This is a genomic window from Nocardia concava NBRC 100430 (assembly GCF_000308815.1).
GTDB classification, from domain to species: Bacteria; Actinomycetota; Actinomycetes; order Mycobacteriales; family Mycobacteriaceae; genus Nocardia; species Nocardia concava.
In genome coordinates, this window is sequence record NZ_BAFX01000010.1 from 1 (window position 1) to 57,671 (window position 57,671).

Annotated in this window: 48 protein-coding genes (1 of these 48 running past the window's edge); 24 read left to right on the forward strand and 24 right to left on the reverse strand. The window is 68.6% G+C overall.

The window, feature by feature from the left end; all coding sequences use genetic code 11:
- On the forward strand, positions 1-1,071 hold a 1,071-nt coding region (locus ON43_RS03150), incomplete at its 5' end, for a PucR family transcriptional regulator (protein ID WP_040803333.1).
- On the opposite strand, the gene ON43_RS03155 is transcribed toward ON43_RS03150, so the two are convergent.
- The 3 genes from ON43_RS03155 to ON43_RS03165 form a co-directional block, all read right to left on the reverse strand.
- A complete protein-coding gene (locus ON43_RS03155) occupies positions 1,043-1,615 on the reverse strand; it encodes a hypothetical protein (protein WP_157513879.1) in 573 nt (190 codons plus the stop codon). The genes ON43_RS03150 and ON43_RS03155 overlap by 29 nt on opposite strands.
- Before the next feature lie 45 nt (positions 1,616-1,660).
- Positions 1,661-2,623 carry a tellurite resistance/C4-dicarboxylate transporter family protein gene (locus ON43_RS03160; RefSeq protein WP_051177827.1) on the reverse strand — a complete coding sequence of 321 codons (963 nt, stop codon included), beginning with the start codon at positions 2,621-2,623 and terminating at the stop codon, positions 1,661-1,663.
- A gap of 111 nt (positions 2,624-2,734) precedes the next feature.
- The gene (locus ON43_RS03165; protein WP_245568447.1) at positions 2,735-4,093 is read right to left on the reverse strand and encodes a YhgE/Pip domain-containing protein; all 1,359 of its coding nucleotides are present in this window, start codon (positions 4,091-4,093) and stop codon (positions 2,735-2,737) included.
- Positions 4,094-4,317: 224 nt separating this feature from the next.
- On the opposite strand from ON43_RS03165, the gene ON43_RS03170 reads away from it, so the two are divergent.
- From ON43_RS03170 to narI, 6 genes are read left to right on the forward strand one after another with little or no spacing between them, the layout of a single operon-like run.
- Positions 4,318-5,784 (forward strand): cytochrome ubiquinol oxidase subunit I, encoded by a 1,467-nt coding sequence (locus ON43_RS03170; RefSeq protein WP_040803337.1) that lies wholly within the window; start codon positions 4,318-4,320, stop codon positions 5,782-5,784.
- Positions 5,785-5,793: 9 nt separating this feature from the next.
- Positions 5,794-6,843, forward strand: coding sequence for a cytochrome d ubiquinol oxidase subunit II (gene cydB, locus ON43_RS03175; protein WP_040803339.1), 1,050 nt, complete (start codon positions 5,794-5,796; stop codon positions 6,841-6,843).
- 53 nt (positions 6,844-6,896) lie between these two features.
- The gene (locus ON43_RS03180) at positions 6,897-10,583 is read left to right on the forward strand and encodes a nitrate reductase subunit alpha (protein ID WP_040803341.1); all 3,687 of its coding nucleotides are present in this window, start codon (positions 6,897-6,899) and stop codon (positions 10,581-10,583) included.
- Positions 10,583-12,181, forward strand: a complete 1,599-nt coding sequence (gene narH, locus ON43_RS03185; RefSeq protein WP_040803343.1) for a nitrate reductase subunit beta — start codon at positions 10,583-10,585, stop codon at positions 12,179-12,181. Before ON43_RS03180 ends, narH begins: the two co-directional genes overlap by 1 nt.
- Before the next feature lie 5 nt (positions 12,182-12,186).
- Entirely contained in the window at positions 12,187-12,810 is a 624-nt protein-coding gene (narJ, locus tag ON43_RS03190) for a nitrate reductase molybdenum cofactor assembly chaperone (protein WP_040803345.1), read from the forward strand.
- Positions 12,807-13,538: a respiratory nitrate reductase subunit gamma gene (narI, locus tag ON43_RS03195; RefSeq protein WP_040803347.1), complete on the forward strand. Its 732-nt coding sequence runs from the start codon at positions 12,807-12,809 to the stop codon at positions 13,536-13,538. Before narJ ends, narI begins: the two co-directional genes overlap by 4 nt.
- Positions 13,539-13,664: 126 nt before the next feature.
- On the opposite strand, the gene ON43_RS03200 is transcribed toward narI, so the two are convergent.
- On the reverse strand, positions 13,665-15,608 hold the full coding sequence (locus ON43_RS03200) for a glycoside hydrolase family 15 protein (RefSeq protein WP_040803349.1): 1,944 nt from the start codon (positions 15,606-15,608) through the stop codon (positions 13,665-13,667).
- Between the two features lie 77 nt (positions 15,609-15,685).
- On the reverse strand, positions 15,686-16,066 hold the full coding sequence (locus ON43_RS03205; RefSeq protein WP_157513880.1) for an Rv1352/Rv1906c domain-containing protein: 381 nt from the start codon (positions 16,064-16,066) through the stop codon (positions 15,686-15,688).
- Between the two features lie 136 nt (positions 16,067-16,202).
- On the opposite strand from ON43_RS03205, the gene ON43_RS03210 reads away from it, so the two are divergent.
- The 5 genes from ON43_RS03210 to ON43_RS03230 all read left to right on the forward strand — a co-directional run bounded on the left by ON43_RS03210 (position 16,203) and on the right by ON43_RS03230 (position 19,246).
- Positions 16,203-16,991: a maleylpyruvate isomerase N-terminal domain-containing protein gene (locus tag ON43_RS03210; RefSeq protein WP_157513881.1), complete on the forward strand. Its 789-nt coding sequence runs from the start codon at positions 16,203-16,205 to the stop codon at positions 16,989-16,991.
- Position 16,992: 1 nt separating this feature from the next.
- On the forward strand, positions 16,993-17,346 hold the full coding sequence (locus tag ON43_RS03215) for a VOC family protein (protein ID WP_040803353.1): 354 nt from the start codon (positions 16,993-16,995) through the stop codon (positions 17,344-17,346).
- 211 nt (positions 17,347-17,557) lie between these two features.
- Positions 17,558-18,454: an SGNH/GDSL hydrolase family protein gene (locus ON43_RS03220; protein WP_040803355.1), complete on the forward strand. Its 897-nt coding sequence runs from the start codon at positions 17,558-17,560 to the stop codon at positions 18,452-18,454.
- Positions 18,455-18,559: 105 nt separating this feature from the next.
- Positions 18,560-18,832, forward strand: a complete 273-nt coding sequence (locus tag ON43_RS03225; protein WP_040803357.1) for a PLDc N-terminal domain-containing protein — start codon at positions 18,560-18,562, stop codon at positions 18,830-18,832.
- A 117-nt stretch (positions 18,833-18,949) separates the two neighbouring features.
- Complete coding sequence (locus tag ON43_RS03230; RefSeq protein ID WP_157513882.1) at positions 18,950-19,246, forward strand: hypothetical protein; 297 nt, start codon at positions 18,950-18,952, stop codon at positions 19,244-19,246.
- 75 nt (positions 19,247-19,321) lie between these two features.
- On the opposite strand, the gene ON43_RS03235 is transcribed toward ON43_RS03230, so the two are convergent.
- Genes ON43_RS03235 through ON43_RS03245 form a run of 3 tightly spaced genes read right to left on the reverse strand, consistent with a single transcriptional unit; the run spans position 19,322 to position 25,040 of the window.
- Complete coding sequence (locus ON43_RS03235) at positions 19,322-21,127, reverse strand: AMP-dependent synthetase/ligase (protein ID WP_040803361.1); 1,806 nt, start codon at positions 21,125-21,127, stop codon at positions 19,322-19,324.
- Entirely contained in the window at positions 21,120-21,575 is a 456-nt protein-coding gene (locus tag ON43_RS03240; protein WP_040803363.1) for a MarR family winged helix-turn-helix transcriptional regulator, read from the reverse strand. The genes ON43_RS03235 and ON43_RS03240 overlap by 8 nt, the downstream gene beginning before the upstream one ends.
- Before the next feature lie 30 nt (positions 21,576-21,605).
- The gene (locus ON43_RS03245) at positions 21,606-25,040 is read right to left on the reverse strand and encodes a serine/threonine-protein kinase (protein WP_063712478.1); all 3,435 of its coding nucleotides are present in this window, start codon (positions 25,038-25,040) and stop codon (positions 21,606-21,608) included.
- Positions 25,041-25,259: 219 nt separating this feature from the next.
- Between ON43_RS03245 and ON43_RS03250 the strand changes: the two genes are divergently transcribed.
- The gene (locus ON43_RS03250; protein ID WP_040803365.1) at positions 25,260-26,213 is read left to right on the forward strand and encodes an alpha/beta fold hydrolase; all 954 of its coding nucleotides are present in this window, start codon (positions 25,260-25,262) and stop codon (positions 26,211-26,213) included.
- A gap of 52 nt (positions 26,214-26,265) precedes the next feature.
- Here the strand turns inward: ON43_RS03250 and ON43_RS03255 are convergent, their stop codons facing one another.
- Positions 26,266-27,480: a cytochrome P450 family protein gene (locus ON43_RS03255; protein WP_051177846.1), complete on the reverse strand. Its 1,215-nt coding sequence runs from the start codon at positions 27,478-27,480 to the stop codon at positions 26,266-26,268.
- 121 nt (positions 27,481-27,601) lie between these two features.
- The gene (locus ON43_RS03260; RefSeq protein WP_040803367.1) at positions 27,602-28,399 is read right to left on the reverse strand and encodes a maleylpyruvate isomerase family mycothiol-dependent enzyme; all 798 of its coding nucleotides are present in this window, start codon (positions 28,397-28,399) and stop codon (positions 27,602-27,604) included.
- Between the two features lie 180 nt (positions 28,400-28,579).
- Between ON43_RS03260 and ON43_RS03270 the strand changes: the two genes are divergently transcribed.
- The 6 genes from ON43_RS03270 to ON43_RS03295 all read left to right on the forward strand — a co-directional run bounded on the left by ON43_RS03270 (position 28,580) and on the right by ON43_RS03295 (position 34,334).
- Positions 28,580-29,377, forward strand: a complete 798-nt coding sequence (locus ON43_RS03270) for a PepSY domain-containing protein (protein ID WP_157513883.1) — start codon at positions 28,580-28,582, stop codon at positions 29,375-29,377.
- A 60-nt stretch (positions 29,378-29,437) separates the two neighbouring features.
- On the forward strand, positions 29,438-30,136 hold the full coding sequence (locus ON43_RS03275) for a response regulator transcription factor (protein WP_040803373.1): 699 nt from the start codon (positions 29,438-29,440) through the stop codon (positions 30,134-30,136).
- On the forward strand, positions 30,133-31,500 hold the full coding sequence (locus ON43_RS03280; RefSeq protein ID WP_040803375.1) for a sensor histidine kinase: 1,368 nt from the start codon (positions 30,133-30,135) through the stop codon (positions 31,498-31,500). Before ON43_RS03275 ends, ON43_RS03280 begins: the two co-directional genes overlap by 4 nt.
- Before the next feature lie 205 nt (positions 31,501-31,705).
- Positions 31,706-32,722 (forward strand): hypothetical protein, encoded by a 1,017-nt coding sequence (locus ON43_RS42095; RefSeq protein WP_051177830.1) that lies wholly within the window; start codon positions 31,706-31,708, stop codon positions 32,720-32,722.
- Between the two features lie 38 nt (positions 32,723-32,760).
- On the forward strand, positions 32,761-33,372 hold the full coding sequence (locus ON43_RS03290) for a class F sortase (protein ID WP_245568448.1): 612 nt from the start codon (positions 32,761-32,763) through the stop codon (positions 33,370-33,372).
- 11 nt (positions 33,373-33,383) lie between these two features.
- Entirely contained in the window at positions 33,384-34,334 is a 951-nt protein-coding gene (locus ON43_RS03295; protein ID WP_051177831.1) for a LysR family transcriptional regulator, read from the forward strand.
- Here the strand turns inward: ON43_RS03295 and yjfF are convergent.
- The 4 genes from yjfF to ON43_RS03315 are packed head-to-tail and all read right to left on the reverse strand — an operon-like array spanning position 34,285 to position 38,901.
- Positions 34,285-35,304 carry a galactofuranose ABC transporter, permease protein YjfF gene (gene yjfF / locus ON43_RS03300; protein WP_051177832.1) on the reverse strand — a complete coding sequence of 340 codons (1,020 nt, stop codon included), beginning with the start codon at positions 35,302-35,304 and terminating at the stop codon, positions 34,285-34,287. The two genes, ON43_RS03295 and yjfF, sit on opposite strands and share 50 nt — an antisense overlap.
- On the reverse strand, positions 35,301-36,395 hold the full coding sequence (locus ON43_RS03305) for an ABC transporter permease (RefSeq protein ID WP_083913126.1): 1,095 nt from the start codon (positions 36,393-36,395) through the stop codon (positions 35,301-35,303). Before ON43_RS03305 ends, yjfF begins: the two co-directional genes overlap by 4 nt.
- A complete protein-coding gene (locus ON43_RS03310) occupies positions 36,392-37,942 on the reverse strand; it encodes a sugar ABC transporter ATP-binding protein (RefSeq protein ID WP_040803377.1) in 1,551 nt (516 codons plus the stop codon). Before ON43_RS03310 ends, ON43_RS03305 begins: the two co-directional genes overlap by 4 nt.
- Complete coding sequence (locus ON43_RS03315; protein WP_040803379.1) at positions 37,942-38,901, reverse strand: ABC transporter substrate-binding protein; 960 nt, start codon at positions 38,899-38,901, stop codon at positions 37,942-37,944. The genes ON43_RS03310 and ON43_RS03315 overlap by 1 nt, the downstream gene beginning before the upstream one ends.
- A gap of 156 nt (positions 38,902-39,057) precedes the next feature.
- Here ON43_RS03315 and ON43_RS03320 point away from each other — a divergent pair, with 156 nt between their 5' ends.
- Positions 39,058-40,107, forward strand: a complete 1,050-nt coding sequence (locus ON43_RS03320) for a LacI family DNA-binding transcriptional regulator (protein ID WP_245568449.1) — start codon at positions 39,058-39,060, stop codon at positions 40,105-40,107.
- 123 nt (positions 40,108-40,230) lie between these two features.
- Here ON43_RS03320 and mmsB read toward each other — a convergent pair whose 3' ends face one another.
- From mmsB to ON43_RS03355, 7 genes are all read right to left on the reverse strand, one after another.
- Positions 40,231-41,553 (reverse strand): multiple monosaccharide ABC transporter permease, encoded by a 1,323-nt coding sequence (mmsB, locus tag ON43_RS03325; RefSeq protein ID WP_083913127.1) that lies wholly within the window; start codon positions 41,551-41,553, stop codon positions 40,231-40,233.
- Positions 41,550-43,103, reverse strand: coding sequence for a multiple monosaccharide ABC transporter ATP-binding protein (gene mmsA, locus ON43_RS03330; RefSeq protein ID WP_040803381.1), 1,554 nt, complete (start codon positions 43,101-43,103; stop codon positions 41,550-41,552). The genes mmsB and mmsA overlap by 4 nt, the downstream gene beginning before the upstream one ends.
- A gap of 20 nt (positions 43,104-43,123) precedes the next feature.
- Positions 43,124-44,221 carry a multiple monosaccharide ABC transporter substrate-binding protein gene (chvE, locus tag ON43_RS03335; protein WP_040803452.1) on the reverse strand — a complete coding sequence of 366 codons (1,098 nt, stop codon included), beginning with the start codon at positions 44,219-44,221 and terminating at the stop codon, positions 43,124-43,126.
- Between the two features lie 15 nt (positions 44,222-44,236).
- On the reverse strand, positions 44,237-45,664 hold the full coding sequence (locus ON43_RS03340; RefSeq protein WP_051177833.1) for an L-fucose/L-arabinose isomerase family protein: 1,428 nt from the start codon (positions 45,662-45,664) through the stop codon (positions 44,237-44,239).
- A gap of 42 nt (positions 45,665-45,706) precedes the next feature.
- Entirely contained in the window at positions 45,707-46,375 is a 669-nt protein-coding gene (locus ON43_RS03345) for an L-ribulose-5-phosphate 4-epimerase (protein WP_040803382.1), read from the reverse strand.
- Positions 46,372-48,039 carry a ribulokinase gene (gene araB / locus ON43_RS03350; protein ID WP_040803384.1) on the reverse strand — a complete coding sequence of 556 codons (1,668 nt, stop codon included), beginning with the start codon at positions 48,037-48,039 and terminating at the stop codon, positions 46,372-46,374. Before araB ends, ON43_RS03345 begins: the two co-directional genes overlap by 4 nt.
- A gap of 228 nt (positions 48,040-48,267) precedes the next feature.
- A complete protein-coding gene (locus ON43_RS03355) occupies positions 48,268-49,011 on the reverse strand; it encodes an IclR family transcriptional regulator (protein ID WP_040803386.1) in 744 nt (247 codons plus the stop codon).
- Between the two features lie 117 nt (positions 49,012-49,128).
- On the opposite strand from ON43_RS03355, the gene ON43_RS03360 reads away from it, so the two are divergent.
- The 4 genes from ON43_RS03360 to ptsP are packed head-to-tail and all read left to right on the forward strand — an operon-like array spanning position 49,129 to position 53,945.
- Entirely contained in the window at positions 49,129-49,875 is a 747-nt protein-coding gene (locus ON43_RS03360; protein WP_040803388.1) for an MIP/aquaporin family protein, read from the forward strand.
- 13 nt (positions 49,876-49,888) lie between these two features.
- Positions 49,889-50,890 carry a dihydroxyacetone kinase subunit DhaK gene (dhaK, locus tag ON43_RS03365; protein WP_040803390.1) on the forward strand — a complete coding sequence of 334 codons (1,002 nt, stop codon included), beginning with the start codon at positions 49,889-49,891 and terminating at the stop codon, positions 50,888-50,890.
- Positions 50,890-51,507 carry a dihydroxyacetone kinase subunit DhaL gene (gene dhaL / locus ON43_RS03370; RefSeq protein WP_040803391.1) on the forward strand — a complete coding sequence of 206 codons (618 nt, stop codon included), beginning with the start codon at positions 50,890-50,892 and terminating at the stop codon, positions 51,505-51,507. Before dhaK ends, dhaL begins: the two co-directional genes overlap by 1 nt.
- A complete protein-coding gene (gene ptsP, locus ON43_RS03375; RefSeq protein ID WP_040803393.1) occupies positions 51,504-53,945 on the forward strand; it encodes a phosphoenolpyruvate--protein phosphotransferase in 2,442 nt (813 codons plus the stop codon). The genes dhaL and ptsP overlap by 4 nt, the downstream gene beginning before the upstream one ends.
- Before the next feature lie 9 nt (positions 53,946-53,954).
- Here the strand turns inward: ptsP and ON43_RS03380 are convergent, their stop codons facing one another.
- The 3 genes in view from ON43_RS03380 to xylA are tightly spaced (at most 4 nt apart) and all read right to left on the reverse strand, a layout consistent with a single transcriptional unit that may run on beyond the window.
- A complete protein-coding gene (locus tag ON43_RS03380; protein ID WP_051177834.1) occupies positions 53,955-55,148 on the reverse strand; it encodes an ROK family protein in 1,194 nt (397 codons plus the stop codon).
- Positions 55,145-56,536 carry a xylulokinase gene (gene xylB, locus ON43_RS03385; protein ID WP_040803458.1) on the reverse strand — a complete coding sequence of 464 codons (1,392 nt, stop codon included), beginning with the start codon at positions 56,534-56,536 and terminating at the stop codon, positions 55,145-55,147. Before xylB ends, ON43_RS03380 begins: the two co-directional genes overlap by 4 nt.
- 4 nt (positions 56,537-56,540) lie before the next feature.
- Positions 56,541-57,671, reverse strand: partial view of a xylose isomerase gene (gene xylA / locus ON43_RS03390; protein ID WP_040803460.1) — the 3' portion only. 48 nt of this gene lie beyond the right edge of the window; the window shows 1,131 of its 1,179 coding nt (coding positions 49-1,179); its start codon lies beyond the right edge, outside the window; its stop codon occupies positions 56,541-56,543.

Sequence of the window (57,671 nt, forward strand, 5' to 3'; positions counted from 1 at the left end):
CCCGGCTATGCGGGTCTGTCCCGCCCCACCATCGCGCGCAGTACCGAGGCCATCCTCGACCGCCTGGCCCGCGCCCTGCTCGACGCGCATCCCCTCACCGCCGACGACCTGACCGCCCTGCGCAAGTTCGGCGAAACCCGGGCCCGCCAGGGTGTTTCACTCGCCGATATCCAGAACGGCTGGCGCATGGCGGTCCGCGAGATGCTGGCCGAGATGACCGCCGCCGGTCGCGCGAGCCGCGTCTCCGACCGCGTGCTCCTCGAACTGACCACCGACCTGCTCGACCTGGTCGACCAGGCCACCATCGCTTACGGCGCGGGCCACCGCGAGGTCGAACTGGCCCTGGCCCGCCACGACGAGCAGTTCCGCGCCGACTTCACTCGCGCCCTGCTACTGGGCGCCCTCGCGCCCGCCGACCTCCAGATCCGCGCCCAGCAGCTCGGCCTCGACATCGACCGCGAGTACCGCGCCTACCGCACCCGCCTCGACAGCGACCCCGATTCCACCGCGCTGCAAGGTATTTCGCCACCGGGAACGATGCTCAGCGCCTTCGCCACCACCATCGACGGCGATATCACGGGGTTTGTGGAAAATTCCAGTGCGGAGTTCTCCAGCCGCCCCGCCGACTCGGCACCGATCGCCTACGGCCCCGCGACCCGCCTCCCCGAGCTGGACCGCTCCTTCCGCCTCGCCACCCGAATCCTCGCCACCGCCCGACTCTTCGACCTCACCGGTCCCCTCGATCTCGACCGCGTCGGCCTGCTCCCCGCCGTCGCCGCCGACACCGACCTGGGTGCCGAATTCGCCCGCCGCTACCTGGACCCGTTGGGCCACACCGATTCCGCCCGCACCCTCATCGACACCGCCGAATGCTTCCTCGACGCCGGCATGCGCGTCGACACCACGGCGGAACGACTCATCGTCCACCCCAACACGGTTCGCTACCGCCTGACCCGCTTCGAGGAACTCACCGGCACCGATCTCCGCTCCGCCGGCACCGCCCTACAGGTCTGGTGGGCGATCCAGCATCTCCGCGCCGCCCCTAGAAGCCGCCGACTTCGAGAGGGATGACCCGGACCGCCAGCGGCCCCTGATGCATCGGCAGGCGGCCGGTGCCGTCGTCGTGGCAGTCCACCTTCGACTTGCCCGCAGTCGCGGTGTAGGTGAGGACCGTGACCCACGGCTGCCCGTCGAGGTCCTGGGGCTGGACGATACCCGGGTTCGGAAGGTTCACGGCCACAGGCTGATTCGCCGGATCGGTCACCGTACAGGCCAGCCCCTCGGCGGCCGCGCCCCACGAGCGTGGCGCGTAGATGCCCATGACACCGGAGTGCGAGGGGCTTCCCGCCAGGGAGTCGGCGGTCACCTCGACCTCGGTGGGCTTGCCCAGTTCGACGACCGTGCCCGCGTGGTGTTCCTTCGCGCAGGGCTCCTTCCCCGTCGGCCCGAGCCCGTCATCGGCGACGACGCCGCCCGGGCACGGCGGCGGGCTGGAGGTGAATACCGCCGGGGTGGTGCCCTTCTCGCTGGACGACTCCTGACCGGCCGAACACGCCGCGGCCGCGGCCAGCGGGACCAACGCAACAGCACTCCAGGCGATCAACCGAATGCTCATATCGGGCTCCAACGGTCGTGGGTGTATGGCGTTCCCGTGCGATCATTACGCGCCCGACCGTGATTTGCGAGGTTGTTGCCAATGCCAGCGTGTCGTCGTCCGATTCAGGAATCCGATCAGCGTGGCAAGCCATGCCGCGACCGCGACCAGCAAGAGGATGCGGCCGACCACACGTAAGGCGGTGAGGTCGGTGACGACGCCGGTCGTGAGGGTGGCAACGGCCGTCATGCCGAGCGGGAACACGGTGGCCCAGCGGCGGATGTCGTAGCCCGGGCGCGGATTGGCGATCTCGGCGACCACCAATACCGAATACACCGCCCAGTTGAGCATCAACAGGGTCAGGGCGGCCGTGATCAGCGCACCGTGCGCGACCGGTTTCCAGCCGGGGATATCGACGGTGACCGCCGCGGCCAGCGCGGAGATGGCGAGCGCGCCCGTGGCCACCCATTGATCGCCCGCACCCGACCAGATCTGCCGGAAGTCGAAGCGCGCCAACGCCAGCACATACAGCCCCACCCCCAGGCAGAACCAGGCGACCGCGGCCATGGCGAGCCAGCGCGAGTCGTGGATCTTGGCCAGTGTCGCCGTCAGCACCGCCAGGCCCTGAGTCGATACGCAGACCAGGAACTCTGCCCCCGGCATGCGCCGATTCCAATGCGCCGTCACCGCCCTCAGTAGTACCGGCCACCACACGACCGCCAGCCCCAGCGCGATCCACGCGCCGGTGTGCCAGCCCAGCATGGCGAGCCGGGTGCCGAGCACGGTGGTGGCCCCGATGCCGCTCAGCCCCGGCGGCGTCACGGCCTCGCTCGCCCAGCGCGTGGGCTCCCTCAGGAATCGGACGGCGAAGTCGATGGCCAGCAGCACCCACACCACGCCTGCCAGGGCGAGCAGAATTCGCGAAGGCCATTCGAAACCCGTGCGGTGCAAACCGATCGAGATAATTCCGGTAGCCATGACGAAGGCGCCCGCCGCGGGCGGTAGGTCGCGCCACGATCGAGGTGCCATGACTTCAATGGAAACCCGTGGCACGGAGGCCGTCCGAACGGCGCGCCGATCAATTTGCCTATGAATTGCCTGAATCCGAAATACAGACCGGCAGAAAGCGCCGGGCGCCGGTCAATTCGCCGGAGCCGCTTGCCGTTCCGGGGTGCGGACCGCGCGATCGAGGCCGCGGCGGTCGTAGGCGCGGGTGGCGACGATACCGAGGACGATGCCGATGGCGAGGCCGAGGATGGACATCCAGACGCCGCGGCTCAGGCCTGCTTGGGCGCTGCCGTTGAAGTAGAGGATCGAGCGGACGCCGAGGAAGACCTGGTGCATGGGTTCGAAGCTGGACAGCCAGCCGAAGTATTTGGGGGTGGCCTCGAGGGGGACGGTGCCGCCGGAGGAGGGGACGCCGAGGATGACGAAGATGATCACGTTCACGATCAGGCCCGCCCAGCCGATGGCGGCCAGGATCGAGATGCTGGTGACACCCACGGCGAGGATCACCAGGGTGCCGTAGAGGAACAGCTGCAGTGGGTCGTCGATGGGCATGCCCAGGCAGTTCGCGACGATCATGAGCGCTATCGACACCACGACCGACATCGCCGCCACGGCACTCCATTTGAGCAGCAGGGTGTGGAAGCGGGTGATGGACGCCGTCTCCGGCCGTAGATACCACGGCCCCCATTCCGTCGGCAGAAATCCCAACGCCGAATCGATGAGCGTGTGGATGATCATCGCGCCGACCATGCCGGCGATCAGCAACAACAATGCGTAGAAGAACGCCGTCAGCCCCTGCCCGGATCCGGTGGGCAGCGGATCGAATTGGTCTACCACGATGTTCAGCGGCCGTTCGAGCGCGATCTGGGTGGTCCCGCTGATCGCGGGCGCGGGCGCGGAGTCACCCGGTGGCGGCGCGAGCTGGGCCCGGACCGTCGCGAGCAGCTGCTCCCCGACCTGCTTGTTCACCTGGTCGAGCGCCTTCTCCCCGAACAGTTCCACGGCCGTGGTCGCGAATATGCCGGTGCGCGGATTGGTTTGGAGCGTGATGGTCGGCAGCTGAATATCGCCGGGCACGATGCTGCCCACGCCCAGAATCCCCAGGCGCTTGCTGAAGTCGCCGGGAATGATGACCGCTCCGTAGATCTGCGCGTTCTGCATCTGCAGCTCGGCCTCGTTGACACCGAGCACGCGCAGATCGATCTGGTCGGCGGGCACGGCCTTCCGCAGCCCCTCGGCCACCTGGTCGCCGAAGTTGACGCGCTTCTCCTGACCGGGCCGGCCCTGGATATCGCCCTCGTCGCGGTTCACCAGCGCGATCGGGAAATCGTGCAGGTTCTGCTGCGGGTCGACGATGTAGTCCAGGTACATGACCCCGAGCACCGCGGCCAGGAAGGTCACGATCAGCACCGGGAACAGGAACCGCAACGGTGTCAGGTGCTTCCGCGGCGTCACCTGCTGCTGCCCGCGCGCACCCTCGGTAGTCGGCACGGCGGAACCGTAGCAGCATCTGACCAGCGAATCAGGTTGTCACGGCCGTGAAGTCCGAGTTTCACTTCCGCCGTACAAATTTCCATCCGGATCGAGACCGAGAGGCGGATTGGATTACAGTTCAGCAAATTTTCGGCGCGCTGCCGTGCGGCCATGTTGAGGTGGAGACCGGTCGGCTGGGTTACTGATGTTCCGCACCATGTCGGAGATCGGCAGGAGGTCGAATGAGCGTCGTCGATGTCGCGCGCTGGCAGTTCGGTATCACCACCGTCTATCACTTCATCTTCGTCCCGCTCACCATCGGCCTCGCCCCTCTGGTCGCCGGCCTGCAGACCGCCTGGGTGGTCACCGGCAAGGAGCATTGGCTCCGGCTCACCAAATTCTTCGGGAAGCTGTTCCTGATCAACTTCGCGCTCGGTGTCGCCACCGGCATCGTGCAGGAATTCCAGTTCGGCATGAGCTGGAGCGAATACTCCCGCTTCGTCGGCGATATCTTCGGCGCACCGCTGGCCATGGAGGCGCTGGTCGCCTTCTTCATGGAGTCGACGTTCCTGGGGCTGTGGATCTTCGGCTGGGATCGCCTGCCCAAGAAGGTGCATCTGGCGTGTATCTGGCTGGTCGCCATCGGCGTGAACGCCTCGGCGTACTTCATCATCGCCGCCAACTCGTTCATGCAGCATCCGGTCGGCGCGGAGTTCAACCCCGAGTCCGGACGCGCTGAGCTGCACAGCATTTGGAAAGTCATCACCAATGTCACCACCCTGGCCGCCTTCCCCCACGTGGTGGCGGGAGCGTTCCTCACCGCGGGCACCTTCATCGCGGGCGTGGCCGGGTGGTGGATGGTCAAGCAGGCCCGCGCCGCCACCGGCCCCGTGGATCTCGAGGACGCCCGCACCATGTGGCGGCCCGCCGCCCGCCTGGGCATATGGGTGGTGCTGATCTCCAGCGTGGTCATCATCTTCACCGGCGACTCCCAGGGCAAGCTGATGTTCAAGCAGCAGCCCATGAAGATGGCCTCGGCAGAGTCGCTGTGCCACACCGAAACCGACCCGGCCTTCTCCGTGCTGACCGTCGGCACCCACAACAACTGCGACAGCGTGGATCACGCCATCGAGGTGCCGTATGTGCTGCCCTGGCTGGCCACCGGCGACTTCACCGGCGTCACCTTGCCGGGCGTCAAGGATCTTCAGGTCGAGTACAACCAGAAGTACGGCATCGGCGACTACCGGCCCAACCTGTTCGTCACCTACTGGTCCTTCCGCGCCATGATCACCTGGATGGCGGGCTCGATCCTGTTGGCGCTGGCCGGATTCTGGGTCACCCGCCGCGGCCGGATCCCGGACCAGACCTGGTTCAAGTGGCTGTCCGTGCTGGCGATCGCGACTCCGTTCCTGGGCAACAGTTCCGGCTGGGTGTTCACCGAGATGGGCCGCCAGCCCTGGGTGGTCGCGCCCAACCCGACCGGTGATCAAGCACTGCGAATGACTGTGCAGCAGGGCGTGTCCGGTATCGCGGCGGGCACCGTGCTGACCTCGCTGATCGTGTTCACGCTGCTCTACGGCGGGCTCGCGGTCGCCTGGTTCTACCTGATGCGCCGCTATGTGGTGGTGGGACCCGAGCCGGCGCACACGGATTCGCCCACGCCGCCGACCGCCGACGGATCCGTCGAGAAGCTTTCCTTCGCCTACTAGGAGCCGAGGATGAGTCTGCCCGTTTTCTGGTTTGTCCTGGTCGCGGTGCTGTTCACCGGCTATTTCGTACTGGAGGGCTTCGATTACGGCGTCGGCATGCTCATGCCCATCCTGGGCCGGAGCTCCGAGGTGAAGAAGCGAGTCCTGCTCAACACCATCGGCCCGGTGTGGGACGGCAACGAGGTGTGGCTGCTCACCGCCGGCGGCGCGATGTTCGCGGCCTTCCCCGAGTGGTACGCCAGCCTGTTCTCCGGCTTCTATCTCGCGTTGCTGCTGATTCTGGTCGGCCTGATCGCGCGGGCGTGCGCCATCGAATGGCGCGGCAAGATCAATGACCCGAAGTGGCGGCGCTGGTGCGATATCGGTATCGGGCTCGGGTCCTGGATTCCCGCTCTCGCCTGGGGTTTGGCGTTCGCGAACGTCGTGCACGGCGTCAAGCTGAATGCCCACCGCCAGATCGAGGGCAATCTGTTCGATCTGCTCAACCCGTACGCCATCCTCGGCGGACTGACCACGCTGCTGCTGTTCCTGCTGCACGGCGCGGTGTTCGTATCGCTGAAGACCGGCGGCGACGTGCGCGAGGACGCGCGCCTGGCCATGCTGCGACTGTTGCCGCCGACCGCGCTGGTGGTCGCGGCCTTCGGCCTGTGGACCCAGTTCGCCTACGGGAAGGGCTGGACGTGGATTCCATTGGTGCTGGCCGTGATCGGGCTCGTGGTCACCGCGGTGGGCGCGGTGAAGGGCCGCGACGGCTGGGCGTTCACCGGCACCGCGGTCACCATCGCGGCGGCCACCGTGTTGCTGTTCGGATCGCTGTTCCCGAATGTGCTGCCCTCCACCATCGATGACGCCTACAGCCTCACCGTCGACGGGCGGGACGGCACCGTGTCGGCGTCCTCGACCCACTACACGCTGGTGGTCATGAGCTGGGTGGCGGTCGCCATGGTCCCGATCGTGCTGATCTACCAGGCCTGGACCTATTGGGTGTTCCGCAAGCGGCTCACCACCGATCAGATTCCCGCCCCGATCGGACTGTCCGTGCGGCCCGCGCGCACCTGACCGGCGCCGCGTCGCCCGCCGCGAAAAAACGTATCGAGGAAAGGGATTGGTAGATGACGGCACCCGGGGAGACCGGAGCTCTGCTGTTGCGCTCGGCGCGCTATTTCCGGCCCGGTAAACCCGCGGCGGATCTGCACAGCGAACAGATCGTCGGCGGTCGCGAGGGCGATGTCTTCTACCGCGACCGCTGGAGTCACGACAAGATCGTCTACTCCACCCATGGCGTCAACTGCACCGGCTCGTGCCGGTGGAAGGTGTACGTCAAGGACGGCATCATCACCTGGGAGACCCAGGCCACCGACTATCCGTCGGTCGGGCCGGACCGCCCCGAGTACGAGCCGCGCGGCTGCCCGCGCGGGGCCGCGTTCTCCTGGTACACGTATTCGCCCACGCGCGTGCGGTATCCGTACGTGCGCGGTGTGCTGCTGGAGATGTATCGCGAGGCGCGGGCGCGGCTGGGCGATCCGGTGCTGGCGTGGGCGGAGATCCAGGGTGATCCCGAGCGCCGCCGCCGCTATCAGCGGGCGCGCGGCAAAGGTGGTCTGGTGCGGGCGGATTGGGCCGACGCCATCGAGATCGCCGCCGCCGCACACGTGCACGCGATCAAGAACTACGGTCCCGACCGCATCGCGGGCTTCTCCCCCATCCCGGCCATGTCGATGGTGTCGCATGCCTCCGGGGCCCGGTTCATGGGTTTGATCGGCGCGCCGATGCTCTCGTTCTACGACTGGTACGCCGACCTCCCGGTCGCCGCGCCGCAGGTCTTCGGCGACCAGACCGACGTCCCCGAATCCGGAGACTGGTGGGACGCGGCGTATCTGATCATGTGGGGCTCCAACGTCCCCGTGACCCGCACCCCGGATGCGCACTGGATGGCCGAGGCCCGCTATCGCGGCCAGAAGGTGGTGGTGGTCGCCCCCGACTACGCCGACAATGCCAAGTTCGCCGACGAATGGCTGCATCCGCATCCGGGCACCGATGCCGCGCTGGCCATGGCCATGGGGCACGTCGTGCTCAAGGAATGCTTCGTGGATCGGCAGGTGCCGTTCTTCGACGACTACGTGCGCCGGTTCACCGATCTGCCGTTCCTGGTGACGCTGAGCGAACGCGACGGAGCCTATGTGCCGGACAAATTCGTGCGGGCCGCCGATCTCGGCGACACCGGCGAGGGCGCGGCCTGGAAGACCGTCGTGCTGGACCGCAATACCGGCGCGACAGCGGTGCCCAACGGCTCGCTGGGGTTCCGGTGGACCGAATCCGGCAAGGGCCGTTGGAATCTCGATCTCGGCGACATCGAGCCGCTGCTGTCGCTGCACGGCCGCGGCGTCGGAGTCGAGGTGCTGCTGACCCGCTTCGACACCGACGGCGGAGCTCACGGCCAGGGTCGCGGCGAGACGATGCGACGCGGTGTCCCGGCCCTGCGGCTGGGGAACGACGGCCCGGTGGTCACCACCGTCTTCGATCTGCTGCTGGCCCAATACGGTGTCGCCCGAGACGATTTGCCCGGCGAGTGGCCGTCCTCCTACGACGACGCGGAGACGCCCGGCACCCCGGCCTGGTCCGAGCGCATCACCTCGGTCCCGGCGCAGCGCACCGTGAAGATCGCCCGCGAGTTCGCCGCCATCGCCGAGGAATCGCAGGGCCGCTGCATGATTCTCATGGGCGCGGGCACCAATCACTGGTTCCACTCCGAGACCATCTACCGCTGCTTCCTGTCGCTGCTGCTGCTCACCGGCTGTCAGGGCCGCAACGGCGGCGGCTGGGCGCACTACGTCGGCCAGGAGAAGGTGCGGCCGGTGACCGGCTGGGCGACGCTCGCCTCCGCCAACGACTGGTCGCGGCCGCCGCGCCAGATGATCGGCACCGCATGGTTTTTCACCAATACCGACCAGTGGCGCTACGACCGGTTCAGCGCCGACGTGCTCGCCTCGCCCCTGGGCACCGGCCGGTTCGAGGGCATGACCGGCGTCGACGTGCTGGCCCAGTCGGCGCGCATGGGCTGGATGCCCTCGTACCCGACCTTCGACCGCAACCCCCTCGACCTGGTCGATCAGGCGCGCGAGGCGGGCAAGGAACCGGCGCAGTACGTCGCCGACGAATTGAGCGCGGGCCGACTGCGTTTCGCCGCCGAGGACCCGGACGCACCGCAGAACTGGCCGCGCGTGATGACGCTGTGGCGCGCGAACCTGCTCGGTTCCTCCGCCAAGGGCGCGGAGTACTTCACCAAACATCTACTGGGAACGCAATCCTCGCTGCGCGCCGAGGAAGCGCCACCGGACGCGCGACCCCGTGACGTCGTCTGGCACGACGAAGCGCCCGAGGGCAAGCTCGATCTGCTGCTGTCCATCGATTTCCGCATGACCTCCTCGACCATGCTGTCGGATATCGTGCTGCCCGCTGCGACCTGGTACGAGAAGCACGACCTGTCGTCGACCGATATGCACCCGTTCGTGCACTCCTTCGCCCCGGCGGTGAGCCCGCCGTGGCAGGCGCGCACCGACTTCGACGCGTTCTACGATCTGGCCTCGCGGCTCAGCGAACTGGCCAAGGGACACCTCGATACCCGACACGACCTGGTGGCCACGCCGTTTCAGCACGACACCGCCGGAGAGACGGGACAGCCGGGCGGGGTCGTGCTCGACTGGAAGGCCGGTGACTGCGCGCCGATCCCGGGCGTGACCATGCCCGCGCTGACCGTGGTCGAACGCGATTACACCGCCGTCGCAACGAAATTCGCGTCGCTGGGCCCCAATGTCGAGAAGCTCGGGCTCCCGGCCAAGGGCATCGTCATGCACCCCGATCAGGAGATCGACTACCTGCGGGCGCTCAATGGCGTGGTCGCCGACGGGATCGCGGCGGGCCGCCCGGCCATGGACACCGATCTCAAGGCCGCCAATACGATCCTGTCGCTGTCGGGCACCACCAACGGGCGGCTCGCGGTGCAGCTGTTCAAGACCCTCGAGGCCCGCACCGGCCAGCCGATGGCGCATCTGGCGGAGGAGAAGGAAGCCGTCCACATCACCTACGCCGAAACTCAGGCCGCCCCGGTGCCGGTGATCACCTCGCCCGAATGGTCGGGCAGCGAGGCGGGCGGGCGACGCTACGCGCCGTTCACCCTCAATACCGAGCACCTCAAGCCGTGGCACACCCTGACCGGCCGCCAGCATTTCTTCGTCGACCACGACTGGATGCACGAGCTCGGTGAGGCGCTGCCGACCTACCGGCCGCCGCTGGATATGAAGCGGCTCTTCGGCGAACCGGCGCTCGGGCCGACCGGGCAGAACGAGGTGACGGTCCGCTACCTGACCCCACACAACAAGTGGTCGATCCACTCCGAGTACCAGGACAACCTGTTCATGCTGTCGCTTTCGCGTGGCGGACAGGTGATCTGGATGTCGGTGGCCGACGCCGAGACCATCGGGGTGGCCGACAACGACTGGATCGAGGCGGTCAACCGCAATGGCGTGGTGGTGGCCAGGGCCATTGTCTCCCCGCGCATTCCGGCCGGACTGGTGTACATGAACCACGCGCAGGAACGCACCGTCAACGTGCCCAAGTCCGAGACGAACGGCCGTCGCGGCGGCATCCACAATTCGCTGACCCGGGTGCTGCTCAAGCCCACCCATCTGATCGGCGGCTACGCCCAATTGTCGTGGTCGTTCAACTATTTCGGCCCGACGGGCAATCAGCGGGACGAGATCACCGTGATCCGCCGCCGCAGCCAGGAGGTGAGCTACTGATGCGCGTGATGGCACAGATCGCGATGGTCATGAATCTCGACAAATGCATTGGCTGCCATACCTGTTCGGTCACGTGCAAGCAGACGTGGACCAATCGCTCGGGCATGGAGTACGCCTGGTTCAACAATGTCGAGACCCGGCCGGGGCAGGGGTATCCGCGCCGCTACGAGGATCAGCGGGAGTGGAAGGGCGGGTGGACGCTCACCAAGCGCGGGAAGCTGAAGCTGAAGCAGGGCTCGCGGACCTGGAAGCTGTTGAGCCTCTTTGCTAATCCCGTCATGCCGACGCTGCGCGACTACTACGAGCCGTGGACCTACGACTACCGCAATCTCACCGACGCCCCGCTCGGTGACGACTATCCGGTCGCGCCGCCGCGCTCGCTGGTCACCGGCGAGCCGATGGCGGTGGAATGGTCGGCCAACTGGGACGACAATCTGGGCGGCATCGCCGAGCACGGGTCCGAGGACCCGAATGTCGTCAAGATGCGCGAGGAAGTGGGCGAGAAGATCCGCTTCAGCTACGAAGAGTCGTTCATGTTCTATCTGCCGCGCATCTGCGAGCACTGCCTGAATCCGGCGTGCGTGGCCGCCTGCCCGTCCGGGGCGATCTACAAGCGCGTCGAGGACGGCATCGTGCTGGTGGACCAGGACCAGTGCCGCGGATGGCGGCAGTGCGTGACGGGATGTCCGTACAAGAAGATCTATTTCAACCATCAGACCGGCAAGGCCGAGAAGTGCACGTTCTGCTATCCGCGCGTCGAGGTGGGCCTGCCCACCGTGTGCTCGGAGACCTGTGTGGGGCGGCTGCGGTATCTCGGGGTGCTGCTCTACGACGCCGACAAGGTGACCGCCGCCGCGGCCACCCGCGACGAGAAGCAGCTCTACCAAGCGCAATTGGATCTGTTCCTGGATCCCGAGGACCCGGAGGTGCGCCGCGCGGCCGAGCGCGACGGGATCTCCCACGAATGGCTCGAGGCCGCGCGCCGCTCCCCCGTGCACGCGTTGATCAGCAAGTACCGGGTGGCGCTGCCGCTGCATCCGGAATTCCGGACCATGCCGATGGTCTGGTACATCCCGCCGCTCTCGCCGGTGGTGGATGCGGTGGCCGACAGCGGATTCGACGGCGAGAACGCGGGCAACCTGTTCGGCGCCATCGACGCGCTGCGGATTCCGGTGCAATATCTGGCCGAGCTGTTCACCGCCGGTGACCCGGTGCCGGTGAAGGCAAGCCTGGATCGATTGGCCGCCATGCGATCCCATATGGCCGATATCAATCTCGGGCGGATCGTCGGCGAGGACACCGCGGCGGCGGTCGGCATGACCGCCAAGGAGCTCGAGCAGATGTTCCATCTGCTGGCCGTCGCGAAATACGAAGACCGGTACGTGATTCCGACCGCCGCCATGACCGAGGCGCATCAGCTGGAGGAGTCGGTGCTGCAGAGCGGATGCAGCCTCGACTACGAGGGCGGGCCCGGCATGTCCGAGGACGGTCCGTTCGGTGGCGGATCGGGGCGGAAGTCGTTGCCGCTGGTGACCATCGAGAGTTTCCACGCCATGCGCAAGCAGCAGACCGCCGACACGGTCGAGGAGGGCCGGTGAGCCGGATGGACGACGAGGTCGCGCTGCTGTATCGCGTGGCCTCGGCCTGCCTGGCGTATCCGGGGGCCGAGTTCGTGGCGGATCTGGGCTCGTTCGAGGCGGAGCTACAGGCGGCGCGGAATCCGGCGGCGCGCGGGCTTCGTGAATTCCTTTCCACCACAGCCGGATTCACCGCCGACCAGCGCACCGCCGCCTATGTCGACACCTTCGACTTCACCAACCGTCACAGCCTGTACCTGACCTGGTGGACCGACGGCGACACCCGCAATCGCGGGGTCGCGCTGGTCCGGTTCAAGGAGCATTACCGCGCCCACGGCTTCGATTTCGCCGATGACGAGCTGCCCGACTTCCTGCCCGCCGTCCTCGAATTCTGCGCGCTCGCCCGCACGAATTCACTGTTGCTCGAACATCGACCAGCGTTGGAGCTGCTTCGAATCGCCTTGACCGAGAAGGGAAATACCTACGCCTCGGTCCTCGAGAGCGTCTGCGCGACCCTGCCCGGGGCATCACCGACCGACCGGGCCTCCGCGCGCGCCATGGCCCGCAGCGGCCCACCACGCGAAACCGTCGGCCTCGAACCCTACGGACACCTCGGAATGCTGCCACTGCTGACGGGAGAGCATCGATGAACACCTTCCTGTGGGGAGCCCTCCCCTACCTGACGATCGGCCTGCTGGCCACCGGTCTGGCCTGGCGCTACCGCTACGACAAGTTCGGCTGGACCACCCGCTCCTCGGAGCTGCACGAATCCCGGCTGCTCAAGATCGCGTCGCCGATGTTCCACTACGGCATCCTGTTCGTGTTCGTGGGCCACATCATGGGCCTGTTCATTCCGGCCTCCTGGACCGACGCCGTCCACTTCGACGAGCACGCCTACAATCTGCTGTCCCTGATCGGCGGCACCGCCGCCGGGGCGCTCGCGGTGCTCGGCATCGGCATGCTGATCTACCGCCGGCGCACCAATACCGCTGTCTTCCACGGCACCACCCGCAACGACAAACTCATGTATCTGGTGCTGGTGGCCGCGATCCTGAGCGGCATGTTCGCCAAGCTCACCCATGCGAGTTTCGACGAGGGCTACGACTACCGCACCACCATCGCACCGTGGGCCCGCAGCATCTTCACGCTGCGCCCGGAGGTCGACCTGATGGCCCAGGCTCCCTTGGCCTTTCACGTCCACGCCGTGATCGGCATGGCGCTGCTGGCCCTGCTGCCGTTCACGCGCCTGGTCCACATGTTCAGCGCCCCGGTGCAATATCTGTTCCGCCCCTACATCGTCTACCGCAGCCGCGATCCGCGACTCCTCGCCGAACGCCCGCCCCGCCGCGGCTGGGAGCGCGTCGACGCCGGGCGCTGAACGGCCGAGCGCATCGACGGAAGCCCACCCGTCATCCCGGCGTGCTTTTGGCCGGGATCTCGCTGTCCGAGGTGGATTCCGGCCAAAAGCACGCCGGAATGACGAGGAGAACTTTCAACCAGGCGCTTAGGTACGGGCGGAGCGGAAACGACCGGTGTCGAGGCCGGAGTCGGACCGCTCGGCGCGGATGACGTGGGTGACGGCGTTGATGAGGGCCAGGTGGGTGAAGGCCTGCGGGAAGTTGCCCAGGTGGCGGCCGGTGCGTGTATCGATCTCCTCGCCGTAGAGCTGGAGGTCGCTGGCGTAGCCCAGCAGGCGGTGGCACAGTTCCCGCGCCCGCGTCAGTTCGCCGATCTCCACCAGCGCCGACACCAGCCAGAACGAGCAGATGGTGAACGCGCCCTCGACGCCGGACAGGCCGTCATCGGTGGTGTCGGTGCGGTAGCGCAGCACCAGGCCGTCGACGGTGAGCTGTTCGGCGATGGCGAGGACGGTGGCGCGCACGCGCGGATCGTCGGGCGGAAGGAACCGCATCAACGGCACCAGCAGCAGTGACGCGTCGAGCGCCGTGCCGCCGTAGGTCTGGGTGAACACCCCCTCGGCATTCACACCGTGGGCGAGCACATCGGCGCGAATCTCCTCGGCGATCCGCTGCCACTGCTCGGCGTGCTCGTGCTGACCGTGCAGTTCGGCGAGCCGGGCGCCGCGGTCGAGCGCCACCCAGCACATCACCTTCGAACACGTGAAATGCTGTGGCTCACCACGGATTTCCCAGATTCCCCGGTCGGGTTTCCGCCACTGTTCGATGGCCGATTCCACCTGGGTGCGCAGCATCGGCCACAGTGATTCCGGCACCTGGTTACGGGATTTGACGTGCAGGTACACCGAGTCGAGGATGACGCCCCAGACATCGTGCTGCACTTGGTCATAGGCGGCATTGCCCACCCGCACCGGGCGCGCGCCGCCGTAGCCGTGCAGGTCCGGCAGCTCGAATTCGGTGATCTCGCGTTCCCCGCCGACACCGTAGAGCACCTGCAGCGGAATCGGATTGCCGTCCGCGTCGGTGGCGACGTCGTGCAGGAAGGCGAAGAAGTCGTCGGCCTCGCGGTTGAAGCCGAGGGTGTACAGGCCCCAGAGCGCGAACGACGAATCGCGCACCCAGCTGTAGCGGTAGTCCCAATTCCGTTCGCCGCCGGGAGTTTCCGGCAGGGAGGTGGTGGCGGCGGCCAGCAGCGCCCCGGTCGGAATATAGGTGAGGCCCTTGAGGGCCAGTGCGCTGCGCTGCAGGTAGCGCCGCCACGGATGATCCGGGAACGCGCCGAGGGTCAGCCATTGCCGCCAGTAGTCGTTGGTGGCGTGCAGCCTGCGGTCGGCCTCGTCGACGGTGCGCGGCGGCGGCAGCTGCGACCACGAGAGTGCCACGAAGGCCCGGTCCCCCTCCACCATTCGGGTCCGCGCGCTCGCGAGGCGACCGTCCAGGCCCAGCTTCAGGTCGGTGGTCAGGGTGAGCGCGGGCCCGTCGGCGGCGTCCGCCGAGGTCGCCGTCGCCTGCTCGTAGACCTCGCCGGTGTAGGTCCACCGCGCCGGGGCCCGGTGGTAGTCGAAGGCGGGCGCGCAGCTCAGCTCCAACTCCACCACGCCGCCCACGCATTCCACGACGCGCACCAGGACGTGTTCGGCGTCGCGGTCGCGGGGCGTGCGGCGATAGGTGCGGCTGCGTGCGGCGGTGTCGTGCCAGGGCCCGATCACCAGGGCATCCCGCACGACCAGCCACCCGGTCTCGGTCTGCCAGGTCGTCTCCAGCACCAGCCCGCCCGGTATGTAATGCCGGGCCGCTGGCACCGCGACCCCGTAGGGGCCGATCCGGAAATGCCCCGCGGCCCGGTCGAGCATCGCCCCGAAGACACTCGGAGAATCCGGCCGCGGCAGGCACATCCACTCGACCGCCCCCGACGGCGCGATCAGGCAGCTCGTCTCGCAATCCGACAGGAACGCATAGTCGTCGATCGGCGGAAACACCTGCTCATCGACGGACGACGCGGCCCCGAATCCCGATGCGGAAGTCTCCATGCCTCATCGAAACCCGTCGCGCCCGACCGACGGTCACGGCGCGCCGAACCGGCGGCTCACAATCGCCGCCGCCGGGGTCAGAACCCGAGGCCGGAGGATCCCGCGCCCGGGCCAGTGGGCTGGCGTCCGTTCTCGACCCGCTGCCAGACGCCGCAGGAGCTGATCGAGAAGGCGGCCGCGTTGTTCGGAATTCCGACCTGGATCTGGCCGCCGGAGCCGCGGATGGCCGATTCGATGCCGCCCGAATACATCACATTGCCCGCCGCGTCGGTCACCGACCACGCGCAGTCGTCATTGGCGTGATAGGTCATGTACTGGCCGGCGGTGATATCGCCCGGAATCGTGTACACGCCATCATGATCCAGCACGGTGACGGTCGCGCCGGCCGGTCCCGCACCGGCGCCGAGCACCATCGCACCGATCGCTACCGCCACACCCAGGGAAGCTCGCACAGTCATTTCACCAACCTAGAAGAAGCCGAGATCGCGCCGATATCGGGTACCTGCCCCAAATCCGTCGCCGCCGATCCGTCACCGCGCGGCCGTGGGAGACAATGGCCACGCATCGCGTCGTAGTGAACAGGGAGGTGTGGTCGTGGTTTCGCCCGATCTCATGGCTTTGCGGCGGGAGCGCCAGGCCGTGCTGGATTTCTGCGCCGACCTATCCGACGAGGAGTGGCACGCCGCGAGCCGGGCCGCGGGGTGGAGCACGAAAGACGTTGTGGCACATATGGCGGCGGAGTCGCGGGCGCTGCTGACGCCCGCGGCCGTGCGGTTCATGACCGCCGAGAATGTCGAACAGCTCAATGAACGTGTGGTCGCCCGGGCCAGGCAGCGCACACCGGGCCGCACCCTTCAGGACTTCAGCACCTGGTCCCGGCTGGGGGCGGCCGCGCTCACCGCCGCGACCGGGCCCGGCCTGCGCCGCATTCCGATTCCGGTCGCCGAACTCGGCACCTATCCGGCGCGAATTCTGCCCGCCCTCTTCACTTTCGACTGGCACACGCATCTGCGCCATGACATCGCGCCCGCGCTCGGCCGCCCGCAACCACCGACCGACGACCTCCGCATGTCCGCGATCCTGCGCTGGCTCATGGCCCTGCTCGAGCAATCGCACGCCGAGGCGCTCGCGTGGCTGGACGCCCCCGTCACGCTCACGCTGGCCGGTCCGGGCGGCAATACCTGGTTCATCGAACCGGCCGCCGATCGCCGCCTCCGCGTCCGCCCCGGCTCACACGAATCATCCGTCGCCCACATCACCGGCCGCTCAGAGGATTTCCCGCTCTGGTCCACCACCCGCGCTCCGTGGCAGGACTGCGACCTCACCATCACCGGCGACCACGCCACCGCGGCCCGCCTGCTCGACGCCCTGAATCTGATCTGACATGGCGAACCGCTGGGTCGGCGTGACCATCGACTGCCTCGACGTGCGCCGCGTCGCCGCCTTCTGGAGTGCACTGCTGGACCGCCCGCCCGGCCCCTCCGAACCCGGCTGGATTTACCTGGGCCACCCCGATGATCCCTTGCCCCGCCTCGTCTTCCAGCCCGTCCCGGAGGCCAAGCGCGGCAAGGTGCGCCTGCATCTCGACGTCGCGGTGGACGATATCGAGCAGGGCATCGCCCAGGTCCTCGCCCTCGGCGGCCGCCACACCGGCGAACGCCACGACTACGACGCGGGTGTGGTCGTCGTGATGGAAGATCCCGAAGGCCACGAGTTCTGCCTGGTTCAGTACTACTGATCGGCCGACGATTCGTGATGAACCCGGCAATTCAGTAGAACCGGAGTAATCGCCGAAAATGCTTGTCCGAGTCGGGATTTCCGAACTATCGGGGCAAACATCCCGTGTCGGTCCGATGGGTTCGGCGACCGGCATGCTTCACTGCGCGTCAGCGAATCTTCAGCGATCATGCGGACAGCCTCCTCGGCTGCCCTTCTGCCCAGGAGGATCGATGCGCACAACGGTGTGCCTGACCGTGACCTTCGCCGCGGCGGCACTCACCACGCTAGTTCCGGCGAGCGCGCGGCCGCCGGTGGAGAAACGCTCGATCCGCGAATACGTAGCACTCGGGGATTCGTGGGCGGCGGACGCGGCCATGACCGGGGTCAGCAGCGAATTCGTTCCCCTGGCCTGCGCGCAGAGCGCGACCTCCTACGCCAAGCAGGTGGCGCAGGCGCTGGCCGTGACTCAATTCCGCGATGCCAGTTGCGCTTCCGCGGTGACCACGGATCTGACCGAGCCGCAGGCCCTGCCGGACGGCACCGTCAATCCCCCGCAGTTCGACCGCCTCACACCCGACACCGATCTGGTCACCATCGAAATCGGCGGCAACGACGCGGGTTTGGCCGCCATCGTGCCGACCTGTCTGACCACTTCACCACACCTCTCGAACTGTGCGCGCATGCGCACCGCCACCGACGGCGAGGACCGCATGTCCTCGGCCATCCGCACCGCCGAGCCCAAGGTCGCAGCCACCATCACCGGCATCCGCGACCGCTCACCTCACGCCCGCATCCTGCTCATCGACTACCTCGCCGGGGTCTCCCCCGGCACCGGCTGCTACCCCCACATCCCGATCACCGACGAGGACGCGAACTGGCTGGGCCACAAGCTGATCGAACTCGACACCATGCTCGCCCGGGTCGCCACGAAAACCGGGGTCGAATTCATCGACACCTACACCGGCAGCGTCGGCCACGACGCCTGCCGACCCACCGGCACTCGCTGGGTCGAGGGCCTGCTCCCCGCCGCACCCGAACCCGCCGCGGGCCTCGCCGCGCCCTTCCATCCGAACCAGCTGGGCGCGGACCACCAGGCCCAGCAGATCCTGCGGACCCTCCGCAACTGAAGCCCGTAGTCCTTTCGGCGTACACCCGTTGACCTACCCGACAGGAGCGAATCATGAGCGAATTGCTGATGCGGTCGATGTCCGGCCATCGATACCGTCGAATACATGATCACCACCATCCTCGCATCGACTGACTCCAACACCGGCGAATCCGTGGCGTCCGTGCTGCTCGGCATCGGCGTGATCGCCGTGCTGCTCGCTGCCGTCGCGCTTTTCATCGGAGCCCTGGTGAGCGTGCTGCGCTCCCGCACCTACGCGGCCGGCGGCAAGGCGGTCTGGGCCCTGCTCATCCTGGCCTTCCCCTTCCTGGGCCCGGTCACCTGGTTCGTCTGGGGCCGCAAGTCCACCCTGATGGGCCCGCCTCCCGCCGCGGTCTGAGTGTGCACCTCCTCACAATGTGATCCCGCACCGCTCATACGCCGTAACAGCTACCGATCCGCTATCAATAGACCAGTTGTCCAGTTGCCCGTCGATCCATCCGTGAGGAGTTCGTCCGTGAAGCGTTTGACCGCAGTGCTGACAGCGGGAGTGACCACCGCGATCGCCGTTCCACTCATCGCCACCGCCACCGCGCACGCCGACGTCTGGCAGCCCGCCCCCGGCATCTCCATCCCGCTGCCCGACGGCGTATTCACCGGCAGCGCGGGCGTGACTCCCTCGCAGCCGCCGGCCCCGCCGCAGAACCACGTCGAGGGCGAGCCGTGCGGCAATGACGGCCGCGGCAAGTGGGTGCACCTCGACGGCGGCAATGCCGCGCACTACGGCACCGATTGGCTGTGCAGCTACAACTGAATCCGGCGCAAGGCGCTTGCGAAAAGGGCAGACACCCTGGGGTGTCTGCCCTTTCGATATAGCTGACGGACCGGCTCAGTGCCGGTACATGTTCTCGATCGCGTCGGCGAAGCGTTCGGCGATCACGTGGCGCTTGACCTTGAGGGTGGCGGTGAGCTCGCCCGCCTCCTCGGTGAGGTCGCGGTCGAGCAGGGCGTACTTCTTGATCGATTCCGCATGGGAGACAGTGCTGTTGGCGTCGTCGATCGCACGCTGAATCTCGGCGCGCAGGGCCGGATCCTCACGCAACTCGGCGATGGTCGCGGCGGCGGGCTTGCCATTGGCGGCCTTCCAGGCGGTGAAGGCCTCCGGGTCCAGGGTGATCAGCGCGGTGATGAACGGGCGGCCGTCACCGAGCACGACGGCCTGCGAGATCAGGGTGTGCGAGCGGATGCGGTCTTCCATCGGGCCGGGTGAGACGTTCTTGCCGCCGGCGGTGACCAGCAGATCTTTCTTGCGGCCGGTGATCGACAGGTAACCGTCCGCGTCCACGACGCCGATATCGCCGGTGCGCAGCCAGCCGTCGTCCATCGCCGCGGCCGTGGCCTCCTCGTTGCGCCAGTATCCGGCGAACACAACGCCGCCGGACAGTTCGATCTCGCCGTCCGCGGCGATGCGAACCGCGTTGCCGCCCAAGGGTTGTCCGACGCTGCCGATCTTGATCGCGCCCGGCACATTCACGCAGTGGGCCGCGGTGGACTCGGTCATGCCGTAGCCCTCGTAGATCGGGACGCCGACGCCGCGGAAGAAATGCCCCAGCCGCGGGGCCAGTGCCCCGCCACCGGAGATCGCGAATTCGCAACTCCCGCCGAGGGCTTCGTGCAGCGGCGCGTACACCAGCCGGTCGCACAGGGCGTGCTGAAGCCGCAGTAGCAGCGCGGGACGCTGCGCGAATCCCCCTGTGCTGTCCATGTTTTCGCTCCACCGGATAGCGGTGCGCTCGGCGAACCGGAACACCGCGCCCTTGAGCTTCCCGCCGTCGCGCGCCTTCTTGTCCGCGCCGTCGCGCACCTTCTCGAAGACGCGGGGCACGCCGAGAATGGTGTGCGGCCGGAAGCGGGTGAACTGTCCGGTAATGGTTTTGAAGTCCGCCCAGTGCGCCTGGGTCATGCCGCCCTCGAAGGCGGCCAGCGAGACCGCGCGGGCCAGCACGTGCGCCAGCGGGAGGAAGGTGAGCATTCGCTGTCCGGGCCGGGCGACGTCGCCGATGCTGGCGTGCAGGATGCCGCGCACCTCCGAGAGCAGGTTGCGGTGGGTGAGCATGCAGCCCTTGGGGCGGCCGGTGGTGCCGGAGGTGTAGACCAGCGAGGCGAGGCCGTCGGCGCGCAAGCCGTCGAGCCGCTCGCGCAGGACTTCGCCGGAGACGTTCTCGCCGTCGGCGATCAGGACCGGTTCGGCCCCGTCGTCGATGACCAGCACCCGCCGCAGTGTGTCGGGCGCGTCGGCGAGCAGATCCTTGTGCCGGGTGGTCTCGACGATCGCCAGCGCCGCGCCGGAGTCCTCGAGGATCCAGCGCACCTGTTCGGCGGAGGACGAGTCGTAGACCGGCACGGTGACCGCTCCCGCCGCCCAGATCGCGAAGTCCAGCAGCGACCATTCGAACCGGGTGGCCGACAGCAGCACCACCCGGTCGCCGGGTTGAATCCCGTTGGCGATCAAGCCCTTCGCGACCTCGGACACCAGCCGGGCGAAGTCCTCGGCGGTCACGTCGAGCCAGTCGTCGCCGACGGGCCGGGAGAACAGCACCCGCGCCGGAGCCTGCTCGGCCTGGGTGTAGACCGAGCGGACGATGGTCTCGTCCTCGGCGATGGTGAAGGTGGCCGCAGCCGCGAACTCACGCATGGTCGTCTCCAATGGTCTGATCGGGTTGATGCAGCCGCCGCAGCGCCCGCGCGAATTCGGCGGTCTCCTCGGGAGTCCAGTCGGCCATCCGCTCGCCGAGCCGGGCCAGATCGTGCCCGGCGGCCGCGGCCAGCACGCGCTGCCCCGCCGCGGTCAGGGTGAGCGGATACCCGGCGTGCAGGCTGCCCGGCCCGGCTTCCACCCAGCCCACCTCCACACAGGCTCGCACCTGCCGCGACACCGTCGACCGATGCACGCCGAACGCCTCGGCCATTTCCGTGGCCCGGCAGCCCGGATTCCGCTCGATATACGACAGCGCCGACTGCTGCGCGAACGACGGCAGCCCGTCCGTATCGGGCCGTGCCGCGATGATCTCCCGGACGATCCGGGTCAGCCCGTCATGGACCGCGACCAGATCCGGCGACCATCGCCCACCACCGTGTTGCATAGCGCAACTATAGCGGCCGGGAGTTCGGACTCATACTTGCGCGGGCGGGCCGGACCGGCGGGGCGGGACGTATTCGAATTCGGTGAGCACCTGCCGCAGGAAGCCGCGGAACTGGTGCTGGTCCGATGTCGTTGCGCCGTAGACGGTTTCGAGGACCGGGCGGAGTTGATGGCCGGCGTCGACGACCAGGCGCACCAGACCCTGTTCGGCGCAGCGGGTCAATGCCGGTTCGAGCAGGGTCGCGGCCTCGGTGGTGCGGCCCGTCGCGGACAGGCAACATCCGTACAGGAGTTCGGCATTGAGAAAGGCGCGAGGGCGGTGCTGGGTGGACATCACCTCGACCAGGCGCTGCGCCTGCCGGCAGGCCTGCTCGGCGGCGGCCGGGGTCTGTTCGAGCAGGAGCAGCCGGATCGCGGAGTCGTGGGAGAGTTCGGCGGTCATGGCCGAGGGAGCGTCGGGATGGGCGGTGTAGGGCTCGAGGTGTTCGAGGTCGCGCCGGTCGATGTCGGGGATCGGCAGGCCCAGGCGGAGACGTTCGTTCAGGATGCGTGCGGCCAGGCGCGGCAGCACCAGGTTCGCCGCGACCTTGGCGCCCTCCTCCAGGCGCTGGTGCATGGTGTCGAGGTCGCCGCGCACGGCGGCCAGGCGCGCGCCGGTGCCGTATCCGGCCACCAGGAACTCGACCGCGCCGCCCTCGGGGCCCGGCCCGTCGGTGAGGAGTTCCTCGGCCTCGATGAATTGTCCTTTCTCGTAGAGCAATTCGCCGAGCAGTGCGCTGGCCAGCCGGGTGGCCTGCGATTGGCCGCCGGTACGCAGCGCCTGGATCAGGGCGGTGCGGAATCGGGTTTCGGCGGCGGCGATGTCGAGTTGTTCGTAGGCGGCGCTGCCCGCGATGCAGTCGCAATAGACCGGGCCGAACGGGCCGCGCGCCCGGTCGCGGAAGGGCTCGATCCAGCGATGCCAGCGGTGCACTTCGGGGAAGTCGAAGCGGTACAGGGCCGAGACCATGGCCACCACGGCCAGCGCGTGGGCCAGGAACGGGCGGGCCGAATCCCGGCCCCGGGCGAGCTCGGGGGCGAGTGTCACCGGCTGATCAGTGACCAATGACAGTGCGGCGCGGGCGAGTTCGATTTCGAATTCCAGATCCCGCGAGCCCTCCGGATCCCGGGAGCCACCGTCGCGGCGGACCGCGGCCTCGGCGCGCTCCAGGTCGGCCACCGCGGCGGCCGGGCGCTGCACGGCCAGGTTCGCCCAGGCCAGGGACAGCAGCAGTTTGGGATTCGACGCCACCAGCGGAGCGGGCAGTTTGGCGGCCAGGCCGAGCAGGGTCGCCGTGCGGGAGCGTTCCATGAGTTGTTCGGCGTGCTCGGCCACCAGCTCGCAGGCCTGCCGCGGATCGCCCGCGGCGAGCACGTGATCGATTGCCTCGCTGAGCATGTCGTGGTCGGTGAACCAGCGCGCGGCGGTCAGGTGCAGTTCCTCCAGCAGACCCGGATGCAGGCGGATGAGGCGGTCGCGCAGGAAGCCCGCGAACAGCGTGTGATAGCGGAACCAGCGCAGGTCGTCATCGATGCTGCGCAGGAAAAGATCTCGCTGCCGCACCTGTTCGAGGAGGTCCTGGCCGTTGCTCACGCCGGTCAGGGCCTCGGCGAGGTCGCCGTTGACGCGTTCGGGAACCGATGTCCGCATGACGAATTCGAGCAGCTCCGGTTCGAGGGTGTCGACGACGTTCTCGAGCAGGTACTCGCCGATGGCGTAGTGGCGGCCCGAGATCTGATCGATGTAGGCGCCGGGATCCGTGCGGCCGCGCAGGGACATGGATGCCAGTTGCAGTGCGGCGGCCCAGCCTTCGGTCGATTCCCGCAGTCTCTCGACCTCGGTGGCCGCCAGGGTCAGCCCGCCGCTGTCGGCGAGGAATGCGGCGGTCTCCTCGTCGTCGAATCGCAGTGCGGACTCGTCGATCTCGACGAGCTCGTCGCGAACTCGCATGCGCCCCAGGGGAAGTCCGGTGCGGTTGCGGCTGGTGACGATGAGTCGCAGATGGTGGCAGCCGTGGTCGAGCAGGAATTCCATCGCGGCGATGCTGGCCGGGCTGGTGACCCGGTGCCAGTCGTCGATCACCAGCGCCACCACCTCACCGGCGTGGTGTATCTCGTCGATGAGACCGGTCATGACCTGCCGTGCGGCATCGCTGGCATGTTCCTCGAGCAGCCGCTCCAGCTCCGCCGCCACGCCCGGATGGGCGTACCGGATCGCCTCCACCACATGCGACAGGAACCAGACGACATTGTCGTCGTCCTCGTCCACGCTCAACCACGCGACTCGAACACCCTCGGCGGCAACGGCATTCACCCATTCGACGGCGAGGGTGCTCTTGCCGAATCCGGCCGGGCCGTGAATCAGCACCAATCGCCGGGTCTGACCGGCGCGCAGGCGGTCGAGCAGCCGGGCGCGCGGGACCGGCTGCCGCGGCGAGCTCGGCGGGCGAAATCGCGTGGACAGCGCGGGCGCTCGGCTAGGCGGTGGCGCGATCGCGGATGGCACCGGTACCGGTGTCCCGCTCTCGGCCGGTAACGCCATCGAATCGACGGCCAGCCCACTCGAGAACTGGATATTGCGCAACCGCTCCCCGAACTCCCGTGCCGTGGCGGGCCGGTCCGCGGGATCCTGCGCCATCGCCGCTTCCAGCGCGGTGCACAGCGGTGCGGGCACCCCGCGCGGGCGCAGGTCCGGCACCGGCTCGGAGGCGATCCGCACGAACTGCGCGAACAGCGACTCCCCGTCCCGCCGTTCGAAAGCGGCGTGTCCGGTGAGCAGGCAATACAGCGTCGCGCCCAGTCCATAGATGTCCGCGGCCGCGGTCGGCTCGTGGCCACGGAACACCTCGGGCGCGGTGAACGCCGGTGTCCCCGCGACCAGTCCGGCCCCGGTCTCCAAAGTCCCACCGATCCGGGCGATTCCGAAATCGCTCAACTGCGGCTCACCGTAATCCGACACCAAAATATTGGCCGGATTCACATCCCGATGCACGATCCCGTGCGCATGCGCGGCCGCCAACGCCCCCGCCATCTTCACCCCCACCGACAGCGCCTCCTGCCACGGCAGCGGCCCGCGCTCTCGAATCCGCCCTTGCAACGACCCGAGCGCACAGAACGGCATCACCAGATACGGCCGCCCCGTGACGGTGATGTCGGCCGACAACACCTGAACTATGTGCGGATGTCCCCCGAACCGAGCCAGCGCCCGCTGCTCCCGCAGAAACCGCGCCCGCTCCTCATCATTCGACTGCCCCTCGAGCACCTTGACCGCGACCAGCCGCTCCAGCGAATGCTCGACACACCGATAAACGACCCCGAACCCACCCCGCCCGATCTCCCGCGCATCGTCGAACCCCGCCGCGGCCAACTCCGCGGCGACCCCTATCCGCAGGTCAGGCTGCGTCCCACCGGCGTCCGGCTCGCCCATCACCCATCCGCCTCACCTCTCCACGTGAGAATCGCCCCCGCCCTCCTGATCGTAACCACCGATACGCCCGCCGGACCCCGAGCAACATGGGCCCGAGGTCCACCACCTAGGTGGTATTCGACAACACCTTGGGCGGTGGGGTTCACTCCCCGGGCATCTGCTTTCGGGGGCGGCGCCGGCGAATAGTTGGTTCATCCTCGCCGAGCAATTGGAGCATCGATGTCGACCGTGAGTACTCTCGCCGCCGCCGGGCAGGCTCGCGTCGTGGTTCGGACCGACGACGGTGTGGCGCTCGAGGTTCGGACCTGCGGACCGCGGCATGCCGATCTGACTGTGGTCTTCGCGCACGGGCATTGCGGCCGCGGGGAGAGCTGGACACCGGTGCGCGACGACCTGCGGCGGCAGTACCCCGACGCCCGGATCGTCTCCTACGACCACCGCGGCCACGGCGAATCCGCCCGCGCCGACCGCCGCACCTACACCCTCGAACAGCTAGCCGACGACCTGGGCGCGGTCCTCGACGCCGTGGCGCCCACGGGCCCGGTCATTCTCGTCGGCCATTCGATGGGCGGCATGAGCGTACTGACCTACGTCAGCCGCAACCCCCACCAGATCGGCACCCGCGTCGTCGGCGTCGGCCTCATCGCCACCGCCGCGAGCAGCCTCACCGAGGCGGGCCTCGGCCGCTTCCTCCGCCACCCGGTCATCTCGCTGTTCCAAACCGCCGTGCGCCACGCCCCCGGTTTCATGCACTACGCGAAACTCCTGGCGGGCAAGGCATTGGCACCGACCATCCGCAAGGCCCAGCGCGGCGATCGCCCGGTCGCCGCTCGCTGGCTGACCCTCGCGAACGCAATCCACAACCAAACCCCCATCGTCACCATGGCCGCCTTCCTCCACGCCTTCACCACCTACGACCGAACCGACGCCCTCGCCTTCCTCTCCCGAATCCCCACCCTCATCCTCTGCGGCTCCTCCGATTCCCTGACTCCCCCTTCCCATTCCATCGCCATGGCCGCCGCCATCGACTACTCCGACCTCGTCCTGATCCCCAACGCCGGCCACTCCCTGATCCTCGACCACCCCACCCACGTCGCCACCGCCCTCACCCGCCTCATCACCCGCGCCCACCGGCCTCGAACCAATCCCGCCCGGCTCGCGGTGGTCGCCTAACCGCGCGGTGGTGGGCCGGTGCCGCGCTCGCGGTAGCGGTCACCGGATGGGCTCACGGCTCCGGCAGGGGTGGGGATGGGGTGAACTGGACGGGGAGGGCGGTGAGGGCTCGGTGGAATGGGCCTGGGCGCCAGGAGAGTTCGGTGGGGGCCAGGTGGATTTCGGGGAGGGCGTCGAGGAGTTGGTCGAGGGCTTCCTGGGCGATGAGGTAGGCCATGGAGCGGGCGGGGCAGATGTGGGGGCCGGCGCCCCAGGCGAGGTGCGCTCGGTTGCCGGTGAATTGGCCGGGGCGGATGGCGGGGTCGTTGTTGCAGGCCGCCATGCTGATCACTACCGGGCGGTGGGCGGGGAGCCAGGAGTCTTCCATGAAGACGTCTCGGGGCGGGAAGCTGATGCAGAAGTTGGCCATCGGCGGGTCGTCGAAGAGGACTTCGTCGAGGGCGTCGCGGGTGGACAGGCTGCCGCCGAGGGCGCTACCGCCGAAGCGGTCGTCGGTCAGAAGTAGCAGTAGGGCGTTGACGATCAGATTCTGTTGCGGCTCGATGCCCGCGCCGTAGAGGGTGGCCAACTGGTGCACCATTTCGACATCGCTGAGTCCGGCCGGGTGGGTGACCATGCGGGTGGTGACGTCGTCGCCGGGGTGGGCTCGCTTGTGCTGGGTCAGTCGCAGCAGGGCGTCGGTGAGCAGTTTGTTGCCGCGGTCCGCGCCGACGCCCTCGAAAATGGCTCGGAAACCCTCGGCCGCCTGTGCCGCGATCTCGACCGGGCAGCCGAGCAGCTGATTGAGCACCTGGAAGGCCAGCGGAAACGCGTAGTCGCGCACCAGATCCGCCGAGCCGGCGGTGCAGAACCCATTGATCAGCGAGACCGCGACCCGCGCCACCGTGCCCTGCAACCGGTACTGGTCGATGCCGGTCAGCCCGGCGGTATTGGTTCGCCGATACCGGTCGTGGTCGGCCCCGGCGCTGCGCAGGGCGTTGGGCCGCCACTGCATCATGGGCAGCACGGGGCAGTCGGACGGGATCCCGGCCTGCCAGGTCCGCGGATCGGCGGGGAAGCGTTCGGGATCGTTGAGAATCCTTACCGCCGTGCGATATCCGAGCACCAGGGTGGCGGGCACGCCCGGCGCGAGATCCACCGGGGCCAGGGCACCATATTTCGCGCGCAGTTCGCGGTAGACCCGGTGCGGGTCGGCCGCGAACTCGGGGGTGTAGAGGGGAACACGGGACTCGACCGTCCCCTGGGTGGTCGTCGCTGACTCTGACATCCAACTCACTCACGCGGTACCCAACACTCCACCGCCGCCGAACACCGCAGACCCCGGACGCGTGGACGGTCACGCTACCGGCATTACGACTGCCGCGCAGCGGTTTACGGACGGTTGGCGGTCAGCCGCTGACGTGGGCGGTGTTGTCGAGCCAGTGCTGGGCGAGAGCGGGGTCGCCGTCGACGGTGATGTCGGTGGCTTCGGTGAGCGGGAGGCGCCGGGTCAAGGTCAGCAGCAGCGATTGTGCTGGGCCGCTTACCATTACGTCGGCGGCGTGGGTTCCGGGCTGCCAGGTCACCCCGTCGGATCGGCGTTCGACGAACCAGGCCCCTGTCTCATCGGCGATGTCGGTGGCCAGCCACTGCAACGTCTGTCCGGTGCCCCGCAGGGCGTGAGCGGACTCGGGCCGCTGCATCTCCCAGGTGGGTGCGGTGAGCATCGCGAGGTGGTTGGTGATGAGCGCGGCGGCGACATCCGAGTCAATGTCAACCGGTCGGTTCGCCGCCGCGGCAGCATCGAACCCGTGGACGACCGCCTCGTTGAGCATGCTGGACAACCAGAAACGAGTCCCGGACCGCCCGTCGGCGGCAGGGTTGAACACCGGCGCGTCGAACGCGTCATCGGAGCACGCGTCGGCGACCCGCTGCGCGGACTCCGCCAGCCACGCCTCCCAATCGCTCGGATCGGCGGGAAGCGCGGCCATCTCCATAGGCAACTGGGTCGGGTCGGAGATGCGCCGCTCGATGATTTCCGCGACCCAGTTCTGGGTCTGGCCGACATGCTCGACCAGCTCGCGGACCGTCCACTTCGGCGCGGTCGGCACGGCGGCGTGGGGTCCGGCCGCGGCGGCTGATTCCGCCAGGCGTCGGGTGTGTTCGATGATCGCTCGGCGCCCGCGTTCGGTGTTCAAATCGGTCATCGGAGAACCCTTTCGGAGTTGGTTGTGCCCGTTATGACCGACCGGGCCGGTCGAATTCATCGGCGAAGCTGAAGGTGTCTTCAGACTTCTTCAGGGATGGTTCAGGCGGCGGCGAGATCGTTCGAGGCATCGGCAGATCCGGAACCGGAACTGCCCGCCGGAACGATGAAGGAGTATCGGATGAACCGCCCACTGTTCTCGTCGAATCGCCGTGCCATCGCGGCCGCGGCCCTGGTCGGAGGGCTCGCCATGGGATCGATGGCGTGCAGCGCCGCCACGGACACCGGGGTGGACGTGAAGCGCGTGGCCGCGACCGCCACGCAGGTCACCGGCGAGAACCCGAGCGTTCCCGTCGAGACGGGCGGTCCGGCGGTCTCCTGGGCGGTAGCCGCCGCCACGGCCGAGCGGTCGATTCCCGGCGGAGTGGTCACCGATGTGGAATTGGAAGGCGGTGCATGGGAGGTCGATGTGATGACCCCGGAGCCGCGGGTGCACAACGTCTCTGTCGATGCCGCCACCGGAGCGCTGCTCGGCAGCCGCGCCGACCGCATGCCCGACCAGGCCCGTTCCTATCTGCAGATCCCGCTGGGCAAGCTGGCGGCGGCCACGGTCGCCCGCGCGGATGCCGCGAACATCGCGCTCGGCGCCGTCGATCGCGGGTATGTCCGCGAGGTGTCGATCCAGGGCACCGAGAACCGCCCGGTGTGGCGAATCGAAATCGCCGACGGCACAACGCGACACGAGATCGACGTCGATGCGCGGTCGGCTGCCGTGGTTCGCCACGACACCGAGCGCGAGGAGGACCGCGGTCGCGGCGATTACCGTCGCGACAACGACCGAGGCCGTGGCGACACCCGTCGCGATGTGGCCGCCGAGCGCCGCGATCCCGCGATTTCCGACTGGCCCGAGCGTGTTCGCGAGCGTTCCCACGATTTCGGCCGCGATCACTACGACTGGTCGGTGCACGTGCCGCGGTAATCGACCATCGGGACAAATGCCCCATGACAACGGGTCTCGCGCCTTCCTAGGGTCAACAGGATGAGCCGCATCCTGATCGTCGAGGACGAGGTCTCCCTGACCAAGGTGCTGCGCCGCGGCTTCGAGGCGGAGGGCCTGCGCGTCGACATCGCCCACGACGGGAACGAGGGTTTGCGGCTCGCGCTCGAGCGGGAATACGACGCCATCATCCTCGATGTGATGCTGCCGGGTATGGACGGGCATCGGGTCTGTTCGATGATCCGGGCCGCGGAGCTGTGGACCCCGATCCTCATGCTGACGGCCAAGGACGGCGAGTACGACGTCGCCGAGGGCTTGGACACCGGCGCCGACGACTACCTGACCAAACCGTTCTCCTATCTGATCCTGCAGGCCCGGCTGCGCGCCCTGCTGCGGCGCGGCAGCCAGGGCCGAGCCGACACGGTCCGGGTCGGCGATCTGGCCCTGCTGCCCGAATCCCGGCGATGCACCCGCCTGGGCACCGAGATTCCGCTGACCGCAAAGGAATTCGACCTGCTGGCCGCACTGGCCCGCAGTCCCGGTATCACCGTATCGAAAGCCGCTCTGCTCGAAGAGGTTTGGGATCTGCCCGGCGACGGCGACCCCAATGTGGTGGAGGTGCACGTCAGCGCGCTGCGCCGCAAGATCGACCAGCCCTTCGCCGACCGCGCCCGCAAACTCCTGCACACCTCACGCGGCCTGGGCTACCGGCTGGTGCCCGCCGAGGCCGATTCCGCGTGAGCCCGCGCCGATTTCCGCACGCCTCGGTCCGGGTCAAGACGACGGCGGGCGCGCTGGCGATCGTGACCGTCGCCCTGCTGGCCGCCGGCGCGGGCCTGCTCGAGGTGACCCGGCACGGCCTGGTCGCCTCGGCCGAGCGGACCGCGACGATCCGCGCCCAAGCCGTCGCCCGGGCCGCGGCGGACGGCACGCTCACGCAGCGCCTGGCCATCCCCGAAGGCGAGGACAGCCTGCTGCAGGTGGTCGCCGACGATGGGCGCATTCTCGCCGCCAGCCACAATCTCACCGCGCAGCCGCCCATCGCCGCCTTCGAACCCGCGCCCGATCATCCGACCGCGGCACGCGATATTCGGGCGAACACCGACGGGCAGGACCATCTCTATCGACTGGTCGCGGTCCGCACGACCGCGTACGGCACCCCGGCGACGGTGTACGCGGGCACCTCGCTGGAAACCGCCGAGCACGCCGAGCGGCTGATCCGCCACTCGATGATCCCCGGCATCCCGGTGCTGCTCGCCCTGGTCGGCGCGGTCACCTGGACCGCCACCGCCCGCGCACTGCGCCCGGTGGAGGCCATCCGCGCCGAGGTCGCCGAGATCACCGAACACGATCTGGGCCGCCGGGTTCCGGTGCCCGCCTCGCGCGATGAGATCGCCCGGCTGTCGGTCACCGTGAACGACACTCTCGATCGCCTCGAGCACTCCATGGACCGGCAGCGGCGCTTCGTCGCCGACGCCTCCCACGAATTGCGCAACCCCATCGCCGCCCTGCGCGCCCACGTCGAGCTGGCGATCGCGCACCCGGAATTGCTGGACGGCCCCGATCTGCTCGGCGATGTGCTGCGGGTCCAGGAGCTCGCCGATGACCTGCTGCTGCTCGCCCGCCTGGACGCCGGGCAGCGATCCGACCGGGTCACCCTGGATCTGACCGTCCTCACCGCCGACACCCTGCGCGCGCGTCCCAACGGCCGGGTGCCCGTCACCTTCGACGCGCCTGCACCGATTCCGGTGCGCGGCAACCGCAATCAGCTCGCCCGCATCCTCGAAAACCTCCTCGACAATGCCCAACGGCACGCCGAATCCCGAATCACGGTGACCGCCAGCACTATCGGCGATACCGCCGTACTCGAGGTATGCGACGACGGGTCCGGAATCCCCGAACCCGACCGTGACCGCGTCTTCACCCGCTTCACCCGCCTCGACGAGTCCCGCAGCCGCGACGCGGGCGGCACCGGGCTCGGACTCGCCATCGCCCGCGATATCGCCACCGCCCACCACGGCACCCTCACCGCCCGCGAGCCGCGCTCCCGCGGGGCACGACTGGTCCTCACTCTCCCCTCCGACTGCGTCACACAGGGGGCGTGAGCCGGGTCTCCTCCGTTGGTCGGTGATGTCCGCGCGAGCGGTCGGTATCGCGACTCGAGATCGGCGCGATCACCGTTGTGCGTTGGACGCACCGGATCGCCGGGATCGATGCTCGATTCGAGCAAATCGCTCGATCCCGGTGAGAGTGACATCCGGCAAGGAAGCCGCTGAACCTCTCCCTTCCTCCACTGGATGAGAGAAGCTGATGCAGACCACGATCGCCAAGCACCGCAAGGCAACTCACGGCACCCGGATCCTGTTGGGCGAACTGGCGGCGGTCACCACCCTGACCGTCCTCGGCGCGCCCGCCGCCCTCGCGGACGTGGCTATCGACACCGGCTCCGCCGGACTCGGAGCGGCGGTTTCCGCCGACACCGGCAGCGACACCGGACTCGCGCTCGGCCTCGGCACCGGCAGCGCCAACGCCCTGGACTCGGGCAGTGCGGGAGCCCTGGGCGCCGGAACCGACTTGGCGCTCGGCAGCGCCAACGCCCTCGACGCGGGCAGTGCGGCCGCCCTGGGCGCCGGGAGCGAGGCGGGCACCGAACTGGCCCTCGGTAGCGCCGACTCCGGCAGTGCCGCGGCCGCGGGGGCGGACTCCGGCAGCGCAGCGGCTTTGGGCAGCGCCGGGGAGGCCGGACTGGACGCGGGCAGCGCTGCAGCGGGGGGTCTCGCCACCGGCAGCGCGGAGGCGTTGGGCAGCGCGGGAGCGGGAGCCGCCGGACTTGGTCTCGGCAGCGCGGTCGGCAGTGCGGCAGTCGGTAGTGCGGCCGTCGGCAGCGCCGCGGTGGGCAGCGCCGCGGTGGGCAGCGCCGCGGTGGGCAGCGCGGCACTCGGCAGCGCGGCGGCGGGTGGGGCGGTTGCGGCCGGAATCGGTTCCGGCGCAATACCGTTGGGCGTCGGCGCACTGACCGTCGCCCGGCCCGGCACGCATCCGGGAGTGGCAGCCGCACCCGGCCGGGATGGCGCGAACCCCGCCGGCGCCGCTGCGGGCATCTCCGATGGGATGGACAGTGCTGAGGTGACGGCCGGTGCGGACGGTCTCGACTCGCGGTGGCCCGGGTCCCACTACCCGATTCCGACCGGTCACCCCGAAACAGGTGACGGTGGCTTGATCACCTCGGACCGCTCCCTGCTCGGCATGTTCGGACTGCTGACGATGATCGGCGCGGGCTTCCTCGTCTCCCGTCGTCCGAACCACGCATCGGACGCGGCGCGGTGAGCGGCGCACCTAGGCCGGGCACAGCGGAGACCGTCGCGGTGAATCTCCGACACCGGATCGCCGTCCTACTGATCATCCTGGCCGGTGCGAGCGCCGTCGTCCTGATCATGGGAGGTCCCGGCCTCCGCCAGGTGCAGACCCCGCCCGCCCACGCCGACACCCGTCTGCAGGCTCCGGTCGTGGCCGCACCGGCGCTCTCCCACTCCGAGCCGCGAACCCTCATGATCCCGAAGCTCGGCCTGACCACCCCGCTCGACGTCATCGGCCTCAAATCCGATGGCACCGTGGATGATCCGGCGACCTTCACCCGCCCGTCCTGGTACCGCCCGGGTGCCGCGCCCGGAGACCGCGGCTCCGCGGTCATCCTCGGCCACGTCGATTCCTATCGCGGCCCAGCGGTCTTCTTCCGGCTCGGCGAGTTGACCGCGGGAGATCTGGTCGAGGTCGCCCGCACCGACGGCAGCACCCTGCGTTTCCAGGTCGACCACACCACCACCGTGAGCAAGGACGATTTCCCGAATCAACAGGTCTACGGCGACCACGGTGACGCCGAACTGCAACTCGTCACCTGCGGCGGCAGTTTCGACACCGCCACCCGCAGCTACCGATCGAATGTGATCGTCTACACAAAACTGGTAGGCAGCTATTGAGGTGCAGCCCGATGAAATGGCACATTGATCCGATGGAATTGCGGCAATTGGAATATTTTGTCGCAGTGGCGCAGGAACTCAGTTTCTCGCGCGGCGCGGCACGCGTGCATGTAGTGCAATCGGCGGTGTCCTCGGCCATCGCGAAACTCGAACGCGAACTCGGCGTCCAATTGTTCGACCGCACCCCACCGGCGGTCGTACTGACACCGGCGGGCACGGCCTTGCTGGCCGAGGCCAACGCCACTCTCGACGCAGCGCAGCGAGCCCGGGAGGTCACCGCACAATTCACGACGAACCCTTCCGGCACAGTCGAATTGCACATCCACGAGGGATGCTCCCGCATTCTGGACCTGCCCACCTTCATCACCCGCTTTCGCGACGAGCATCCTCTGATCAAGGTCCGCGTGAAAACCGGTCTCTCCGTGGCCATCGCCCGGTCGATCGCCGAGAAGTCCGCCGAAGTCGGGCTGATCGCGCCGCCGCCGCAGCCGCCGCCGGGAATCCGGCTGCGCAACATTCACCATGAACCGCTGGTGCTGGTCTGCGCGCCCGACCATCCGCTGGCGAGCCGCGATCACGTGGCCGTCGCCGACCTGGCCGACCAGACGTTGATCCTCCACGATCCGGAGAGCAGCCTGCGCCAGATCGTCGACCTCGCACTCGACGCCGCCGGTATCAGCCCGGCCGATCCCTACGAGGTCGACTCGCTGAACACCACCATGGATCTCGCCCGCACGGGAGCGGGCGTCACTCTGCTCCCGGCCGTGGCCGCCGCCTGGCACCCGGACCTGACAGCGATCCCCGTGGCCCCACCCCTGTACTGGGACATCGCACTGGCCACGCCCGACGGCCGACTCTCCCCGCCCGCCGCGGCCCTCGCCAAGGCGCTCACCACGATCGACGGCGGCGCACTCACCCTTGGCCGCGAGCCCGGCCTCCCAGCACACGCTGCAGCAGGATGAACACCAGCAGCAGGGCGCCGATGACGATCTTGGTCCACCAGGAGCTCAGGGTGCCTTGGAAACTGATGATGGTTTGGATGACGCCGAGGGTGAGGACGCCGAGGACCGAGCCGAGGACGAAGCCGCTGCCGCCGGAGAGCAGGGTGCCGCCGATGACGACGGCGGCGATGGCGTCGAGTTCCATGCCGACCGCGTGCAGGCTCCAGCCCGAGAGGGTGTAGAAGGTGAACAATATGCCGCCCAGGGCCGAGCAGGCGCCGCTGATGGCGTAGGCGGCGATCTTGGTGCGCGCCACGGGAAGTCCCATCATGACCGCGGACTGCTCGTTGCCGCCGAGGGCGTAGACGGTGCGGCCCAGGCGGGTGTAGTGCAGCACCACGAAGGCGGCCGCGACCACCGCGAGCGCCACCAGCATGCCCACCGACACGAAGACGCTGGAGCCCAGGTGAATTCGCTGCTGGGCCAGGTGGGTGTAGGTGGGGTCGGTGATGGTGATCGAGTCGGTGCTGATCACATACGACAGCCCGCGGGCGAGGAACATGCCCGCCAGGGTGACGATGAACGGCTGGATCTCGAAGTAATGGATCACCGCGCCCATGCCCGCGCCGAAGACGGTGCCGCCCACCAGGATCAGCACCATGACCACCGGCGCGGGCCAGTGGTGCACGGTGACCAGCCACGCCGAGATCACCGTGCTCACCGCCAGGACCGCGCCGACGGACAGGTCGATGCCGCCGGTGAGGATCACGAAGGTCATGCCGACGGCCAGCACCAGCAGAAAGGCGTTGTCGATGAACAGGTTCACGAAGACCTGCGGATAGCCGAACGCCGGGTAGCGGGCCACCCCGATGCCGTACATGACCACGAACAGCACGGCGGTGACCAGCACCGGTGTGTAGCGTTCGCCGTGCAGCACAACATTTTTCAGCGCCGCGACCGGACCGGCCGCCGTTGTGACGGGTGCGCTCATCGATGAATCGCCTCCTGCTCGCTGGGAGTGGCAGCCGCCGCGCCGCCGTCGGCTTCGGTCACGGCCGCTGCCGTATCCCGCCGCTCGGATCGACCGCGGAACACCTTGGCCCGGAACACCGGTGACTGCACCAGGCACACGGCGATCACGACCAGCGCCTTGAACAGCAGCGTGGTCTCCGGCGGTACGCCGATGGTGTAGATGGTGGTGGTCAGCGTCTGAATCACCAACGCGCCCAGCACCGTTCCGCCGAGATGGAACCGGCCGCCGGTGAGCGCCGTGCCGCCGAGTACGACGGCGAGGATGGCGTCGAGTTCGATCCACAGTCCGGCATTGTTGCTGTCGGCGGCGGAGACATTGGAGCTGATCATGAGCCCGGCCACCGCCGCGCAGCAGGCGCACACCACGTACACGCCGGTGATCAGCCCGCCCGCCCGGATGCCCACCAGCCGTGAGGCTTCGGCATTGCCGCCGACCGATTCCAGCAGCAGCCCCAGCGCGGTGCGCCGCAACAACAGCGCCACCCCCACCGTCACCCCCGCCGCGATCAGCACGGGCACCGGCACGCCGAGCAGGAAGCCGCCGCCGATCACGTGGTACGGGCTGCTGTTGACGGTGATGATCTGCCCTTGAGTGAGCAGCTGGGCCAGCCCGCGCCCTGCGACCATGAGGATCAGCGTCGCCACGATCGGCTGAATACGCAGGCGCGACACCAGGATTCCGTTCCACAGCCCCAGCGCCGCGGCCACGACGACGGCCACTCCGACCGCCGCGAGGACGCCGCCCAGCGCGCTCGGATCGCTCAACTTCTGGATGCGCAGGCAGGCCAGCGCCCCGGCGATGGCGACCACCGCGCCCACCGACAGGTCGATGCCCCGGGTGGCGATGACCAGGGTCATGCCCACCGAGATCAGCACCAGCGGAGCGCCGTAGCGCAGGATGTCGATCGGGCCGCCGTAGAGGTGACCGTCCTGGATGCGGATCGCCAGGAATCCGGGCGTGTGCACGACGTCCACGGCCAGCAGCGCCACCAGCGCGAGCACCGGCCACACCAGCCGGTGCCGCATCAGTTCGGAGATCCTGGCTTTCATGAAACCGCCCCGCTGGCAATGGTTTCCATGAGCCGATCCATGGTCAGCGTCTCGTCATTGCTCAGTTCGGCGACCAGTTGCCGATCGCGCAGCACCTCGACCTTGTGCGACAACCGCAGCACCTCTTCCAGTTCGGCGGAAACGAACACCACCGCCATCCCCTCCTCCGACAGTGACAGCACCAGCCGCTGGATCTCGGCCTTGGCCCCGATATCGATGCCGCGGGTGGGCTCGTCGAGGATCAGCAGCCGCGGCTGGGTGACCAGCCACCGCGCCAGCAGCACCTTCTGCTGATTCCCGCCCGACAGCGCCTTGACCGGCAGGGTCGGGTCCGCGGGCGTGATTCGCAGGGCGGCAATGTATTTCGATACCCATTCGGCCCGTTTGCGGGCCGGTATGCGACGCGCCCAGCCCCGGGCGGCCTGCGCGGCGAGCAGGATGTTCTCGGCCACCGAGAGCTCGAGGATCAACCCCTGGGTCTTGCGATCCTCGGGACAGTAGGCCAGCCCCTGCGCGACCGCGGCGCGCGGCGACCGCAGCGGGCCGCTCGCAGCGTCACCGGTGACAGCGACGTCGCCGGTGACAGCGCGATCGGCCCCGAACAGCAGCCGCACCGTCTCGGTGCGCCCGGACCCGAGCAGCCCGGCCAGGCCGACCACCTCGCCCCCGTGCACCGTCAAATCGAAGGGGGCGACCGAGTTTCGCCGCCCGCTCACGCCGGTGGCGGTGAGCACCGGCACCGGATCCCCGGTCCGGGCGCGCGGCACGTCGTGCTGGGCGCTCTCCCGCTCGATCTGTTCGAGGGTTCCGGCCGCATTGCCGAGCATGTGCCCCACGAGGGTCTTGTGGGTCAGCTCCGCCACCGGGTACTCCCCGACCAGAGTCCCGTTGCGCAGCACCGTAGCCCGGTCACACAGCGCGAAGATCTGATCCAGGAAGTGGGTGACGAACAGGATCGCGACCCCCTCCCCGGCCAGCCGCCGCATGAGCTCGAACAGCCGGCTCGCCTCACCCGCGTCCAGCGACGACGTGGGCTCGTCGAGCACCAGCACCCGCGCCTCGAGGTCGACGGCCCGCACGATGGCGATGAGCTGTTGCACCGCAAGCGAATACGAGCCCAGCGGCGCGCTCACATCCACGTCCAGCCCCATCCGGGCGACCAGTGCCACGGCGGCCTTGCGCATGGCGTCGAAGCGCACCAGTCCGGCCCGGCGCGGCTCCCGGCCGATGTAGATGTTCTCCGCGACCGAGAGGTTCGGGCACAGGTTCACTTCCTGGTAGACGGTGCTCACCCCGGCGCGCTGGGCCTGCTGCGGCCCGGTGAAGCGCACCGGCTCCCCGCCGAGCCGGATGGTCCCGGCATCGGCGGGGTGAATCCCGGTGAGCACCTTGATGAGTGTGGATTTACCCGCGCCGTTCTCCCCGACCAGGGCGTGGATCTCCCCGGGGAACAGGCGCAGGTTCACCGCCGTCAGCGCGGTCACCGCGCCGAAGCGCTTGCCGATGCCGGTCATCGACAGCAGCGGCGCGGTGGTCGACGCGGACATCAGTACTTCCGGCTGGGCAGGGCCGCCGCGGCCTGTTCCGGGGTGAAGGCGGTTTCGGTGGTGACGATGCGGTGGTCCACCGGCTGTCCCGCCTTGACCTTCTTGACCAGCTCCATCAATTGAGGTCCGAGCAGCGGATTGCATTCCACGACATAGTTTTCCTTGCCGTCGACCAGGGCCTGCAGCGCGTCGTGCACGCCGTCGATGGACACGATCTTAATGTCCTTGCCGGGCTTGAGACCGGCCTCCTCGATGGCCTGGATCGCGCCGAGCGCCATATCGTCGTTGTGCGCGAACAGCAGATCGATCTTCTGGTGCGAGGCCAGGAACGCCTGCATGACCTCCTTGCCCTTGGCGCGGGTGAAGTCACCGGTCTGCGAGACGACGATCTTGAACTTGGGATCCGCCGCGATCAGATCCGCGAACCCCTTCTTGCGGTCGATGGCCGGGGCCGACCCCGTGGTGCCCTGCAACTCGGCGATGTTAACGGTCTCATTCGACCCCTTGTAGGTATCGATCACCCACTGCGCGGCCTTCTTTCCCTCCTCGACGAAGTCCGAGCCCAGGAAGGTGGCGTACAGCGTGGGATCCTTCGAATCCACGGCGCGATCGGTGAGGATGACCGGGATCTTGGCGTCCTTGGCCTCCTTCAGCACGGTGTCCCAGCCCGATTCGACCACCGGGGAGAACCCGATCACGTCCACCCGCTGCTGGATGAACGACCGGATCGCCTTGATCTGGTTTTCCTGTTTCTGTTGTGCATCAGCGAATTTCAGGTTGATCCCGGCCTCTTTGGCCGAGTCCTGGACGGATTGGGTGTTGGCGGTGCGCCAGCCGCTCTCCGCACCGACCTGCGAGAATCCGAGAGTGGTTCCACCACTTCCCGAATCGCTTCCGCAGCCGGCCGCGACAGCGGCGAGAGTGAGGGTGCTGGCGACGATGACAAGCCTCTTTAACACGAGCTCTCCCTTGGAGCGAACAGTTGAAGTGGGGGGAGGTCCTGATAGTGTTAACGCTCACATTGATGGCGTCAAGGGTCGAATCGAACCCCGTACGCTGAATCAGTCGGGCGGAGACTCCCGGTCGGGACCAGGTTGCAGCCGAAAGGTGTGGATGTGAGGGACAACGAGAAGGTTGCCGACGGTGCTGCCCCGCAGCCCGTCCGGCCCGCGGTCATGATCGATGTGGCCAAGCGGGCCGGGGTCTCGCATCAGACCGTGTCCCGGGTGCTCAACGACAGTCCGCGGGTGCGGCCGGAGACGCGGGAGCGGGTGCTGCGGGCGGTCGAGGAGCTGGGTTACCGGCCCAATGCCATGGCTCGCGGGTTGGTGAGCCGGCGCTCGAAAGTGCTGGGGGTGGTCACTTTCGACACCGTCCTTTACGGCCCGGCATCGATGTTGCTGGGTATCGAGCGGGCGGCTCGGGCGGCTCGATACGGGGTCAGCGTCGTGACCTTGCAGCGCGCCGATCGCGCCGAAGTGCTCGACGCCGTGGGGACATTGGCCGATCAGGGTGTGGACGGGGTCATCATCATCGCCCCGTTGATGGTCGCGGCGGCGGCGCTGCACAGCCTGCCTCCCATGCTGCCCGCGGTCGCGGTGGAGGCCGGGCCGGATGCCGGATTGCCGTCGGCGTCGGTGGACCAGGTCGAGGGTGCGCGGCTGGCCGTGCGGCATCTGCTGGATCTGGGTCACGAAACGGTCTGGCACATTTCGGGTCCCAACGGCTGGCTGGAGTCCCGCGATCGTGTGGACGGGTGGCGGCAGACCCTGGAGGCCGCGGGCGCGACGGTGCCGCCCATCATCGCGGGCGACTGGAGTGCGCGTTCGGGCTACGAGGCGGGCCCGGTGCTGGCCGCCCAGCCCGGGGTGACCGCGGTCTTCGCGGCCAATGACCAGATGGCGCTGGGGTTGCTGCGCGCCTTCACCGAACGCGGGTTGCGGGTGCCGGAGGACATTTCCGTGGTCGGCTTCGACGACATCCCCGAGGCCGCGTATCTGTCCCCGCCGTTGACCACGGTGCGCCAGGACTTCGACGAGGTCGGCCGCCAGAGCATGCGGCTGTTGCTGGGGCTCATCGAATCCGAGACCGCCTCCCCCGAATCCCCGCAGGTGATACCGACTCTGGTCATTCGCGACAGCACCGCGCCGCCGCGGGCGCGCTGATCCCGGAGGCGGGATCGGCGTCGCCCGCGACGGCACGCGGGATGCCGGAACCTCGGGGGCACCCGGGGACTATTCGGACCGAGGTTCCGGCGTACCGGAATACACCGCTGGATTCCGGCGGTCTCAGGCGGCGGCGCGCTTCTTGTTGTAGACGTCGAAGGCGACCGCTGCGAGCAAAACCAGCCCCTTGATCACCAGCTGCCAGTCGCTGCCGACACCGAGCATGGACATGCCGTTGTTCATCACGCCCATGACCAGCGCGCCGACAATCGCCCCGACCACGGTGCCGATGCCGCCGCTGGCCGACGCGCCGCCGACGAATGCCGCGGCGATGGCGTCCAATTCGAAGTTCTGCCCGGCCTTGGGGGTGGCCGCGCCGAGGCGGGCGGCGAAGATGATGCCCGCCAATGCCGCGAGCACGCCCATGTTCACGAACACCCAGAAGGTATTGCGCCGGGTGTTCACCCCCGACAGCGCCGCGGCCTTCTCATTGCCGCCGACGGCGTAGATGCGGCGGCCGATGACGGTGCGGTTCATGACGAACGAGTAGACGACGATGAGCACCACCAGGATCAGCCCGATGACCGGCAGCCCGTTGTAGGAGGCCAGCACGAATCCGGACGCGCCGATCACCACGCCGAGCGCCACCATCTTGGCGATGAACAGCCCGCGCGGCCCGGCGGGCATCCCGTAGGACCGCCGACGACGCCGCACCCGCAGCTGGGTCCACACCAGTGCGGCGATGGCGGCGACCGCCAGCAGCAGCGTGAGCCCGTGCAGCTCACCGGTTTTCAGCCGCACCACGACGCCGTGCCGGAAGCCGTCGAAGACCAGTGCGTGGATGGGCAGCCAGTTGGGCAGGTAGCCCGCGGCGATGTTCACGAAGCCCTGCGGGAAGGGCCCGATCGACTGCCCCTGCAACACCAGCTGGGCCAGTCCGCGGAACAGCAGCATGCCGCCGAGGGTGACGATGAACGCCGGGATCTTGACGTAGGCGATCCAATACCCTTGCCACACACCGATGATCGCGCCGAGTGCCAGGCCCGCCACCACCACGACCGGCCACGGCCAGTGCCAGTGTGCGATGGCGATGCCGGTGAGCGCGCCGACCAGGGCGCACACCGAGCCGACCGACAGGTCGATGTGCCCGTTGATGATCACCAGCATCATGCCGATGGCCAGCACCAGGATGTAGCCGTTCTGCAGGATCACATTGGTGACATTGAGCGGCGTCAGCAGGCTCACTCCGTCGCTGAGCCGGGCCGTGGTCAGGACCTGGAACAGCAGCGTGATCGCCACCAGGGCGACGATCATGCCGTATTGGCGGACATTGCCGCGCAGCGCTTTTCGCACGATCGAGAGCACGCCGCCCCGGTCCTCGGCCGCGGCCTTGGCGACGATGGCGTCGGAGCTCGAATCGTCCTTCAGTTTGTCGAGCAAAGTCATTCTGCGGCCACCTCCTGAGGGTTCGCGCCGCGGGTCATCAATCGCATGAGTGCCTCCTGGGTGGCGTCGGCGGCGGCCAGTTCACCGGTGATTCGGCCCTGGCTCATGGCGTAGATCCGGTCGCACAGGCCGAGCAGTTCCGGCAGTTCCGACGAGATCACCAGTACGCCTTTGCCTTCCGCCGCGAGTTCTCGAATGATCAGGTAGATCTCGTATTTCGCGCCCACATCGATGCCACGCGTCGGCTCGTCGAGAATCAGCAGATCGGGTTGGGTGAAGATCCATTTCCCGAGCACCACCTTCTGCTGGTTGCCGCCCGAGAGATTGCCGACCTTGGCGAACACAGTGGGCGCCTTGACCGTGAGCCGGGTGCGCAGCTCCTGCGCCGCGGCGACCTCGGCGTGGGTGTCGATCACCGAATGCCGCGACACCGCCGCGAGATTGGCGAGGGTGAGGTTGCGGCGGATGTCCTCGTCGAGGATCAGCCCGAGCTGTTTGCGATCCTCGGACACGTACGCGATCCCGGCGTCGATGGCCTGCGGCACCGTCGAAATACGCACCGGTGCACCGTCTTTGCGCACCGTGCCGCGAATATTGCGACCGTAGGAGTGGCCGAAGACGCTCATCGCCAGCTCGGTGCGGCCCGCGCCCATGAGCCCGGCCAGCCCGACGATCTCCCCGCGCCGCACCCGCAACGACGCGCCCCGCACCACCTGCCGTCCGGCGATGGTGGGGTGATCGACGCTCCAGTCCTCGATGTCGAAGAACACCTCCCCGGTGGCCGAATCCGGCGGCCGGGGCGGGAAGCGGTGGTCCAGGTCGCGGCCCACCATGCCCTTGATGATGCGGTCCTCGGTGACGGTGCCGTCCACCTCGAGGGTCTCGATGGTGTGCCCGTCGCGCAGCACGGTGATGGTGTCGGAGACGGCCAGCACCTCGTTGAGCTTGTGCGAGATGAGGATCGAGGTGATCTCCTGTCCGCGCAGCTCCCGCAGCAGGCCCAGCAGGCTGTCGCTGTCGGCCTGGTTGAGCGCCGCGGTGGGTTCGTCGAGGATGAGCAGCCGCACCTGTTTGGCCAGTGCCTTGGCGATCTCCACCAGCTGTTGTTTGCCGACACCCAGTGTCGCGACCAGGGTTTCGGGGTCCTCGATCAGCCCGACCCGCTCCATGAGCGCCATGGCCTGCCGATTGGTCTCCTGCCAGTCGAGGATTCCCGCGCGGGTGCGCTCGTTGCCCAGGAAGATGTTCTCGGCGATGGACAGCTGCGGGACCAGCGCCAGTTCCTGGTGGATGATGGCGACGCCGGCCGCCTCGCTGTGCCGGATGTCCTTGAAGGCCATCTCGTTGCCGTCCACCAGGATTCGCCCGCTGTAGGAGCCGTGCGGATAGACCCCCGACAGCACCTTCATCAGGGTGGATTTGCCCGCGCCGTTCTCGCCGACCAGGGCGTGGATCTCGGCGCGGGCGACGGACAGGTCGACCGCGTCGAGTGCCTTCACGCCCGGGAATTCCATGGTGATCGAGCGCATTTCGAGAATATGGTCCGGCATGGACGCGCTCCTTCCCGCTGCTATTGCAGGTCCTTGTCGGTGTAGTAGCCGGTGTCGATGAGCGCGGCCCGATAGTTGGCCTTGTCCACCGAAACCGGTTGCAGCAGATAGGAAGGCACCTTCTTCGCGCCGTTGTCGTAGGAGGTGGTGTCGTTGGTCTCCGGGGTGCCGCCGGTGAGGATGGCGTGGGTCATCTGCACCGCGCGCTTGGCCAGATCCCGGGTGTCCTTGAAGACGGTCTGGGTCTGCTCACCCGCGATGATCGACTTGACCGAGGCCCGCTCGGCGTCCTGACCGGTGACGATGGGCATCTTCTTGGCCCCGCCGTAGCCGACGGCCTTGAGCGCGGACAGGATTCCGATGGACAGCCCGTCATAGGGCGAGAGCACCGCGTCCACATTCGCGCCCGCGTAATGCGCCGAGAGCAGATTCTCCATACGGGACTGTGCGGTCGCACCGTCCCAGCGCAGGGTGGTCACCTGATCGACCTTGGTCTGGCCCGACCGCACCACCAGCTTGCCCGCGTCGATGTGCGGCTGCAGCACCGACATCGCGCCGTTGAAGAAGAAGTAGGTGTTGTTGTCGTCGGGCGAACCGGCGAACAACTCGACGTTGAACGGACCCTTGCCGTCCTTCAACCCCAGGTAATCGGTAATGTAACTCGCCTGCAGCACACCGACTTTGAAGTTGTCGAAGGTCGCGTAGTAGTCGACATTGGCGGTGTCGCGAATCAGCCGGTCGTAGGCGATGACCGCGACCTTGTTCTGTTTGGCCTGCGCCAGCACCCCGGTCAGCGACTTGTTGTCGATGGCCGCGATCACCAGCGCCTTGGCGCCCTGGGTGAGCATGTTCTCGAGCTGCGAGACCTGCGTCTCGATGACGTCCTCGGCGTACTGCAGATCGGTGGTGTAGCCCAGCGCCTTGAACTGGTTGACGATGTTGTTGCCGTCGGCCACCCAGCGCTCGGAGGACTTGGTGGGCATGGCGATTCCGATGCGCCCGCCCGCGCCCTTGTCCCCCGAACCCGAGCCGCTGTCGACCGAACAGGCGGCGGCCGCCAACAGGGCGAGGGATCCGCCCGCGACGCTGAAGAAGTCGCGGCGATTGATGCCGGTCATGTGCATGCTCCTTGGTCAGACCTGGACGAATTCGATGCCGGACAGGCGGCAGAACACGCGCCAATCCGCGGCGTGGCGGCCGAGATTGAGCACCTGGTGGTGCGGGCCGCCCGCGGCGAGCCAGCCGTCCATGCAGGCGCGCACGCCGGTGTCGGGCCGGAACTGGCCGTAGGGCATCTCGAGTTGCGGCAGCGGCGGGGCGTCGAGCACCTCGCCCTCGGCGACCACCAGCCGGAACCGTTCGTCGCCCAGGGAGACCAGGCAGGCGAGAGTGGCCGGGCCGGGACGGTAGCGGAACAGGAAGGTCGGCGGGGCGTCGAGCTTGCCGATCCCGAGTTCGCGGTGAATCAGCCGCACCGGTTCGTCTTCACGGGCGACCCGCCAATTGCCTTCGCCCATATGGCTCATCAGGATCGAGTCCGAGGGGAAGTCCATGGCGTACATCTCGGTGAAATGGCCGTCGCCGATGAGCTGGTGCCCGGCGTACACCATGGACGCGGCCAGCGCATCGCCCTCCGCGCCGTAGCCGTACCCCTTGGCCATCAGGCTCGACGCGGCGGCCAGGGGCAGCCGCCGGAAGCGGCCGTCCTCGCCGATGGCGTCGAAATGGGTGGAGTACGCGCCGTAGCCGCGGTCGGCGAGGATGCGTTCGATGGCGATCTGCATCCGGGCGTGATCCTCGCGCTCGATGTCGGTCAGCGCCTCGTCGACCGCGAAATGCGTGTTCTCCCAGTCGATGAGCGCCTTGACGTCCTCGTCGGGGACATCCCGGGTGCCGCGGTACAGGTCGCCCGGCGCGAGGTAGCTGATCTCGGGTCCCAGCGCCCGCAGCAGCGCGTTCTCGTCGACGCGGATATCGCCCATGTCGTTCATGGCGTAGCCGAACACGCCCACCTTCAACGACTTCCACGCCGTGACCGCGCGGGCGGCGCGCGCCCAGCGTTCGACCTCGTCGCGGAAACGGTCGCTGCGCCAGTCGTCGGTGAGCACCTCGAAGGGCCGGTCGGCGCGCACCATGGCGTTGGCGGTGTCCTGTGCGCCGTGGATGCCCTGGTTGTAGGTCATGTCGGCCATGTCCCAGGCGGCGGTGACGGCCGGTTCGGGCTGAATATTGGCCAGCAGCACCGGCATTCGGTTCTCGTTGAACAGCCGGGCGACCCGCATGGCGGGGCCGTAGGTCAGCATGATCACCATGACGCCGTCGAGATCGGCGTTGGCGAATTCGCGCATGACCGATTCGGCGTCGGCGCGGTCCTTCACCGGACGGCCGACCCGCCACTCGGCGACATCGGCGAGCTGATCGGCGATGGCCTCGGCGTATCCGGCCTGGCGTTCGGTGATGCCGGGGATCATGTCGTCGTAGAGCGCCTGCATGATGCCGAGCAGGCCGATGCGGGGCTTGCGAGCGGCGGCCGTGGGGGCCGGTGCCTGGGGTGCGGTCACAGGGGTAACTCCTTTGTCAGAGCCTTGGCGGGACCAGCGAATTCAGTGCTGGCCGTAGACGTTCTGGTAGCGGTCATGCAGGCTGTCGACGGCGGCCTGGGGAATCGGGATGGGCTGGCCGATCTCGTGGGCCAGATGCGCGGTGCGGGCCACGTCCTCGCACATGACGGCGGCCTTCACCGCCGCGCGGGCGTCCGCGCCGACGGTGAACACGCCGTGATTGCGCATGAGCACGGCCGGGGATCGGTGTCCGGTCAGGGTGTCCACGACGCCGCGGCCGATATCGTCACCGCCGATGAGCGCGAACGGGCCCACCGGGATCTCCCCGCCGAACTCGTCGGCCATGGCGGTGAGCACGCACGGGATCGGTTCGCCCCGCGCGGCCCAGGCGCTGGCGAACGACGAATGGGTATGCGCCACACCGCCGATGTGCGGCATGTTCCGGTAGATGTAGGCGTGCGCGGCGGTGTCGCTGGACGGGGACAGCTCGCCGTCGACGAGATTGCCGTCCAGATCGCACACCACCATGGACTCGGCGGTCAGCTCGTCGTAGGAGACGCCGCTGGGCTTGATGACCAGCAGTTCCGCGCCGGGCACCCGCGCCGAGACATTTCCGGCGGTCCACACCACCAGGTTCCAGCGCAGCAGTTCGCGATGCAGATCGACCAGTTGCGTGCGCAGACCGGTCACGGCGAGATCGAGGGTCGTCATCGGGTCACTACCTCCTGGCGTGCGGAATTGCGAAGGCGCCGCAGCCGGTGCAGCACCTCGGTGCCACCGCGGCCGAAATGCTCGTGCAGCGCGCGATATTCGACGTAGAGGGCCTCGTAGGCGGCCGAGCGTTCCGGGTCGGGCGTGTAGGCGGCCCGATCGACCCGGCCCATGGCCGCCGAGGCGGCGCGGACATCCGGGTACGCGCCCGCGGCGACGGCGGCGTGGATGGCCGAGCCGAGCGCGCAGCCTTGCTCGGAGTCGAGCACCGACAGCGGCAGTCCGGTGACATCGGCGTAGATCTGCATGAGCATGGCGTTCTTGACCAGGCCGCCCGCCACCGTCAGCTCACGCACCGGAACACCTGCGGTGCGGAAGGTTTCGATGATGGTGCGGGTGCCGAAGGCGGTCGACTCGAGCAGTGCTCGGTAGATGTCCTCGGGCCGGGTGGCCAGGGTCAGGCCGATCAGGACCCCCGACAGGTCGTGGTCCACCAGCACGGATCGATTGCCGCCGAGCCAGTCCAGCGCGAGCAGACCGTGCTCGCCGACGCGTTGGCGCGCGGCCAGCTCACCGAGGTAGGTGTGCAGGTCGACACCGAGGGCGGCGGCGCGATCGGCGTAGTCGGTGGGCACGGCGTTGTCCACGAACCAGCCGAAGATGTCGCCCACCGCGCTCTGCCCGGCCTCGTAACCCCAACTGCCGTCCAGGATTCCGCCGTCCACCACGCCGCACATGCCGGGCACCTCGGCCAGGTGGTCGGCGTTCATGACATGGCAGGTGGAGGTGCCCATGACCGCGAGCATCTGCCCGTCCCCGACGGCCTGCGCCGCGGGCGCGGTCACGTGCGCGTCGACATTGCCGACGGCGACCGCGATCCCGGGGCGCAGGCCGGCCCATCGCGCCGCCTGCTCGGTCAGGCCGCCGGCACGACCGCCCAGCGGCGACAGCGGATGGTCGAGCTTGCCGACGAAATCGGCGAAGCCCGGATTCAGGGCGGAGAGATATTCGGGCGTCGGCCAGGCGCCGTCCTGATGCTGGCCCTTGTACCCGGCGGTGCAGACATTGCGGGTCTCGCGGCCGCACAGCTGCCACACGATCCAGTCCGCCGCCTCGATGAAACGGGCTGCGGCGGCATAGATCTCGGGATCCTCCTCGAGGATCTGCAGTCCCTTGGCGAATTCCCACTCGCTCGAGATCCGGCCGCCGTAGCGACCGATCCACGGTTCGCCGCGCTCGTGAGCGACGGCGGTGATGCGGTCGGCCTGGGCCTGCGCGGCGTGGTGCTTCCACAGTTTCGGATAGGCGTGCGGGCGGTCCGCGAACCGCGCCGTCCGGCACAGCGGGGTGCCGTCGGCGGTGGTCGGCAGCACCGTGCACGCGGTGAAATCCGTTGCTATCCCGATGATCTCACTCGGGTCCACTCCCGCTTCCCGCACCGCCGCGGGTACCGCGACCCGCAGCACCTCGAGATAGTCCCCGGGGTCTTGCAGCGCCCAGTCCGGCGGCAGCGGCGCACCGGTGGCGGGCAGTTCGCGTTCGATCACGCCGTGCCGATACTCGCAGACCGCTGTTCCGAGTTCCGCGCCGTCGCGCACCCGCACGACCAGGGCGCGACCGGACAGCGTGCCGAAGTCGACACCGACGACGTACTTGTCTGGCATGCATTGCTCCCAGCTATGTTAACGCGCACATTGTTACCTATGACACTGGACCGGTGTCAAGGTTGAGATGGCCGCGCATGCGCGTGCGTCAACTGGGATGGACTGTCTGCCAGCAGAAATGGATCGACCATTTGTCGAGGCCGATATCAGGAAGAAGGGATCTCCAGCCGTGGACGGAGCGGGAGCGGCGTGTTAACGTTCACCACGCCGCGTCGTCAACACCTCCGCCTACGGCGCGGCAACCGGGGGCCACCGCAGTGCCCCGAGTTCCCGCGAGATGGTGCGGGCGGTAGTGCGCACCATGTCGATCACCGCCTCCGACACAGGCCAATCCAGGGTCGGCACCACCACCGCCACCGCGCCGGCGATCCCCGCGCGATCGAAAATCGCACCCGCGACACCGGATTCGCCGAGCACCGCCTCATCGCATTCATAGGCGATGCCGGATTCCCGCACCGCGCCGAGCTGTTCGGCGAATTCCTCGCGGGAGGTCACCGTCGCACCGGTCATGCTGCGCAACTCGAGCGACTCCGGCAGCTCCCCGAACGCGAGCATCACCTTGCCGAGAGCGCTTGCGTGCGCCGGAATCTCGGCGCCGATCTCGGGCATCTGACGGCTGCCGTCCGGGCGCGGCTCGTGATGGATGATCACGACCTCGTCGCCCAGCAGCACCCCGACCCGCACCGCGAGCCCGGACTGCCGGGCGAGTTCGTGCGCCCAGGCCAGCGACCGCGCGCGCAGGTCCAGCGAGTCGAGGTACACGTTGCCGAAACGCAGTACGGCCGGTCCGAGCCGATACCGTCCGCCGTCACCCTCCTGGACAACCACGCCGTGCGCGGTCAGCGTGCGCACGATGCCGTGCACCGTGGTCGGGGCGAGTTCGAGTTCGGCGGCCAGCTCCGACAGCGTCATACGACGGGCGCCCTGCAGCGCGAACAGGATTCGGACCGCCCGATCGACGGACTGGATCACGCCGAAACCTCCCTCGATACCCGGAGCCGGGTCTTGTGACCCACGTAACTTCGTCGTAGTCTACGCATCACATTCGACATTATCGAATGTGCTTCGAAATTCTCTCGGGAGTTCCCCATGAACGAACTGCGCGCGCCGCGGAAACTGGCGGCTGAGGTGCTCGGCACTGCGTTCCTCGTCTTCATCGGTGTCGGGTCGGTGCCCGCCACGCTCATCGTCAACGGCGACGCGCCGTTCACCATGGCCGATCTGGGCATGATCTCGCTGGCGTTCGCCACGGTCGTGGTCGCGACCGTGTACGCCTTCGGGCACGTGTCAGGGAACCACATCAATCCCGCTGTGACGCTGGCACTCGCGGTGACCCGGCAGTTCCCGTGGCGTGCGGTGCCCGCCTATCTGGCCGCGCAGCTGCTGGGCGCGGTGATCGGCGCGTTCGCCATCGTCGGGGTGCTGGGTAAGCGTGCCTCGCAGGTCGGGCTGGGCGTCGCCGCGTACGGCCACGGCGTGGGCTCGGGGCAGGCGTTCATCGCCGAGTTCGTCGGCACGTTCATCCTGGTGCTGACCGTGCTGCTGGCCGTACATCGCGCCGCCCCAGCGGGATTCGCGGGCGTGGCCATCGGCCTGGTGGTGTTCGCCGCCATCATCCCGGTCGCCCCCGCCACCGGGGCCTCGATCAATCCGGCGCGCACCCTGGGCCCGATGCTGGTGCAGCAGTTCTACGGCGAGCACGTGTCCTGGGGTCAGGCCCCCGTCTATCTCGCGGCCGAGTTCCTCGCGGGCGTCGCCGCCGCGGTGGTGGCACGGCTGCTGACTCCGTCCGAAACCGAAGCGGCCGACCGTGATCCGGTCGAAGCGGCCGCGTGAGCAAGGAAATCTCATGAAGAAACTGATCAACGATCCGGCCGATATCGTCACCGATGCCCTCGCCGGAATGGCCGCCGCGCATCCCGAATTGCGGGTGGATCTGCCGAACCGGGTCATCCTGCGCGCGGACGCGCCCACGCCGGGCAAGGTCGGGCTGGTCTCGGGCGGCGGCTCGGGTCATGAGCCGCTGCACGGCGGGTTCGTCGGGATCGGCATGCTCGACGCCGCCTGCGCCGGTGAGGTTTTCACCTCGCCGGTGCCGGATCAGATCCTCGCCGCGACCAGCGCCGTCGATGCGGGCGCCGGAGTCATTCACATCGTGAAGAACTACACCGGCGACATCATGAACTTCGAGATGGCCGCCGAACTCGCGTCCGCCGAGACCGGGACCGAGGTGGTCACGGTGGTCGTCGATGACGATGTGGCCGTGCAGGACAGCCTCTACACCGCGGGCCGGAGGGGAGTCGGCGGGACACTGATCCTGGAGAAGCTGGCGGGCGCGGCCGCCGAACAGGGGCGACCGCTGACCGTGGTCGGGGATATCGCCCGTGCGGCCAATGCGAATTCGCGCAGTATGGGGATGGCGCTGACCTCGTGCACGGTGCCGGCGGTCGGCAAGCCGACCTTCGAACTCGGCGAGGGCGAGGTGGAGATCGGGATCGGGATCCACGGTGAGCCGGGCCGGTCGCGGGTGCCCATCGCGCCCGCTCGCGAGATCGCCGCGATGCTGGTCGAGCCGATTCTCGCCGATCTGCCATTTGCCAAGGGCGACAATGTCATCTGTTTCGTCAATGGGATGGGTGGCACGCCGCTGCTGGAGCTGTACGTGATGTACAACGAGGTCGCCCGGATCCTGAGCGGGCACGGTGTCCAGATCGCCCGCAGCCTGGTCGGCCCGTATGTCACCTCGCTGGATATGGCGGGCTGCTCGGTGACCCTGACCAAGGTGGACGACGATTTGCTGCGGCTGTGGGACGCGCCGGTGCGCACGCCCGCGCTGCGGTGGGGAGTGTGATGATGCTGGATTCCCTGTTGTGGCTGAGCGGATTCGCCACGCTCATCGAGGACAATGCCGAGGAGCTCAGCGAGCTCGACGCCGCCATCGGCGATGCCGATCACGGCAGCAACATGCGGCGCGGGACGGCCGCGGTACTCGCGGCGCTCACCGAGACACCGCAGCTGACCGTGGCGGACACCATGAAACAGGCGGCGATGGTGTTGATCCGCAGTGTCGGCGGGGCGAGCGGGCCGCTGTACGGCACCTTCTTCCTGCGCTTTTCGGCCGCGGTCGAGGGGAACCATCTCGACACCGCCGATTTCGCCGCGGCCTTCCGCGCGGGTCTGGACGGGGTCGTCGCGCGCGGTAAGGCAGAGGCCGGGGACAAGACCATGTACGACGCGCTCGCACCGGCGGCCGCGGCTCTCGACGAAAGCGCCGCTGCCGGAGACACCTTGGACCAGGCACTGGACCGTGCGGTTGCCGCCGCGCAGGCCGGGTCCGATGCCACCGTCGACATGCTCGCGCGCAAGGGCCGCGCCTCCTACCTGGGTCCGCGCAGCATCGGCCATCGCGATCCCGGGGCCACCAGCGCCGTGCTGCTGGTGCGGGCGGCGCGGGAGGCGGTGCGATGATCGGCATCGTCGTGATCTCCCACAGCCGCCCGCTCGCGCACGCCGCCGTCGCCCTGGCCTCGGAAATGCTGCACGGCCAAGCGGTTCCGATCGAGATCGCGGCCGGGCTGGACGAGCGGACCTTCGGGACCGATGCGAGTGCCGTCGCCGCGGCGATCACGGCGGCCGATCGCGGTGACGGGGTGCTGCTGCTCATGGACCTCGGCAGCGCGGTGCTGTCGGCGGAGCTGGCGCTGGATCTGCTCGAGGGTGAGCATCGCACCCGGTTGTGCGCGGCGCCGCTGCTGGAGGGGTTGATCGCCGCGACGGTGGCCGCGGCCGGGGGTGCGGATCTGGAGACCGCCGCCGCGGAGGCGGAGAACTCGCTCGCCGGAAAGCGCAGCCAGCTGGGTGAACCGGCTGCCCCTTCGGCGGAAAACGTGCCCGCACTCGATGATTCGCAGATCGACAGCCCGGATGCGGTGGCCACCTTCGTGGTCCACAACGAGCACGGCCTGCATGCGCGACCGGCGGCGCGGCTCGTCGCCGAGCTGCGCGGTCTCGATGCCCGGGTGTGGCTGCGGAATCTGACCACCGGCAGCGGTCCCGCTTCGGGGAGCAGTCTGAGCCGCGTCGCGGCGCTGGGTGCGCTGCGCGGGCACGAAATCGAGGTGACGGCAAGCGGTTCCGCCGCACGGGAGGTGGTCGAGCGGATTCGCGCGCTCGCCGGACGCAGCTTCGACGAGACGGCTGCGACACCGGCCGCTGTCGCAGCCGAAACCGTCGAGGAGCCTCACGGCGGTCCGCGAGCGGCCTCACCCGGTATCGCGCTCGGCCCGGTACACCGCAGCGGCCCGGTCGAATTCACGCTGCCGGATATCCCCGACGGCTCGCCCGCCGAGGAACTGCGCCGCCTCGATGGCGCGATGGACGCGGCGCGCGCAGAGATCGAACGGGCGCGGGCAGGGGCGGGTGCCGAGTCCGGGATCTTCGACGCGCACCTGCTGTTGCTCGAGGATGAGGAGCTGTTGACCGATGTGCGCCGACACATCACCGACGGTCTACCGGCCGCGACCGCATGGGCGAAGGTCATGGACTCTGCGGCAGCCGAATTCGACGGTCTCGCCGACGAGTATCAGCGGGCCCGTGCGGCCGATCTGCGCGCCGTGCGGGATCAGGTGCTCGCGGGTCTACTCGGCGTCGGAGTCAACCTCGAGGGCGTTTCGGGGATTCTGGTCGCGCCCGATCTGACTCCGGCGCAGGCCGCAGCCCTTGATCCGGCGGTGGTGCTCGGAGTCGTTCTCGCACAGGGCAGTTCGACGTCGCACGCCATGATCCTCACCCGGTCGCGGGGCATCCCGGCCGTGGTGAGCGCGGGCCCGGGAATCCTCACCGTGCCCGAGGACACAGTCGTCGCCTTCGACGGGACGACGGGGCGTCTGGTCGTGGATCCGGATCCCGCTACCCGGGCCGAATTCGACCACGCAGCTCAACAGCGGGCGCGGCAACGTGCGGCCGCTCTGTCCGCCGCCGCGCAACCCGCCCGCACCGTCGACGGCAAACTCGTCCACCTCGCCGCCAATATCGGCGATCTGGACGACGCCGCTGCCGCCGTACGCCAGGGCGCGGACCTGGCAGGACTGGTGCGGACCGAATTCCTTTTCCTGGGCCGCGATCACGCGCCGACCGTCGAGGAGCAGGAGCAGACCTATCGGGCGATCGCCGAAGCCTTCGACGGCCGCCGCATCGTGCTGCGCACCCTCGACGTGGGCGGCGACAAGCCACTCCCCTATGTCGTGCAGTCGCCGGAGGCCAACCCGTTCCTGGGTGTTCGGGGCATCCGGCTCGCTCTCGCCCGTCCCTGGCTGCTGCGCGACCAGTTGACCGCCATCTGCCGGGTCGCCGCCGATCATCCGGTCAGCGTGATGTTCCCGATGATCACCGGTCTCGACGAACTCCTGGCCGCCCGGCGCATCCTGGACGAGGTCGCGATGCCCGGTGCCGCACCGGAAGTCGGCATCATGGTGGAGGTTCCGGCCGCCGCCGCGAAAACCGGTGTCTTCGCGCCCCACGTCGACTTCTTCAGCGTCGGCACCAATGATCTCGTGCAGTACGCGCTGGCCGCGGAACGCGGGAACGACGCGGTCGCGGGTCTCGCCGATGCCCTGGATCCGGGTGTGCTGCGCCTCATCGACATGGTGTGCCGCGAGGCGGGTGGCGCGCGGGTCGCGGTGTGCGGTGAGGCCGCGGCCGATCCCGCGGCGATCCCATTGCTGCTCGGGCTGGGCGTCGACGAGCTCAGTGTCGCGCCACCGGCGATTCCGTTGGGGAAAGCCGCTGTGCGCGAATATGACTCGGCCGAGTGTGCACGCACGGCCGCGCAGGCGCTGCGCTGCGCGTCGGCCGAGGAGGTTCGCGCACTGGCGCAGCGCCACGGTGCGGTGGCGGCCGTGCGCTGAGAGGTCGCATCACCCCGTCGTGGTCCGCTCGTCACCGGTCGCACCCTGGGCCAGCAGAAGTTCCGGTTCCAGGCAGCAGCGGCGGGTGATGAGCGCGGCCGCGCCCCGCGCGACCGCGCCGCGTCCCAGCGGCGAGACGGCGAGCGTGACCGGACGGCGGGCCGTCGCGAGGACGCCGGTGCCGAGTTCGGCGCGCACGCCGGGTGCGAGGTCGTCGAAAAAGGTTGCGTAACTGCCGCCGAGCACGACGGTGGCGATATCGCAGACATTGATCAGGGATACGAGTGCGGTACCCAGGGCCGACCCGGCGCAGTTGACGGCGGAGCGGCTGCGGGTGTCGCCCCGGTGCAGGGCGGCGCGCAGCGCGTCGAGTCCCGGTGTCGCCGCGGCGGTGAATATCGCGTCCAGGCCCGCGTATTGCTCGACGCAGCCGTGGCTGCCGCAGCTGCAGGCGCGTCCGCCGCGCTCGATGATGACGTGCCCGAGCTCACCGGCGAATCCGCTGCCGCCGCGAAACAGGTCTCCGCCCAGCACGATTCCCGCGCCGATGCCGACATCGCCGGAGACATAGACGAAGTCGTCACCGGCCAGCCGGTGCGGCCATACGTGGGCGAGGGCGGCGAGATTGGCTTCGTTGTCCACCGCCACCGTCGGCTCGCCGAGCGCGGCGGCGAGCCGGTCGCCGATGCGAATACCGGTGAGGCCGGGCACATTCGGTGCGTGCACGACCGTCCCGTCGTGGACGATGCCGGGCACGGCCAGCCCGACGCCGAGCACGTCCGCATCCGATTCGGTGATCGCGGTGCGGACGAGCTCGGCGAGGGGCTCGATCAGCTCGTCGGCGTCGCGGTGCCGGTTGTCGATATCGAGGCGTTGTTCGGACACGGTGGATCCGTCGAGACGCTGCACGGTGACGCCGAGGTGGCGCACATTGATCTCCGCACCGATCGCCACGGGGGCGTCGGCCGAGAAGCGCAGCGGCCGGGACGGGCGACCGCGTCCGGTGTTCAGCTCCGGGTCCTCGGTCAGAATCCGTTGCCGCAGCAGCGGTTCCGCGAGGCTGGCGACGGTGGCCTTGGTCAGGCCGGTGCGCTGGGCCAGCTCGGCGCGTGAGGCGGGACCGTCGAGCAGGGCCAGGAGCAAGGTTTGCAGGTTTCCGGTGCGGACCTGCCGGAGGTGCACGGGGCCGGGCAGGATGCTCATCGCTCGAGGTACCTCGTCCGTGCGGTCCGGTAGCGGTCGCGGACCGCGTCCGCCGCATCGGCCTCGTAGCGCCGCACCGGGGTCGCCGATTCGGGCCACTCGGGCGGCTCGGCACCACCCCGCAGCGCCCAGGCGGCTTGTCGCGCCGCACCGTCGGCGACGTATTCACCGGGCTCGGGCACCAGCACCGGCACGCCGAACACCGAGGGCGCGATCTCCCGCACCGCGGGCAGCGCGGCCGCACCACCGATCAACCGCACGCCGGTGACCGAAACACCGTGTGCGGTCAAGGCTTCCAGTCCATCCGCGATACCGCACAGCATGCCTTCCACGGCGGCGCGGGCGATATTGGCCGGTGTCGCGGCGGCGGTGGTGAGGCCGTGCAGGGCCCCGGTCGCGGCGGGCAGATTCGGCGTGCGCTCCCCGTCGAAGTACGGGACCAGCACGACACCGTCCGCTCCGGGCGCCGCCGACAGCGCGAGCTCGCTCAACCTGGACAGCCCGCCGCCGAGCATGCCGGCGACGGTGTCCAGCACGAGGGCGGCATTGAGGGTGCAGACCAGCGGCAGATGGCCGTCCTCGGCATCGGCGAAACCGGCGACGGTACCGGTCGGGTCGGCCGGGCGCACCGCCGAACTCGCCGAGGCCACGCCCGAAGTGCCCAGTGACACCACCACATCGGTGCCCGCGGCCAGTCCCAGCCGGGCGGCCGCATTGTCGCCCGCACCGGCCGCCAGTCGCTGCCCCGACGCCGAGGTGGTCGACTCGTTCGAACCCAGCACCCTGGGCAGCATCAGATCGCCACGGCCGCACGCCAATTTGAGCAGGTCCCGGCAATATTCGCCGGAATTGGAATCGAAATAGCCGGTGCCCGAGGCATCGGAGCGGTCGGTGGTGATCTCTTCGAGTCCGCCACCCCGCAATCGCCAGGTGAGCCAGTCGTGCGGCAGGCAGACCGCCGCGGTGCGCGCGAGATTGTCGGGCTCGTGCTCGGCCAGCCAGCGCAGCTTGGTGACGGTGAACGAGGCCACCGGCACCGATCCGGTGCGCTGCGCCCAGGCGGCCGCGCCGAGCTCTTCGGCCAGGTCCGCCGCGGCGTCCGCCGATCGAGTGTCGTTCCACAGCAAGGCATCTCGCGCCACGCGACCCGCCTCATCCAGGCACACCAGGCCATGCTGCTGCCCGGCCACGCTGATGGCCGCGACATCCTCGACACCGCCCGCCGCCGCGATCGCCTCCTGCAGCGCGGACCACCAATACTCCGGATTCACCTCGGTGCCGGGCGGGTGCGCCGCCCGGCCCGACCGCACCCACCGCCCGGTCTCGGCATCCCGAATGACGACCTTGCACGACTGGGTCGACGAATCGACCCCCGCCACCAATGTCATCCGATCACCGCGCACCGAGCAGATGTTCCAGCGCGAGCTGGTTCAACCGGACGAATCCATACCCGCGCTCCCCGGCCCGATCCGGATCGAAATCCGCCTCCGGTTCGGCCAGCAACTCCGCGTATCCCTCCCCCGCGGCCAGCGTCGGAGTCCGCAGATCAGCGACCCCGGCCACCGACAACGCCTCCTGCACTTCGGGATCCGCACGGAACGCGCGAGCACGCTCCTTCAACAGCAGATAGGTGCGCATATTCGCGGCCGCCGAATCCCACACGCCCGCAATATCTTCGGTACGAGACGGCTTGTAATCGAAGTGCCTGGGCCCGTCATAGGCGGGCGCACCGTCGGGGCCGCCGTTCTCCAGCAGATCGACCAGACCGAACGCGTTCATCAGGTCCCCGTGCCCGAAGACCAGATCCTGGTCGTATTTGATCCCGCGCTGTCCGTTGAGGTCGATGTGGAACAACTTCCCCTGCCACAGCGCCTGCGCGATCCCGTGCGCGAAGTTCAGCCCCGCCATCTGCTCATGCCCCACTTCGGGATTCACCCCGACCAGCTCCGGGTGCGCGAGCGTGGTGATGAACGCCAGCGCATGCCCGACGGTCGGCAGCAGGATGTCCCCGCGCGGCTCATTGGGCTTGGGCTCGATCGCGAACCGCAGATCGTAGCCGCGGTCTTGCACGAATTCGGTGAGCACATCGAGACTCTCGCGGTACCGGTCCAGCGCCGCCCGCACATCCTTGGCGCTGTCGTATTCCGCTCCCTCGCGCCCACCCCACAGCACGTAGGTCCGCGCCCCCAGCTCGGCCGCCAACTCGACGTTCCGCAACACCTTACGCAGCGCGAACCGCCGCACGTCCCGATCGTTGCTGGTGAACCCGCCATCCTTGAACACCGGATGCGTGAACAGATTGGTAGTGACCATCGGCACCACCATCCCCGTCTCCGCCAACGCCTTCCGCAACAACTCCAGCCGCCGATCGCGCTCGGCAGCGGACGCGCCGAACGGGATCACATCGTCATCATGAAAACTGACCCCGTACGCCCCCAACTCCGCCAGCCGATGCACCCCCTCCACCGCATCCAGCTCGGGCCGAGTGGCATCCCCGAACGGATCCCTCCCCCGCCACCCCAC

Excerpts from the sequence above, each read along its gene's own strand:
- ON43_RS03155 (WP_157513879.1), bottom strand. The coding sequence starts at position 1,615 with ATGAGCATTCGGTTGATCGCCTGGAGTGCTGTTGCGTTGGTCCCGCTG.
- ON43_RS03160 (WP_051177827.1), bottom strand. The coding sequence starts at position 2,623 with ATGGCACCTCGATCGTGGCGCGACCTACCGCCCGCGGCGGGCGCCTTC.
- ON43_RS03170 (WP_040803337.1), top strand. The coding sequence starts at position 4,318 with ATGAGCGTCGTCGATGTCGCGCGCTGGCAGTTCGGTATCACCACCGTC.
- cydB (WP_040803339.1), top strand. The coding sequence starts at position 5,794 with ATGAGTCTGCCCGTTTTCTGGTTTGTCCTGGTCGCGGTGCTGTTCACC.
- ON43_RS03180 (WP_040803341.1), top strand. The coding sequence starts at position 6,897 with ATGACGGCACCCGGGGAGACCGGAGCTCTGCTGTTGCGCTCGGCGCGC.
- narH (WP_040803343.1), top strand. The coding sequence starts at position 10,583 with ATGCGCGTGATGGCACAGATCGCGATGGTCATGAATCTCGACAAATGC.
- narJ (WP_040803345.1), top strand. The coding sequence starts at position 12,187 with ATGGACGACGAGGTCGCGCTGCTGTATCGCGTGGCCTCGGCCTGCCTG.
- narI (WP_040803347.1), top strand. The coding sequence starts at position 12,807 with ATGAACACCTTCCTGTGGGGAGCCCTCCCCTACCTGACGATCGGCCTG.
- ON43_RS03200 (WP_040803349.1), bottom strand. The coding sequence starts at position 15,608 with ATGGAGACTTCCGCATCGGGATTCGGGGCCGCGTCGTCCGTCGATGAG.
- ON43_RS03205 (WP_157513880.1), bottom strand. The coding sequence starts at position 16,066 with ATGACTGTGCGAGCTTCCCTGGGTGTGGCGGTAGCGATCGGTGCGATG.
- ON43_RS03215 (WP_040803353.1), top strand. The coding sequence starts at position 16,993 with ATGGCGAACCGCTGGGTCGGCGTGACCATCGACTGCCTCGACGTGCGC.
- ON43_RS03220 (WP_040803355.1), top strand. The coding sequence starts at position 17,558 with ATGCGCACAACGGTGTGCCTGACCGTGACCTTCGCCGCGGCGGCACTC.
- ON43_RS03225 (WP_040803357.1), top strand. The coding sequence starts at position 18,560 with ATGATCACCACCATCCTCGCATCGACTGACTCCAACACCGGCGAATCC.
- ON43_RS03235 (WP_040803361.1), bottom strand. The coding sequence starts at position 21,127 with ATGCGTGAGTTCGCGGCTGCGGCCACCTTCACCATCGCCGAGGACGAG.
- ON43_RS03240 (WP_040803363.1), bottom strand. The coding sequence starts at position 21,575 with ATGCAACACGGTGGTGGGCGATGGTCGCCGGATCTGGTCGCGGTCCAT.
- ON43_RS03245 (WP_063712478.1), bottom strand. The coding sequence starts at position 25,040 with ATGGGCGAGCCGGACGCCGGTGGGACGCAGCCTGACCTGCGGATAGGG.
- ON43_RS03250 (WP_040803365.1), top strand. The coding sequence starts at position 25,260 with ATGTCGACCGTGAGTACTCTCGCCGCCGCCGGGCAGGCTCGCGTCGTG.
- ON43_RS03255 (WP_051177846.1), bottom strand. The coding sequence starts at position 27,480 with ATGTCAGAGTCAGCGACGACCACCCAGGGGACGGTCGAGTCCCGTGTT.
- ON43_RS03260 (WP_040803367.1), bottom strand. The coding sequence starts at position 28,399 with ATGACCGATTTGAACACCGAACGCGGGCGCCGAGCGATCATCGAACAC.
- ON43_RS03270 (WP_157513883.1), top strand. The coding sequence starts at position 28,580 with ATGAACCGCCCACTGTTCTCGTCGAATCGCCGTGCCATCGCGGCCGCG.
- ON43_RS03275 (WP_040803373.1), top strand. The coding sequence starts at position 29,438 with ATGAGCCGCATCCTGATCGTCGAGGACGAGGTCTCCCTGACCAAGGTG.
- ON43_RS42095 (WP_051177830.1), top strand. The coding sequence starts at position 31,706 with ATGCAGACCACGATCGCCAAGCACCGCAAGGCAACTCACGGCACCCGG.
- ON43_RS03295 (WP_051177831.1), top strand. The coding sequence starts at position 33,384 with ATGAAATGGCACATTGATCCGATGGAATTGCGGCAATTGGAATATTTT.
- yjfF (WP_051177832.1), bottom strand. The coding sequence starts at position 35,304 with ATGAGCGCACCCGTCACAACGGCGGCCGGTCCGGTCGCGGCGCTGAAA.
- ON43_RS03305 (WP_083913126.1), bottom strand. The coding sequence starts at position 36,395 with ATGAAAGCCAGGATCTCCGAACTGATGCGGCACCGGCTGGTGTGGCCG.
- ON43_RS03310 (WP_040803377.1), bottom strand. The coding sequence starts at position 37,942 with ATGTCCGCGTCGACCACCGCGCCGCTGCTGTCGATGACCGGCATCGGC.
- mmsB (WP_083913127.1), bottom strand. The coding sequence starts at position 41,553 with ATGACTTTGCTCGACAAACTGAAGGACGATTCGAGCTCCGACGCCATC.
- mmsA (WP_040803381.1), bottom strand. The coding sequence starts at position 43,103 with ATGCCGGACCATATTCTCGAAATGCGCTCGATCACCATGGAATTCCCG.
- chvE (WP_040803452.1), bottom strand. The coding sequence starts at position 44,221 with ATGACCGGCATCAATCGCCGCGACTTCTTCAGCGTCGCGGGCGGATCC.
- ON43_RS03345 (WP_040803382.1), bottom strand. The coding sequence starts at position 46,375 with ATGACGACCCTCGATCTCGCCGTGACCGGTCTGCGCACGCAACTGGTC.
- araB (WP_040803384.1), bottom strand. The coding sequence starts at position 48,039 with ATGCCAGACAAGTACGTCGTCGGTGTCGACTTCGGCACGCTGTCCGGT.
- ON43_RS03360 (WP_040803388.1), top strand. The coding sequence starts at position 49,129 with ATGAACGAACTGCGCGCGCCGCGGAAACTGGCGGCTGAGGTGCTCGGC.
- dhaK (WP_040803390.1), top strand. The coding sequence starts at position 49,889 with ATGAAGAAACTGATCAACGATCCGGCCGATATCGTCACCGATGCCCTC.
- dhaL (WP_040803391.1), top strand. The coding sequence starts at position 50,890 with ATGATGCTGGATTCCCTGTTGTGGCTGAGCGGATTCGCCACGCTCATC.
- ptsP (WP_040803393.1), top strand. The coding sequence starts at position 51,504 with ATGATCGGCATCGTCGTGATCTCCCACAGCCGCCCGCTCGCGCACGCC.
- ON43_RS03380 (WP_051177834.1), bottom strand. The coding sequence starts at position 55,148 with ATGAGCATCCTGCCCGGCCCCGTGCACCTCCGGCAGGTCCGCACCGGA.
- xylB (WP_040803458.1), bottom strand. The coding sequence starts at position 56,536 with ATGACATTGGTGGCGGGGGTCGATTCGTCGACCCAGTCGTGCAAGGTC.